The organism is Streptomyces sp. NPDC126510, assembly GCF_040302345.1.
Taxonomy (GTDB): Bacteria; Actinomycetota; Actinomycetes; order Streptomycetales; family Streptomycetaceae; genus Streptomyces.
In genome coordinates this window covers 1-57,671 of the sequence record NZ_JBEORR010000016.1, presented here as the reverse complement: position 1 = coordinate 57,671, position 57,671 = coordinate 1, and the positions used below count along the sequence as shown (strand labels likewise).

General features: G+C 71.4%; 49 protein-coding genes and 1 riboswitch (1 of these 50 running past the window's edge). Of the genes, 32 read left to right on the top strand and 17 right to left on the bottom strand.

The window, feature by feature from the left end; translation table 11 throughout:
- The 5 genes from ABTX60_RS23245 to ABTX60_RS23225 all read left to right on the top strand — a co-directional run.
- A protein-coding gene (locus ABTX60_RS23245; protein ID WP_502992373.1) for a BTAD domain-containing putative transcriptional regulator crosses the window boundary here: on the top strand, positions 1-801 show its 3' portion. It extends 2,088 nt beyond the left edge of the window; only the last 801 of its 2,889 coding nucleotides appear in the window; its start codon lies beyond the left edge, outside the window; its stop codon occupies positions 799-801.
- Positions 798-1,526 (top strand): prepilin peptidase, encoded by a 729-nt coding sequence (locus ABTX60_RS23240; protein ID WP_352098915.1) that lies wholly within the window; start codon positions 798-800, stop codon positions 1,524-1,526. Before ABTX60_RS23245 ends, ABTX60_RS23240 begins: the two co-directional genes overlap by 4 nt.
- Before the next feature lie 106 nt (positions 1,527-1,632).
- A complete protein-coding gene (locus tag ABTX60_RS23235; RefSeq protein WP_352098914.1) occupies positions 1,633-2,625 on the top strand; it encodes a CPBP family intramembrane glutamic endopeptidase in 993 nt (330 codons plus the stop codon).
- Between the two features lie 70 nt (positions 2,626-2,695).
- On the top strand, positions 2,696-3,895 hold the full coding sequence (gene mqnC, locus ABTX60_RS23230) for a cyclic dehypoxanthinyl futalosine synthase (protein WP_351625624.1): 1,200 nt from the start codon (positions 2,696-2,698) through the stop codon (positions 3,893-3,895).
- 7 nt (positions 3,896-3,902) lie between these two features.
- The gene (locus ABTX60_RS23225) at positions 3,903-4,595 is read left to right on the top strand and encodes an imidazolonepropionase-like domain-containing protein (RefSeq protein WP_352098913.1); all 693 of its coding nucleotides are present in this window, start codon (positions 3,903-3,905) and stop codon (positions 4,593-4,595) included.
- A 12-nt stretch (positions 4,596-4,607) separates the two neighbouring features.
- Here the strand turns inward: ABTX60_RS23225 and ABTX60_RS23220 are convergent, their stop codons facing one another.
- On the bottom strand, positions 4,608-5,639 hold the full coding sequence (locus ABTX60_RS23220) for a chitinase (protein ID WP_352098912.1): 1,032 nt from the start codon (positions 5,637-5,639) through the stop codon (positions 4,608-4,610).
- Between the two features lie 182 nt (positions 5,640-5,821).
- Here ABTX60_RS23220 and ABTX60_RS23215 point away from each other — a divergent pair, with 182 nt between their 5' ends.
- Positions 5,822-6,517 (top strand): demethylmenaquinone methyltransferase, encoded by a 696-nt coding sequence (locus ABTX60_RS23215; RefSeq protein WP_352098911.1) that lies wholly within the window; start codon positions 5,822-5,824, stop codon positions 6,515-6,517.
- Here ABTX60_RS23215 and ABTX60_RS23210 read toward each other — a convergent pair.
- Both ABTX60_RS23210 and ABTX60_RS23205 read right to left on the bottom strand, forming a co-directional pair.
- A complete protein-coding gene (locus ABTX60_RS23210) occupies positions 6,504-6,815 on the bottom strand; it encodes a PASTA domain-containing protein (RefSeq protein ID WP_352098910.1) in 312 nt (103 codons plus the stop codon). The genes ABTX60_RS23215 and ABTX60_RS23210 overlap by 14 nt on opposite strands.
- Before the next feature lie 110 nt (positions 6,816-6,925).
- Positions 6,926-7,450 (bottom strand): GNAT family N-acetyltransferase, encoded by a 525-nt coding sequence (locus ABTX60_RS23205; protein WP_352098909.1) that lies wholly within the window; start codon positions 7,448-7,450, stop codon positions 6,926-6,928.
- Positions 7,451-7,548: 98 nt separating this feature from the next.
- Between ABTX60_RS23205 and ABTX60_RS23200 the strand changes: the two genes are divergently transcribed.
- On the top strand, positions 7,549-8,841 hold the full coding sequence (locus ABTX60_RS23200) for a geranylgeranyl reductase family protein (protein ID WP_053669586.1): 1,293 nt from the start codon (positions 7,549-7,551) through the stop codon (positions 8,839-8,841).
- Positions 8,842-9,155: 314 nt separating this feature from the next.
- On the opposite strand, the gene def is transcribed toward ABTX60_RS23200, so the two are convergent.
- The gene (def, locus tag ABTX60_RS23195) at positions 9,156-9,905 is read right to left on the bottom strand and encodes a peptide deformylase (RefSeq protein ID WP_352098908.1); all 750 of its coding nucleotides are present in this window, start codon (positions 9,903-9,905) and stop codon (positions 9,156-9,158) included.
- A 328-nt stretch (positions 9,906-10,233) separates the two neighbouring features.
- Positions 10,234-11,067 (bottom strand): C40 family peptidase, encoded by an 834-nt coding sequence (locus ABTX60_RS23190; RefSeq protein WP_352099036.1) that lies wholly within the window; start codon positions 11,065-11,067, stop codon positions 10,234-10,236.
- Between the two features lie 724 nt (positions 11,068-11,791).
- On the opposite strand from ABTX60_RS23190, the gene ABTX60_RS23185 reads away from it, so the two are divergent.
- From ABTX60_RS23185 to recQ, 15 genes are all read left to right on the top strand, one after another.
- A complete protein-coding gene (locus ABTX60_RS23185; RefSeq protein WP_003992243.1) occupies positions 11,792-12,151 on the top strand; it encodes an NADH-quinone oxidoreductase subunit A in 360 nt (119 codons plus the stop codon).
- A gap of 13 nt (positions 12,152-12,164) precedes the next feature.
- Positions 12,165-12,719, top strand: coding sequence for a NuoB/complex I 20 kDa subunit family protein (locus tag ABTX60_RS23180; protein ID WP_007383964.1), 555 nt, complete (start codon positions 12,165-12,167; stop codon positions 12,717-12,719).
- Positions 12,716-13,468, top strand: coding sequence for an NADH-quinone oxidoreductase subunit C (locus ABTX60_RS23175; protein ID WP_352098907.1), 753 nt, complete (start codon positions 12,716-12,718; stop codon positions 13,466-13,468). Before ABTX60_RS23180 ends, ABTX60_RS23175 begins: the two co-directional genes overlap by 4 nt.
- The gene (locus tag ABTX60_RS23170) at positions 13,465-14,787 is read left to right on the top strand and encodes an NADH-quinone oxidoreductase subunit D (RefSeq protein ID WP_352098906.1); all 1,323 of its coding nucleotides are present in this window, start codon (positions 13,465-13,467) and stop codon (positions 14,785-14,787) included. Before ABTX60_RS23175 ends, ABTX60_RS23170 begins: the two co-directional genes overlap by 4 nt.
- Positions 14,784-15,644: an NADH-quinone oxidoreductase subunit NuoE gene (gene nuoE, locus ABTX60_RS23165; protein ID WP_352098905.1), complete on the top strand. Its 861-nt coding sequence runs from the start codon at positions 14,784-14,786 to the stop codon at positions 15,642-15,644. Before ABTX60_RS23170 ends, nuoE begins: the two co-directional genes overlap by 4 nt.
- The gene (gene nuoF / locus ABTX60_RS23160) at positions 15,644-16,990 is read left to right on the top strand and encodes an NADH-quinone oxidoreductase subunit NuoF (protein WP_390991821.1); all 1,347 of its coding nucleotides are present in this window, start codon (positions 15,644-15,646) and stop codon (positions 16,988-16,990) included. Before nuoE ends, nuoF begins: the two co-directional genes overlap by 1 nt.
- Complete coding sequence (locus ABTX60_RS23155) at positions 16,987-19,491, top strand: NADH-quinone oxidoreductase subunit G (protein ID WP_352098904.1); 2,505 nt, start codon at positions 16,987-16,989, stop codon at positions 19,489-19,491. The genes nuoF and ABTX60_RS23155 overlap by 4 nt, the downstream gene beginning before the upstream one ends.
- Complete coding sequence (gene nuoH / locus ABTX60_RS23150; RefSeq protein ID WP_352098903.1) at positions 19,488-20,861, top strand: NADH-quinone oxidoreductase subunit NuoH; 1,374 nt, start codon at positions 19,488-19,490, stop codon at positions 20,859-20,861. The genes ABTX60_RS23155 and nuoH overlap by 4 nt, the downstream gene beginning before the upstream one ends.
- On the top strand, positions 20,854-21,519 hold the full coding sequence (gene nuoI / locus ABTX60_RS23145) for an NADH-quinone oxidoreductase subunit NuoI (RefSeq protein WP_352098902.1): 666 nt from the start codon (positions 20,854-20,856) through the stop codon (positions 21,517-21,519). Before nuoH ends, nuoI begins: the two co-directional genes overlap by 8 nt.
- Positions 21,516-22,358, top strand: a complete 843-nt coding sequence (locus ABTX60_RS23140) for an NADH-quinone oxidoreductase subunit J (protein WP_352098901.1) — start codon at positions 21,516-21,518, stop codon at positions 22,356-22,358. The genes nuoI and ABTX60_RS23140 overlap by 4 nt, the downstream gene beginning before the upstream one ends.
- Positions 22,355-22,654 (top strand): NADH-quinone oxidoreductase subunit NuoK, encoded by a 300-nt coding sequence (gene nuoK / locus ABTX60_RS23135; RefSeq protein ID WP_003992252.1) that lies wholly within the window; start codon positions 22,355-22,357, stop codon positions 22,652-22,654. Before ABTX60_RS23140 ends, nuoK begins: the two co-directional genes overlap by 4 nt.
- Before the next feature lie 15 nt (positions 22,655-22,669).
- On the top strand, positions 22,670-24,634 hold the full coding sequence (gene nuoL, locus ABTX60_RS23130) for an NADH-quinone oxidoreductase subunit L (RefSeq protein WP_352098900.1): 1,965 nt from the start codon (positions 22,670-22,672) through the stop codon (positions 24,632-24,634).
- Between the two features lie 5 nt (positions 24,635-24,639).
- On the top strand, positions 24,640-26,211 hold the full coding sequence (locus ABTX60_RS23125; RefSeq protein ID WP_352098899.1) for an NADH-quinone oxidoreductase subunit M: 1,572 nt from the start codon (positions 24,640-24,642) through the stop codon (positions 26,209-26,211).
- On the top strand, positions 26,208-27,857 hold the full coding sequence (nuoN, locus tag ABTX60_RS23120) for an NADH-quinone oxidoreductase subunit NuoN (RefSeq protein WP_352098898.1): 1,650 nt from the start codon (positions 26,208-26,210) through the stop codon (positions 27,855-27,857). Before ABTX60_RS23125 ends, nuoN begins: the two co-directional genes overlap by 4 nt.
- Positions 27,858-28,089: 232 nt before the next feature.
- The gene (gene recQ / locus ABTX60_RS23115; RefSeq protein ID WP_502992372.1) at positions 28,090-30,240 is read left to right on the top strand and encodes a DNA helicase RecQ; all 2,151 of its coding nucleotides are present in this window, start codon (positions 28,090-28,092) and stop codon (positions 30,238-30,240) included.
- A 71-nt stretch (positions 30,241-30,311) separates the two neighbouring features.
- On the opposite strand, the gene ABTX60_RS23110 is transcribed toward recQ, so the two are convergent.
- The 8 genes from ABTX60_RS23110 to fahA all read right to left on the bottom strand — a co-directional run bounded on the left by ABTX60_RS23110 (position 30,312) and on the right by fahA (position 39,797).
- Positions 30,312-33,128 (bottom strand): fumarate reductase/succinate dehydrogenase flavoprotein subunit, encoded by a 2,817-nt coding sequence (locus ABTX60_RS23110; protein ID WP_502992371.1) that lies wholly within the window; start codon positions 33,126-33,128, stop codon positions 30,312-30,314.
- An 11-nt stretch (positions 33,129-33,139) separates the two neighbouring features.
- Positions 33,140-34,006: an ABC transporter ATP-binding protein gene (locus tag ABTX60_RS23105; RefSeq protein WP_352098896.1), complete on the bottom strand. Its 867-nt coding sequence runs from the start codon at positions 34,004-34,006 to the stop codon at positions 33,140-33,142.
- Positions 33,990-34,868: an ABC transporter permease gene (locus tag ABTX60_RS23100; RefSeq protein ID WP_352098895.1), complete on the bottom strand. Its 879-nt coding sequence runs from the start codon at positions 34,866-34,868 to the stop codon at positions 33,990-33,992. The genes ABTX60_RS23105 and ABTX60_RS23100 overlap by 17 nt, the downstream gene beginning before the upstream one ends.
- The gene (locus ABTX60_RS23095; protein WP_352098894.1) at positions 34,865-36,211 is read right to left on the bottom strand and encodes an ABC transporter substrate-binding protein; all 1,347 of its coding nucleotides are present in this window, start codon (positions 36,209-36,211) and stop codon (positions 34,865-34,867) included. The genes ABTX60_RS23100 and ABTX60_RS23095 overlap by 4 nt, the downstream gene beginning before the upstream one ends.
- A 15-nt stretch (positions 36,212-36,226) precedes the next feature.
- Positions 36,227-36,454, bottom strand: a complete 228-nt coding sequence (locus ABTX60_RS23090; protein ID WP_043497678.1) for a 4Fe-4S dicluster domain-containing protein — start codon at positions 36,452-36,454, stop codon at positions 36,227-36,229.
- 33 nt (positions 36,455-36,487) lie between these two features.
- On the bottom strand, positions 36,488-37,276 hold the full coding sequence (locus tag ABTX60_RS23085) for a GntR family transcriptional regulator (protein ID WP_352098893.1): 789 nt from the start codon (positions 37,274-37,276) through the stop codon (positions 36,488-36,490).
- Positions 37,277-37,416: 140 nt separating this feature from the next.
- A complete protein-coding gene (locus tag ABTX60_RS23080) occupies positions 37,417-38,355 on the bottom strand; it encodes a M56 family metallopeptidase (RefSeq protein WP_352099034.1) in 939 nt (312 codons plus the stop codon).
- A 230-nt stretch (positions 38,356-38,585) separates the two neighbouring features.
- Positions 38,586-39,797 (bottom strand): fumarylacetoacetase, encoded by a 1,212-nt coding sequence (fahA, locus tag ABTX60_RS23075; RefSeq protein WP_352098892.1) that lies wholly within the window; start codon positions 39,795-39,797, stop codon positions 38,586-38,588.
- Positions 39,798-40,107: 310 nt separating this feature from the next.
- Here fahA and ABTX60_RS23070 point away from each other — a divergent pair, with 310 nt between their 5' ends.
- The 5 genes from ABTX60_RS23070 to ABTX60_RS23050 all read left to right on the top strand — a co-directional run bounded on the left by ABTX60_RS23070 (position 40,108) and on the right by ABTX60_RS23050 (position 47,306).
- The gene (locus tag ABTX60_RS23070) at positions 40,108-41,367 is read left to right on the top strand and encodes a DegT/DnrJ/EryC1/StrS family aminotransferase (RefSeq protein ID WP_352098891.1); all 1,260 of its coding nucleotides are present in this window, start codon (positions 40,108-40,110) and stop codon (positions 41,365-41,367) included.
- Positions 41,360-43,627: a lipopolysaccharide biosynthesis protein gene (locus ABTX60_RS23065; RefSeq protein ID WP_352098890.1), complete on the top strand. Its 2,268-nt coding sequence runs from the start codon at positions 41,360-41,362 to the stop codon at positions 43,625-43,627. The genes ABTX60_RS23070 and ABTX60_RS23065 overlap by 8 nt, the downstream gene beginning before the upstream one ends.
- A 261-nt stretch (positions 43,628-43,888) precedes the next feature.
- Entirely contained in the window at positions 43,889-45,706 is a 1,818-nt protein-coding gene (locus tag ABTX60_RS23060; RefSeq protein WP_352098889.1) for a glycosyltransferase, read from the top strand.
- Entirely contained in the window at positions 45,703-46,143 is a 441-nt protein-coding gene (locus ABTX60_RS23055) for a hypothetical protein (RefSeq protein ID WP_352098888.1), read from the top strand. Before ABTX60_RS23060 ends, ABTX60_RS23055 begins: the two co-directional genes overlap by 4 nt.
- Positions 46,140-47,306, top strand: a complete 1,167-nt coding sequence (locus ABTX60_RS23050; protein ID WP_352098887.1) for a glycoside hydrolase family 26 protein — start codon at positions 46,140-46,142, stop codon at positions 47,304-47,306. Before ABTX60_RS23055 ends, ABTX60_RS23050 begins: the two co-directional genes overlap by 4 nt.
- A 12-nt stretch (positions 47,307-47,318) precedes the next feature.
- Here ABTX60_RS23050 and ABTX60_RS23045 read toward each other — a convergent pair whose 3' ends face one another.
- From ABTX60_RS23045 to ABTX60_RS23035, 3 genes are all read right to left on the bottom strand, one after another.
- On the bottom strand, positions 47,319-48,074 hold the full coding sequence (locus tag ABTX60_RS23045; protein ID WP_352098886.1) for a polysaccharide deacetylase family protein: 756 nt from the start codon (positions 48,072-48,074) through the stop codon (positions 47,319-47,321).
- A gap of 113 nt (positions 48,075-48,187) precedes the next feature.
- Positions 48,188-49,489, bottom strand: coding sequence for a glycosyltransferase family 2 protein (locus ABTX60_RS23040; protein ID WP_352098885.1), 1,302 nt, complete (start codon positions 49,487-49,489; stop codon positions 48,188-48,190).
- 20 nt (positions 49,490-49,509) lie between these two features.
- Positions 49,510-50,580, bottom strand: coding sequence for a GNAT family N-acetyltransferase (locus tag ABTX60_RS23035; protein WP_502992375.1), 1,071 nt, complete (start codon positions 50,578-50,580; stop codon positions 49,510-49,512).
- 186 nt (positions 50,581-50,766) lie between these two features.
- Here ABTX60_RS23035 and ABTX60_RS23030 point away from each other — a divergent pair, with 186 nt between their 5' ends.
- Complete coding sequence (locus ABTX60_RS23030; RefSeq protein ID WP_352098883.1) at positions 50,767-51,615, top strand: HAD family hydrolase; 849 nt, start codon at positions 50,767-50,769, stop codon at positions 51,613-51,615.
- Here ABTX60_RS23030 and ABTX60_RS23025 read toward each other — a convergent pair.
- On the bottom strand, positions 51,579-52,352 hold the full coding sequence (locus ABTX60_RS23025) for a transglycosylase SLT domain-containing protein (RefSeq protein ID WP_352098882.1): 774 nt from the start codon (positions 52,350-52,352) through the stop codon (positions 51,579-51,581). The two genes, ABTX60_RS23030 and ABTX60_RS23025, sit on opposite strands and share 37 nt — an antisense overlap.
- A 3-nt stretch (positions 52,353-52,355) precedes the next feature.
- Positions 52,356-52,525: riboswitch (cyclic di-AMP (ydaO/yuaA leader) on the bottom strand.
- A gap of 509 nt (positions 52,526-53,034) precedes the next feature.
- On the opposite strand from ABTX60_RS23025, the gene ABTX60_RS23020 reads away from it, so the two are divergent.
- The 4 genes from ABTX60_RS23020 to ABTX60_RS23005 all read left to right on the top strand — a co-directional run bounded on the left by ABTX60_RS23020 (position 53,035) and on the right by ABTX60_RS23005 (position 57,520).
- On the top strand, positions 53,035-54,045 hold the full coding sequence (locus tag ABTX60_RS23020; RefSeq protein WP_352098881.1) for a polyprenyl synthetase family protein: 1,011 nt from the start codon (positions 53,035-53,037) through the stop codon (positions 54,043-54,045).
- A 244-nt stretch (positions 54,046-54,289) separates the two neighbouring features.
- Positions 54,290-55,552, top strand: coding sequence for a LolA family protein (locus ABTX60_RS23015; RefSeq protein WP_352098880.1), 1,263 nt, complete (start codon positions 54,290-54,292; stop codon positions 55,550-55,552).
- A gap of 41 nt (positions 55,553-55,593) precedes the next feature.
- Entirely contained in the window at positions 55,594-56,616 is a 1,023-nt protein-coding gene (locus tag ABTX60_RS23010) for an ABC transporter ATP-binding protein (protein WP_352098879.1), read from the top strand.
- Complete coding sequence (locus tag ABTX60_RS23005) at positions 56,603-57,520, top strand: ABC transporter permease (protein ID WP_352098878.1); 918 nt, start codon at positions 56,603-56,605, stop codon at positions 57,518-57,520. Before ABTX60_RS23010 ends, ABTX60_RS23005 begins: the two co-directional genes overlap by 14 nt.
- Positions 57,521-57,671: the final 151 nt, after the last annotated feature.

Here is a 57,671-nt window from a genome sequence, read left to right as displayed (position 1 = left end):
CCGCCGTTCCTCGTCGACATCAGCGAGCAGGGGCGTCCGGCCGTGTACGCCCGGCTCGTCGGGCCGTACGAGATCATCGGACTGGACACCCCGGACGGGGAGCGCAGCGCGCTGCTGCACGAGGCGCTCGCCCTGCTGCTCCTGCACCGCGAGGGCGTGCACCCGCGTGTGCTGTCCTCGGCGCTGTGGCCGCGCGGTGTCACCGACGACGTGCGCAATGCACTGCTCGACCGGCTGCGCGACTGGCTCGGCGCCGACCCCGACGGCACGCCCCGCCTCGCCACCGACGGCTCCGGCCGGCTCACACTCGCCAAGACCGTCGTCTCCGACCTGGACGTGCTGCGCTCCCTCTATCACGAGGCCACGCAGGGCCGGGGCGTCGGCAGCCGGGCCGTACGCGGGCGGCTGCTCACCGACGCGCTGGTGCTGGTGCGCGGGCCGCTGCTCGCCGACCGGCCGGAGGGCCGTTACCAGTGGCTCTCCCACGAGATCGTCGACGCCCAGCTGCCGTTGCTCGTCGCGGACACCGGGCTCGCGCTGTGCGCGTTCCACATGGAGAAGGACCGCGCGGAGAAGGCCATCGAGGCGCTCGACGCGGCCCTGCGCACCGCTCCGGCCGACGAGCGCCTGTGGCACGAGCTGCTGCGCGCCACCCACGCCACCGGTGACACGGAACGGCTGACCGGACTCGCCACCGACCTCATCGGCCGCAGCGGGGCCCGTGGGCTGCCGCCGCGCACCGAGGCACTGCTCGACGAGCTGCTGCCGACGTGGCGTGACGCGATCGCCGCGGCGGGATGAGCACCGGGCTGTTGGTCCTCGTCGCCGCGCTGTGGGGCGCGGCGGCGGGGGCGTTGCTGCCGCGGGCGGCCTACCGGTTCTCGGCGCCGTCGGGGGAGGCGTGGCACGAGGAGTGCCCCGGCGGGCACCCCGTCAGGGGCTGGCTGGGGCGGGCGGCCTGCCCGGAGTGCGCGGAGTCCGGATACGGTCCGCGTACGACGCCGCTCGCGATCGCCACCGCCCTGGTCTGCGCGGTCCTCGCCGCCGCGACCGGCACCCGCCCCGAGCTCGGGGTCTGGCTGCTGCTCGCCCCGGTCGGCGTGCTGCTCACGGTCGTCGACTTCCGGGTACGGCGCCTGCCCGACCCGCTCACCCTCCCCTTCGCCGCGGCAGCCCTGGCCCTGCTCGGCCTCACCGCCCTCGTCCCCGAACACGCGGGCCACTGGACGACCGCCCTGCTGGGCTCCCTCGCCCTGGCCGGCGGCTACTTCGTCCTGTTCCTCATCAACCCCGCCGGCATGGGCTTCGGGGACGTCAAACTCGCCCTCGGCACCGGCGCGGCCCTCGGCTGGTACGGCTGGCCGACGGTCATGCTCGGCACGTTCGCCGGTTTCCTCCTGGGCGCGCTGTACGGCGCCGCCCTGGTGATCACCCGCCGAGCCACCCGCAAGACAGCCATCCCCTTCGGCCCGTTCCTGATCGCGGGCGCGTTCCTGGGCCTGCTGGTGGGCGCGTACACGGCCTGACAGCGGGGGCCGGCGCGTACCCGGTCATCCGGCACGCAGACACGCGTCCGAGAGAGCCCGCCGAACGCCTGTGATCCGCGCAACCGTCGCTGCCATGATGCTGATCATGACAAACGCATCGCCTTACCCCGCCTACCCGGCCGCGCACCCCGCCGGCCCGTTGCCGGACCCCACGCCCCACCCGTACCACCGCATGGACCGCACCACAGGACGTCACCGCTGGTGGCGGCCGTTGGTCGGCACGGTGCTGATGGCTTTCGCCTACTTCGTGATCCTGCTCGTGCTCGTGGTCCTCTCCTACGGGCTCGGCACGGCGCTCGGTGCCCCCGAACTGCCCGACGACGGCGGTCCCGACTTAGGGCCGCTCGGGAACACCGCGACGGATCTCGTGTCCATCGCGATAGCCCTGCCCCTGGTGCTGCTGGCCACGCTGTGGCCGGCGAGACGGGCCGCCGGGACCGTCACGTCGGTCACCGGGCGGCTGCGGACCGGCTGGCTCGGGTGGTGTCTGCTGGCGGGGCTCCCGGCCATCCTCCTGCTCACGGTGATCTCCTTCTTCCTGCCGGGCGGCTCGGACGAGTCCGACACCTGGGTGGGCTGGCGCACCTTCCTCACGGCCCTGGCCGTGCTGGCCGTCCTCGTCCCGCTGCAGGCCGCGGCCGAGGAGTACTTCTTCCGCGGCTGGCTGCTCCAGGCGGTCGGGGCGTTCGTGCGCTCCCCGTGGCTCGCCGTGATCCCGCAGGCCGTACTGTTCGCCGCGGCCCACGGCTGGGGCACCAGGTGGGGTTTCCTCGGGCTGCTGGTGAACGGTCTCGTGATGGGTCTGCTCACGATTCGCACCGGTGGACTCGAAGCGGCCATCGTCCTGCACGTCCTGAACAACCTGCTGGCCTTCGGTGTCTCCGCCGCGATCGTCGGCGGACTGTCGACGGACGAGACCGCGGCCGACGCGCCCTGGCCGCTGGCCCTCACCGCCATGGCCGTCGATCTGCTCTACGCCGCGCTCGTGCTGTGGCTGGCCCGGCGCCGCGCGCCGCAGCGCCTCTCGGTACCGCGCACCCCGCCCGCCCCGTATCCCCACGCCGCCCGCACGGCCTGACGTCCGGCCGGCCGAAGCCCTGGCGTACGCTGGGCTGGTCCGTCCACAACCCTTACGAAAGGGACGCCCGGTGACCGAGAAGGCCGACCTTCAGCCCATCCTCGACCGTGCAGCCGCCGGTGGGCGGATCACCCCGGACGAGGCACTCGTGCTGTACCGGGACGCCCCGCTGCACGCCCTGGGCGCCGCCGCCGACGCCGTACGCCGCCGCCGGTACGCCGGGACCGAGCACATCGCGACGTACATCATCGAGCGCAACATCAACTACACGAACGTCTGCGTCACGGCGTGCCGCTTCTGCGCCTTCTACGCCGCCCCCAAGGACACCGCCAAGGGCTGGACGCGCGACCTGGACGACATCCTGCGCAGGTGCGCGGAGACCGTCGAGCTGGGCGGCACGCAGATCATGTTCCAGGGCGGACACCACCCGGACTACGGCGTCGAGTACTACGAGAAGCACTTCAAGGCGATCAAGGACGCGTTCCCGCAGCTGGTCATCCACAGCCTGGGGGCGTCCGAGGTCGAGCACATGGCCCGGATCTCCAAGGTGAGCGTGGAGGAGGCCATCCAGCGCATCCACGCCGCCGGCCTCGACTCCTTCGCGGGCGCCGGCGCCGAGTTGCTGCCCGAGCGGCCCCGCAAGGCCATCGCCCCGCTGAAGGAGTCCGGCGAGCGCTGGCTGGAGATCATGGAGATCGCCCACAACCTGGGCGTGGAGTCCACCTCCACCATGCTCATGGGCACCGGCGAGACCAACGCCGAGCGCATCGAGCACCTGCGGATGATCCGGGACGTCCAGGACCGCACGGGTGGCTTCCGCGCCTTCATCCCGTACACCTACCAGCCGGAGAACAACCACCTGAAGGGCCGCACGCAGGCGACGCTCTTCGAGTACCTGCGCATGATCGCGATCGCGCGGCTGTTCATGGACAACATCGCCCACATCCAGGGCTCCTGGCTGACCACGGGCAAGGAGGTCGGCCAGCTCTCCCTGCACTACGGCGCCGACGACCTCGGCTCGATCATGCTGGAGGAGAACGTGGTGTCGTCGGCCGGTGCCAAGCACCGGTCCAACCGGATGGAGATCATCGATCTGATCCGGAAGGCGGGCCGGGTGCCCGCCCAGCGCGCCACCACCTACGAGCACCTCGTCGTCCACGACGACCCGGCGAACGACCCGGTCGACGACCGCGTGGTCTCGCACATCTCCTCCACGGCCATCGCGGGCGGCACGGCTCACCCCGAGCTGAAGCTGCTGGCCCCCAACTGACCCCACCGTGCTGACGATCCACGCCGCCCCGCTGGTCCTCCCGGCGGGCGCGGCCCCCGGCACGGACGCACCCGGCACGGACACAGCCGTCGCGGACGGAGCCGTCCTGGTCGACGGCGACCGGATCACGACGGTCGGGCCGTACGACGAGGTCGCCGAACAAGCACCGGGCGCGCGGGTACGGCGCTGGCCGGGCGTGCTCACTCCCGGTCTGCGCCAGTGGCACCCGCTGTGGCTGCTGCGCCACTGCTACCACCCCGACCCGCGCGAAGCCGACGAGCTGGGCGAAGAGCCCCTGTGGGGCGAGAAGTTGGCCGCCCTGGGCGACCTCCCCGAGACCCGCTGGTCGGGCAGCGTACGGCGCGGAGTGCAGCGGATGCTGCGCTACGGCACGACGGCCGTCGCCTCGCCCGGCGCCCGGTTTCGCGATCCGCTGGTCGCCACGGCCGTCGCCCGGTCCGGGCTGGCCGTCGTCGGGACCTCGGGGGCTCCCGGCACCCTCCTCGGTGAGCGGCCCGGCCTCGACCCGTTCGCGGAGGGGTACGACCTGCGCGGCACGGTCCACGCCCCGCTGTCCGTCGGCGGCCGTGCCGACCTGGCCGTGTTCGACGTACCCGACGAGACGGCCCTGCGCGAGCGCGGCGCGGTGACCTGCGTGGCGACCGTGCTGGCCGGCCGCCTGGTGTACCGGGCCCGCTGACCCGGGGCCGGGTCAGCCCGCGAACACCCTCGCGAACGCCCCCGGCTTCTGTGCCACTCCGCTGCAGTCCGTCGCCGCCTTCGCCGACTCGGTGCCGTCCGCGCAACTCCGGTCCCGGGCTGTCGACCACATCGAGACCCAGGCGATGCCCTTCTCCTCGGCGAACGCGCGGACCTCGGCGGCGTCCGCGAGTGTGAACGTCTCGCCCTTGACGTCGTTGACGCCGATCATCGAGGTGAGCGCCATGCCCCGCCAGGCGGTCGCGTCCGAGGTCCTGAAGGTCTTCCGCAGCTGGGCGTGCGCGGCCTCGGCGGCGGAGACTGCGTAGTCGCCCATGTCACCGTCGTACGACGAGCCGTAGTTCATCGTCATGAGGTTGACGGTGGAGACCCGCACGGCGTGGGCGTTGGCGGACGCGAGGAGCGCCAGGCTGTCCTTGCCGAGACCCTTGGGCATCACCGGCAGGGTGAACGAGACCTGCAGGCCGGGCCGTTCCTTCTGCAACTGCGCGATCGCCTGCGAACGCAGGTCGGTGGACGCGGAGTCGCCCAGCTCGTCGCCCTCGATGTCGAAGTCGGCCAGGGTCGTACCGGCCACGTCGAGCGCCTTGCCGTAGGCCGCGGCCAGTTCCGGCGCGCTGTCGCAGTTCACCGCGAGTTCCCTGCCGGTGGCGCCGCCGAAGGAGACCCGGACCCGGCCGCCGCCCTCCTTGAGTTTCGCGATACGGGACGCGACCCCCGCGTCGCCGATGGCGTGGGAGCCGTCCCACCGGGGGACGCAGTCGTCGCCGTCGGCTATGACGAACGCCAGGTTGTACGTCGTGGGAGAACCGGCCGAGTCGGTGGCGGCGGCTTTCCCGGCGCTGACGTACGGGGCGTACGAGGTGCCCTTGCCGACGGGGGGCGGCGTGCCGGGTCCGGCGGAGGACGTGCCGGGACCGGCCGTCACCGTGGGGGCCGCGTCGTCCTGCCCGGAACATGCGGCGGTGGCGAGGGCGAACAGGCAGCCCAGCCCGGCCGCCGCCGGTTTCCGCAGACTCCTCATGACGTGCGCTCCCGTTCTCGTGATCCGGGGGTAGAACAGAAAGTACGGTTCCCCGCGGCGAACGTCTCACGAAGGCGGCGGCGCGCGGCGAGACCTCCCGAAAACTCCCGGTGCTCACCGGAAGTTGCGGCACGGAAGCAGCCGCGGCCCCTGCCCTGAGGGCGTACTGCAAGAATGGGCCCGTGACCCGCGCATCCCTGGACAAGCAGCCGCACGAAGTCGCCTCGATGTTCGACGACGTGGCGGAACGGTACGACCTGACCAACGACGTGCTGTCCCTCGGCCAGGACCGGCGATGGCGCAAGGAGGTCGCCAAGGCGGTCGACGCGCGCCCCGCGCAGAAGATCCTCGACCTCGCGGCGGGCACCGGCACCTCCTCGCTGCCCTTCGCCCGCACCGGCGCCTACGTGGTCCCGTGCGACTTCTCCCAGGGCATGCTCCAGGTCGGCAAGCAGCGGCAGCCCTGGCTGCCGTACACCGCCGGCGACGCGACGAGGCTCCCCTTCAAGGACGACACCTTCGACGCCGTCACCATCTCCTTCGGCCTGCGCAACGTCCAGGACACGGACGCCGGCCTGCGCGAGATGCTCCGGGTGACCCGGCCCGGCGGGCGCGTCGTGATCTGCGAGTTCTCGCACCCGACCTGGGCACCTTTGCGCACTGTCTACACCGAGTACCTGATGCGCGCCCTGCCGCCGGTCGCCCGGGCCGTTTCCTCCAGCCCCGACGCCTACGTCTACCTCGCCGAGTCCATCCGCGCCTGGCCCGACCAGCCCGCGCTGGCCGAGCGGCTGGGCAAGGCCGGCTGGTCGCGGGTGGCCTGGCGCAACCTGAGCGGCGGGATCGTCGCCCTGCACCGGGGCTTCAAGGCGAGCTGAGGACCATGTAGGGGTCGCCCGGCTCGTCCAGCTCGCGCTGCAGACCGCCCCGGGGCGGACGCGGGATCCGCGGTTCGTGCACACCCCCACCGCCCTCACCGGGTCCGAAGTCGAACCACACGTAGACCATCGAGTCCCGCGGCACCTCGGCGCCGGGCTGCGGGTACTGGCGTACGACGTAGTCGACGACGGCGAGCGGGGGCGCGGGCCGGTCCGGCGTGGTGAGGAGGAGGCCCTGCGCCCGGGCCGTCTCCCGCGCGTCCACGGCCATCAGGCCGACCAGGCGCGGTACACGCACATCGGGTGTCTTGCGGGATATGTGCACAGATGTCACCCCCAGCGGTACAGGAAGGGTAACTCCCGCCCCGTACCGACCGGAAGCGACAGGTGTCGTGCTGTGACAGTCGACTACTCTCCGTCAGCGGCCGGGAGGTCGAGCCGGTAGCAGTGCCCCGTCCGCTGCGAGGCCGGAGTCGTGAAGGTCTCGGCGAGGCGCATCCCGAGCCGTCGCGTCACGGCGATGGACCGGCTGTTGCGGGCGTCGACCATCGCGACGACGCCCGGCACGCCGGCCGCCCGCATCCGGTCCAGGGTCTGCCGCGCGGCCGCGGTCACATAGCCCCTGCCCCAGTGCTCCCGGCCCAGCCGCCAGCCGATCTCGATCTCGCCGGCCGGGCCCCAGGCCCGCTCCCACGGCTGGGCGCCGGTGAAGCCGATGACCTGCCCCGACTCGTCGAGCACGGTCCACAGGCAGAAACCGAGCTCGGCGTCGTGCCGGCGCTGGCGGGCGGTGAGCTCCTCGTAGACCGACAGTTCCGCGGCCCTGCCGCCCTGGAACTCCATGACGTCCGGGTCGTCGAAGATCCGGTGCCAGACGAACGCGTCCTCGTGGGTGGGGACTCGCAGCCGCACGGCGGGGAGAACTCGGTTCACGTGGCAGCCCTTCAGCCGGGTGATGAATGCCGCTGCATAGACTGCCCATGTCCCGTGCCGGCCGGCACAGCATTTCCGAACCTTGGGGAGATCCCGCCGTGAGTGTCGTGACCGAGCCCCTCTCGGAGAACACCGCCGATGTGATCGTCGTGGGCGCGGGGCCGGCGGGCTCCACCACCGCCTACCACCTCGCCAAGGCGGGGCTCGACGTTCTCCTGCTGGAGAAGACCGCCTTCCCGCGCGAGAAGGTCTGCGGTGACGGCCTCACCCCGCGTGCCGTCAAGCAGCTGGTGGCCATGGGTATCGACATCTCGGAGGAAGCCGGCTGGCTGCGCAACAAGGGCCTGCGCATCATCGGCGGCGGGGTGCGGCTCCAGCTCGACTGGCCGGATCTCGCCTCCTTCCCCGACTACGGACTCGTCCGCAAGCGCGACGATTTCGACGAGCAGCTCGCCCGGCAGGCCCAGAAGGCCGGAGCGCGGCTCTTCGAGCGGTGCAACGTGGGGGCGCCGATCGTCGACGACCGCACGGGCCGCATCACGGGGGTGCACGCCAAGCTCGGTGAGGAGAAGCGCGAGGTCACCTTCCACGCGCCGCTCGTGGTCGCCGCCGACGGCAACTCCACCCGGCTGTCCCTCGCGATGGGGCTGCACCGCCGCGAGGACCGGCCGATGGGCGTGGCGGTGCGCACGTACTTCACCAGCCCGCGCCACGAGGACGACTACCTGGAGTCCTGGCTGGAGCTGTGGGACCGCCGCGGCGCCGAGGACCGCCTCCTGCCCGGCTACGGCTGGATCTTCGGCATGGGCGACGGCACCTCGAACGTCGGCCTGGGCGTGCTCAACACCTCCGACTCCTTCAAGGAGCTGGACTGGCGCGAGGTCCTGAAGGCCTGGTGCGCGTCGATGCCGGAGGACTGGGGTTACACGCCGGACAACATGACCGGCCCGATCCGGGGCGCCGCCCTGCCGATGGCCTTCAACCGCCAACCGCACTACACCAAGGGCCTGCTGCTCGTCGGCGACGCCGGCGGCCTGGTCAACCCCTTCAACGGCGAGGGCATCGCCTACGCCATGGAGTCCGGCCAGATCGCAGCCGACGTCATCGTCCAGGCGCACGCCCGGCCGACGCCCGCGAGCCGCGAACTGGCCCTGCAGCGCTACCCGCGCGTCCTGAAGGACACCTACGGCGGCTACTACACGCTCGGCCGCGCCTTCGTGAAGCTCATCGGCAACCCGAAGGTCATGCAGATCGCGGCCCAGCGCGGTCTCACGCACCCGATGCTGATGAAGTTCACGCTGAAGCTCCTGGCGAACCTCACCGACCCCACGGGCGGCGACGCGATGGACCGCATCATCAACGGACTGAGCCGAGTGGCCCCGAAGGCCTGAACGGCCCGCCGGGCGGTGACGGCGGCGGCGTGAGTGGCCCGCCGGGCCGTGATGCCGGTGGCGTGAGCGGGTCGGGGGTCTGCGGTACCGGTGGCCTGAGAGGGCGCCGGTCCGGGGTGCCGGTGGCCGAGCCGGAGCCGGCGAGCCACTCGCCGCCGCGGCGTACATGCTGCCGGCTCGAGCGGGTCGCCGGTCCGCGATACCGACCGCCTGGGCGGGTGGCCGGCAGATCGCGCCGGACGGCCTCAGCGCGTGGCCGGCCTACGGCGCCACGTGCCGCAGCGGGCGCCCGGCCCGTCGTGCCGGTGGCGTGGTCAGGTGTTCAGTGCCTCGATGTTGGCGGCCCGGCGCGCGTACACCGCCTCCCGCCGGTCCGTCATCTGCCGCAGTGCGTCCTTGCGCTCCCGCGCGGAGAGCCGGTCCAGGTAGAGCCGCCCGTCGCAGTGGTCGGCCTCGTGCGCGAGGCACCGGGCGAAGTAGCCGGTGCCCTCGATCACGAGTGGCTCGCCGTCCCGGTCGAACCCGCGCACCACGGCCCGGTCCGGACGCGGCACCTCCTTGGTGGCGCCCGGCACCGAGAGACAGCCCTCCGGTTCGTCGAGGAGCCTCCTGCGCGAGGTACCGAGCGGTTCCAGGACCGGGTTGACGAGGTGCCCGACGTGCCGCACCCCGTCGTCGTCCGGGCAGTCGTACACGAACACCCGCAGATCGACCCCGACCTGGTTCGCCGCGAGCCCGGCCCCGTCCGCGACGTACATGGTCAGGAACATGTCGTCGATGAGCGCGGCGAGGTCCGGACCGAACTCGGTCACGTCCCGGCACGGCTTGTGCAGTACCTCCTCGCCGGCCTCGGTGATGCGCCGGACCTTGCCCTGCCGGGCCCCGGGCGCGAGCCGCGGGTAGGAGTCGACGGGCCGTCCCTGTACGAAGACGCTCGGTCTGCTGTCTCCCTCTGGCGAGTGCCGTGGTGGCGGGAGAACGGGCTCCGGCGACGGGAGCCTCCCCGCCCTGCGGGACTCATGACAGCGGAACACCCGGGCCGGGTCCAGGAGCAGTCCGGCCACACACGACCATCGGGCCGGTTCATTCCGGGGCGTACGGGACTTTCGGCCCGTCAGGGGAGCGAGGGACCGGTGTAGCCGTGCGGCTCGGCGCCAACACCCTGCCAGGGTGGGGCAATTCGGACGCACGGTGCGGGAGTGACGGAAGCGCGGGGGCGGACCGTGGTGCCGAGTGGCCCTCAGGACGGCCCTGAGGGCCCCTGGAGCGCTTCGGGGGGCGGAGTGAGGGTGCCGGAGCCAGATGCCCCCGGACAGGCCGGGAGGGCCGTCACCTTGGAGTGGCGACGGCCCTCGAGCCCGTATGCACGGAGGTTCCGGACGGCGTGCGACGTCAGAGGACGCGCACCGCGCCCGACGCCGGGTAGCCCGACAGGTCCTGGATGACGACGCCCTTGGACGGGTTGGCCGCGTCCAGGTACTGGCCGTTCCCGATGTAGACACCCACGTGGTACGCGGAGCCCTTGCCGCCCCAGTACAGGATGTCGCCGACCTGGACGCTGGACAGCGGGACGTCCGTGCCGGCCATCGACTGGTCCTGCGAGACGCGCGGCAGGTCCACACCAACCTGCTTGTACGCGGCCTGCACGAGGGAGGAGCAGTCCCAGGCGTTGGGACCGGTGGCGCCCATGACGTAGGCGTCGCCCACCTGGGCCTTGAGGAACGCGATGACCGTCGCGACGCTGCCGCTGGCGGGCGCCGACACGGACGTGGAGGCGGACGCGGACGCGGAGAGGGTGGCGCGCTCGGTGCTGCGGTTGGCGCGCTCGGCGGCGGCCTTGCGGGCGGCCTCGGCGGCCTTCTTCTTGGCCTCCGCCTTCTTCTTCGCCTCGGCGAGGTCCTTCTTGGCCTCCGTGGCGGCCTTGGCGGCGGCGGCGTCACGCTCGGCGCGCAGCTCGTAGTTCGCCGCGGCCTGCTGGGTGGCGGCGGCGGACTGGGCGACCTGAGCGGACATATCGGCCGTCAGGGTGGGCAGTTCGATGGTCTGCGTCACCGGCTCGGCGGCGCTCGCCGAGGCCGACGCACCCGCCGCCGCCATGCTGAGGACGCCACCGGCAACGCCGGCGCGCAGGGCGATCGAAGAGGTCGCGCTGCGGCGGGGTTTCCGGTGGCTGCGTATGTGAGCGGTGTGGGACATGGGAATAACCGGTACCAGGGGCTCCTTCATATCTTCAAGAAACGTGTGCTGCGCCACAGTTACTCAATCGGGCCCCCAAAAACCCCGAACGAGACCCTTTATTGACGCCGTAACGGACATTGCGGGCGCCCCGTGACCAGCCTGTGATCACGGTGTTTGATCAATACGCCCGAATTGCCCCGCGCCTACCATCGGTTGCATTGATTGGCCAAGCCCCGTTCTCACGGACCTCTCATCAATGTGACGGAGGTCACGGAACGGCCGTCCTGTCGACCGCGTCCCGGTGCGTAGATCACGGCCGTGTCACGACCTCGCGAAGATCGTGAACGCGTGCACGCGTCCACACCTCGCCCCCTGCGCCCCCTGACGTGTGAACGTGCCTCTATCAAGAGATCAAGTCCATCGCGAATTTGCATGCGTGAGAACCCTCTTGATATTGAGACGCCCCCTCCGGCCTGCGCTGACGAGCCAAAATGTCACCTCTCGTGATCACTCGGACGCTTCGCGTGTGAAGATCACCGCTCATCCGACTTCATGATCGATCGTCAGGTGGTGGAGATCACAAAGCTTGTGCAATACCCCGTGTCGCAGATCACAGAGCGTCGGGCATAAGATGCACGCGGTTGGGCTTGTGACCTGCTTCACATGTTCCCGATCTTCGCCGGGGCGGGCGGGGTTCGAGGGACGGGTGGGCCGGAAGTGAGCCCGATGCAAACCGCCAGCAGTCAGTGCCGACTGAGAGGAGCGAGGAGCGGTGAACGCGTATGCGCCCATCCTCGTACTGGGAGCCCTCGGGGCAGGCTTTGCGATCTTCTCCGTGGTCATGGCCACGTTGATCGGGCCCAAGCGGTACAACCGCGCCAAGCTCGAGGCCTACGAGTGCGGTATCGAGCCGACCCCCACGCCGGCCGGTGGCGGGCGCTTCCCCATCAAGTACTACCTGACGGCGATGCTCTTCATCGTCTTCGACATCGAGATCGTCTTCCTCTACCCCTGGGCCGTCACCTTCGACGCCCTGGGGATCTTCGGGCTCGTGGAGATGCTGCTCTTCGTGCTCACCGTCTTCGTCGCGTACGCGTACGTATGGCGGCGCGGCGGCCTGGAATGGGACTGAGGGGCCACACGTCATGGGACTCGAAGAAAAGCTGCCGAGCGGCTTCCTGCTGACCACCGTCGAGCAGGCCGCGGGCTGGGTACGCAAGGCCTCGGTCTTCCCCGCCACCTTCGGCCTCGCCTGCTGCGCCATCGAGATGATGACCACCGGCGCCGGCCGTTACGACCTGGCGCGGTTCGGCATGGAGGTCTTCCGCGGTTCGCCCCGCCAGGCGGACCTGATGATCGTCGCCGGCCGGGTCAGCCAGAAGATGGCGCCGGTGCTCCGGCAGGTCTACGACCAGATGCCGAACCCCAAGTGGGTGATCTCCATGGGGGTCTGCGCCTCCTCCGGCGGCATGTTCAACAACTACGCCATCGTCCAGGGCGTCGACCACATCGTGCCGGTCGACATCTACCTCCCCGGCTGCCCGCCCCGGCCGGAGATGCTGATGGACGCGATCCTCAAGCTCCACCAGAAGATCCAGAGCTCCAAGCTCGGCGTGAACGCCGAGGAGGCGGCCCGCGAGGCGGAGGAAGCGGCGCTCAAGGCCCTGCCCACCATCGAGATGAAGGGGCTGCTGCGATGAGCGACGCGAACGGCGCGAACGGCGCGGGTGGCGCCAACCCCGAGAAGGACCTCAGCGCGTCCAACCTCCCCGGTCAGCGCGGCCAGGGTGGCGAGGAGATCCGCGTCCAGCGCGGCATGTTCGGCGCCGACAAGGGCGGCGACACCACCGGCTACGGCGGCCTGGTCCGCTCGGTCCGGCTCCCGGGGCCGGCGACCCGGCCCTACGGCGGCTGGTTCGACGAGGTCGCCGACGAGCTGGAGGGCGCCCTGGAGGAACAGGGCCTGCTCCCGGACAACGCCATCGAGAAGACGGTCGTCGACCGGGACGAGCTGACCTTCCACATCGAGCGCGAGCACCTCGTCCTCGTCGCCCGCACCCTGCGCGACGACCCGGCCCTGCGCTTCGAGCTGTGCACGGGCGTCAGCGGCGTGCACTACCCGAACGACAAGGGCCGCGAGCTGCACGCCGTCTACCACCTGCGCTCGATCACCCACAACCGGGTGATCCGCCTGGAGGTCAGCGCCCCCGACAGCGACCCGCACATCCCGTCGCTGTTCGAGGTCTATCCGACGAACGACTGGCACGAGCGCGAGACGTACGACTTCTTCGGAATCGTCTTCGACGGCCACCCCGCCCTGACGCGGATCATGATGCCGGACGACTGGCAGGGCTTTCCGCAGCGCAAGGACTACCCCCTCGGCGGCATCCCCGTCGAGTACAAGGGCGCCCAGATCCCGGCTCCGGACCAGCGGAGGTCGTACTCATGAGCACTTCGCACGCCTCCCCTCGCGAGACCACCGAGGGCACCGTCTACACGGTCACCGGCGGCGACTGGGACGAGGTCGTCCAGACCGCCGCCCGCGCCGACGACGAGCGCATCGTCGTCAACATGGGCCCGCAGCACCCCTCCACCCACGGCGTGCTCCGGCTGATCCTGGAGATCGACGGCGAGACCGTCACCGAGGCCCGCTGCGGAATCGGTTACCTGCACACCGGCATCGAGAAGAACCTCGAGTACCGGACATGGACGCAGGGCACCACGTTCGTGACGCGCATGGACTACCTGACGCCGTTCTTCAACGAGACGGCGTACTGCCTCGGCGTCGAGAAGCTCCTCGGCATCGAGGACCAGATCCCGGACCGGGCCTCGATCATCCGCGTGCTCCTGATGGAGCTGAACCGGCTCTCCTCGCACCTGGTGTGCATCGCCACCGGCGGCATGGAGCTCGGCGCGACCACGATCATGATCTACGGCTTTCGTGATCGTGAACTCATTCTCGATATCTACGAGCTGATCACCGGCCTGCGGATGAACCACGCGTACATCCGCCCCGGCGGACTCGCCCAGGACCTGCCGCCCGGCGCGGTGGACCAGATCCGCGAGTTCGTGAAGAAGATGAAGAAGAACCTCCCGGAGTACGACAAGCTCGCCACCGGGAACCCCATCTTCAAGGCCCGCATGCAGGACGTCGGCTACCTGGACCTGGCCGGCTGCATGGCCCTCGGCGCGACGGGCCCGATCCTGCGCTCCACCGGCCTGCCGCACGACCTGCGCAAGGCGCAGCCGTACTGCGGCTACGAGACGTACGACTTCGAGATCCCGACCGCCGACACCTGCGACTCCTACGGCCGCTTCCTCATCCGGCTGGAGGAGATGCGCCAGTCCCTCAGGATCGTCGAGCAGTGCCTCGACCGGCTCCAGCCCGGCCCGGTCATGGTCGCCGACAAGAAGATCGCCTGGCCGGCCCAGCTCGCCCTCGGCCCCGACGGCCTCGGCAACTCCCTCGACCACATCAAGAAGATCATGGGCACCTCCATGGAGGCCCTGATCCACCACTTCAAGCTGGTCACCGAGGGCTTTCGCGTCCCGCCGGGACAGGCGTACACGGCGGTCGAGTCGCCCAAGGGCGAACTCGGGGTGCACGTCGTGTCCGACGGCGGCACCCGCCCCTACCGGGTCCACTTCCGCGACCCGTCCTTCACCAACCTGCAGGCCATGGCGGCGATGTGCGAGGGCGGCCAGGTCGCCGACGTCATCGTCGCGGTGGCGTCCATCGACCCCGTGATGGGAGGCGTCGACCGGTGACCACATCGTCTTCCGAGCGGGGCGTCAGCCTGGGCATGCCCGAACTGCCCGCACCCGCCTACCCGGACGACGTCCGGGCCCGTCTGGAGACGGACGCGCGCGAGGTCATCGCCCGCTACCCGGACTCCCGGTCCGCCCTGCTGCCGCTGCTGCACCTCGTGCAGGCCGAGGAAGGCCATGTCACGCGCACCGGCATGCGGTTCTGCGCGGACGTGCTCGGCCTGACCACGGCCGAGGTCACCGCGGTCGCCACCTTCTACACCATGTACCGCCGCCGCCCGAGCGGTGACTACCAGGTGGGGGTGTGCACCAACACCCTGTGCGCCGTGATGGGCGGGGACGCGATCTTCGACGAGCTCCAGGAGCACCTCGGCGTCGGCAACGGCGAGACCACCGGCGACGGCAAGGTCACCCTGGAGCACATCGAGTGCAACGCGGCCTGCGACTTCGCGCCGGTCGTGATGGTCAACTGGGAGTTCTTCGACAACCAGACCCCGGCCAGCGCCAAGAGCCTCGTCGACGACCTGCGCGCCGGGCGGCCGGTCACGCCCACCCGCGGGGCCCGCATGTGCACCTTCAAGGAGACCGCCCGGGTCCTGGCCGGCTTCCCCGACGAGCGGGAGGGGGCCGTGGAGTCCGGGGGGAGCGCGGGACCCGCCTCCCTGGTCGGCCTGAAGCTCGCCAAGGGCGAGACGTCCGCCGCCCGCGTGGTGCACCCGCGCGGCGAGGCGGCCCGCACCGGGGCACCGCACGAGCCGTCACCGACGGAGCACTTGAGCTCGCACGACGCGCCGCAGGACACGTCGGCCTCCGACCCGGCCCACCCGGCCGGGCCCACCGCCGAGGAGGGGGAGTGATGACCTTGGCACCCGAGCTGAAAGACACGAGCCCCGAGAAGCTGCTCGCACCGGTGCTGTCGGCCTTCTGGGACGAGGACAGGTCCTGGACGCTGGACGTGTACCGGAGGCACGACGGCTACGAAGGGCTGCGCAAGGCGCTCGCCATGTCCCCGGACGACCTGATCGCGTACGTCAAGGACTCCGGTCTGCGCGGGCGCGGCGGCGCGGGATTCCCCACCGGGATGAAGTGGCAGTTCATTCCCCAGGGGGACGGAAAGCCGCACTATCTTGTTGTCAACGCCGACGAGTCGGAGCCCGGGACGTGCAAGGACATCCCGCTCCTCTTCGCGAACCCGCACAGCCTCATCGAGGGCATGATCATCGCGTGTTACGCCATCAGGTCGTCGCACGCCTTCATCTATCTGCGTGGTGAAGTCGTCCCCGTGCTGCGGCGGTTGCACTCCGCAGTGCGCGAGGCCTACGAGGCCGGCTTCCTCGGCGAGAACATCCTGGACAGCGGACTCGACCTCGACATCACCGTGCACGCGGGCGCGGGCGCGTACATCTGCGGTGAGGAGACCGCACTGCTCGACTCGCTCGAAGGTCGCCGGGGCCAGCCGCGGCTTCGTCCCCCCTTCCCTGCCGTCGCGGGCCTCTATGCGTGCCCGACTGTGGTGAACAACGTCGAATCGATCGCGTCGGTTCCCGCGATCCTGCAGCGGGGCAAGGAATGGTTCCGGTCGATGGGGAGTGAGAAGTCGCCCGGCTTCACGCTCTACTCCCTGTCCGGCCATGTCGCCAGCCCCGGCCAGTACGAGGCGCCGCTCGGGATCACGCTCCGCCAGCTGCTCGACATGAGCGGCGGGATGCGCCCCGGGCACCGCCTCAAGTTCTGGACGCCGGGCGGCTCCTCGACCCCGATGTTCACCGACGAGCATCTCGACGTCCCCCTTGATTACGAAGGAGTGGGCGCCGCGGGTTCCATGCTCGGCACCAAAGCCCTCCAGTGCTTCGACGAGACCACCTGCGTGGTCCGTGCCGTCACCCGCTGGACGGAGTTCTACGCCCACGAGTCCTGCGGCAAGTGCACGCCCTGCCGCGAAGGCACCTACTGGCTCGTGCAGTTGCTGCGCGACATCGAGGCCGGCAAGGGACAGATGTCCGACCTCGACAAGCTGAACGACATCGCCGACAACATCAACGGCAAGTCCTTCTGCGCCCTCGGCGACGGCGCCGCCTCGCCGATCTTCTCCTCGCTGAAGTACTTCCGCGAGGAGTACGAGCAGCACATCACGGGCCGGGGCTGCCCCTTCGACCCGGCCAAGTCGACGGCCTGGGCCGACCGCACGGAGGTGAACGCATGACCGTGACCACCAGCTCTCCCTCCGGCGGGGGAGAAGCGGCGGTCCCGCCGGAGGACCTCGTGTCGCTGACGATCGACGGCGCCGAGATCAGCGTGCCCAAGGGCACCCTGGTCATCCGGGCCGCCGAGCAGCTCGGCATCGAGATCCCCCGGTTCTGCGACCACCCCCTGCTCGACCCGGCCGGCGCCTGCCGCCAGTGCATCGTCGAGGTCGAGGGCCAGCGCAAGCCCATGGCGTCCTGCACCATCACCTGCACCGACGGGATGGTGGTGAAGACCCACCTCACCTCGCCGGTCGCGGAGAAGGCCCAGAAGGGTGTGATGGAGCTCCTGCTCATCAACCACCCGCTGGACTGCCCGGTCTGCGACAAGGGCGGCGAGTGCCCGCTGCAGAACCAGGCCATGTCGCACGGCGACGCCGACTCCCGCTTCGAGGGCCGCAAGCGGACCTACGAGAAGCCCGTCCCGATCTCCACGCAGGTGCTGCTCGACCGCGAGCGGTGCGTGCTGTGCGCCCGCTGCACCCGGTTCTCCAACCAGGTCGCGGGCGACCCGATGATCGAGCTGGTCGAGCGGGGCGCGCTCCAGCAGGTGGGCACCGGCGAGGGCGACCCGTTCGAGTCGTACTTCTCCGGCAACACCATCCAGATCTGCCCGGTGGGCGCGCTGACCTCGGCGGCGTACCGATTCCGCTCCCGCCCGTTCGACCTGGTGTCCTCCCCGTCGGTGTGCGAGCACTGCTCCGGCGGCTGCGCCACGCGCACCGACCACCGCCGCGGAAAGGTCATGCGGCGCCTGGCGGCCGACGACCCCGAGGTCAACGAGGAGTGGATCTGCGACAAGGGCCGGTTCGGGTTCCGGTACGCGCAGCAGCGCGACCGGCTCGAGACGCCGCTCGTGCGCAACGCCGAGGGTGAGCTGGAACCGGCCTCCTGGCCGGAGGCGCTGCAGATCGCGGCCCAGGGGCTGCTGGCCTCCCGGGGCCGCACGGGTGTCCTGACCGGTGGCCGCCTCACCGTCGAGGACGCCTACGCGTACAGCAAGTTCACGCGCGTGGCGCTCGACACCAACGACATTGACTTCCGCGCGCGCGTGCACAGCGGGGAGGAGGCCGACTTCCTCGCCGCGCAGATCGCCGGGCGGGGCCGGGACCTCGACGGCACGGGCGTCACGTACACCGCGCTGGAGAAGGCCCCGGCCGTCCTGCTCGTCGGGTTCGAGGCGGAGGAGGAGGCGCCCGGCGTCTTCCTGCGGCTGCGCAAGGCCTGGCGTAAGCACGGGCAGAAGGTCTACTCCCTGGCCACGCACGCCACGCGCGGTCTGGAGAAGGCCGGCGGCACGCTGCTGCCGGCGGCTCCCGGCACCGAGACCGAGTGGCTGGACGCGCTCGCGAGCGGCGCCGGCCTGGAGGACGACGGCGCGCTCGCCGCCGAGGCGCTGCGCGCCGAGGGCGCGGTGATCGTCGTCGGCGAGCGGCTGGCCGCCGTGGCCGGCGGGCTCACCGCCGCCGTCCGCACCGCCGCCGCGACCGGTGCCGGGCTGGTGTGGATCCCGCGCCGGGCCGGGGAACGCGGCGCGATCGAGGCGGGCGCGCTGCCGTCGCTGCTGCCGGGCGGGCGCCCGGCCACCGACCCGCGCGCGCGGGACGAGGTCGCCGCCGTCTGGGGCGTCGCGGGGCTTCCGCACCGCTACGGCCGTGACACCGGCCAGATCGTGGAGGCCGCCGCGACCGGTGAGCTCCAGGCCCTGCTGGTGGCGGGTGTGGAGATCGCCGACCTGCCCGACCCGGCACGCGCGCGTGCGGCGCTCGACGAAGTGGGCTTCCTGGTCTCGCTGGAGCTGCGGCCGAGCGAGATCAGCCGCAAGGCCGATGTCGTTCTGCCCGTCGCGGCGGTCGCCGAGAAGGCCGGCACCTTCCTCAACTGGGAAGGCCGGATCCGCTTCTTCGAGGCGGCGCTCAAGCCCGACCAGATGACCCGCCGCTCCGCGCCCACCGACGCGCGCGTGCTGCAGATGCTGGCCGACGCCATGGACGTCCACCTCGGACTGCCGGACCTGCGCACCGTGCGCGGCGAGATCGACCGGCTCGGCGCCTGGGACGGACCGCGGGCGGGTGAACCCCTGGAGACCGCGGCCGCGCTGCCGCGGCCGGCCGTAGGGGAAGCCGTTCTCGCGGGGCACCGGCTGCTCCTCGACCAAGGCCTCCTCCAGCAGGGCGACGAGGCACTCGCCGGAACCCGGCACGCGGCACGCGCGCGTGTGTCGGCCCCGACGGCCGCCGAGGCGGGCGTCAAGGACGGCGACCTGCTCGCGGTGACCGGTCCCCAGGGGGTCGTGGAACTCCCGCTCCAGATCAGCGACATGCCCGACCGGGTCGTGTGGCTGCCGCTGAACTCCACCGGCGGCGGCGTCGCCTCCGACACCGGGGCGCGGCCCGGCTCCCTCGTCCGCATCGGCCCGGCGACGCTCGCCGGCGAGGCCCCCAAGGAGGTGGAGGCATGAGCCCGTACCTCGCCGCAGAAGACCTCTCGATGTTCGGCACCGACCCCTGGTGGCTGGTCGTCATCAAGGCGGTGTTCTGCTTCGCGTTCCTGATGGTGACCGTGCTGGTCTCCATCGTCATGGAGCGCAAGGTCGTCGCCTGGATGCAGCTGCGCATCGGCCCCAACCGGCACGGCCCCTGGGGCATGCTCCAGTCGCTCGCCGACGGCATCAAGCTGATGCTCAAGGAAGACGTGATCGTCAAGCGTGCGGACAAGGTGGTGTACGTCCTCGCGCCGGTCATCGCGGCGATCCCGGCCTTCATGGCGATCGCGGTGATCCCCTTCGGCCCCGCCGGCAACGAGATCTCGATCTTCGGCCAGCGCACCACGATGCAGCTCACCGACCTGCCGATCGCGATGCTCTACATCCTCGCGGTCGCCTCGGTCGGCATCTACGGCATCGTGCTGGCGGGCTGGAGCTCCGGCTCGACCTACCCGCTGCTGGGCGGCTTGCGCTCCTGCGCGCAGATGATCTCCTACGAGATCGCGATGGGCGCCGCCTTCGCCTCCGTCTTCCTGTACTCGGGGTCGATGTCGACGTCGACGATCGTCGAGCAGCAGGCCGACCGCTGGTACATCGTGCTGCTGCCGGTCTCCTTCATCATCTACATCGTCACGATGGTCGGCGAGACCAACCGCGCCCCCTTCGACATGCCGGAGTCCGAGGGCGACCTCGTCGGCGGCTTCAACACCGAGTACTCGTCGATCAAGTTCGCGATGTTCATGCTCGCCGAGTACGTCAACATGGTGACCGTCTCGGCCGTCGCCACCACGCTGTTCCTCGGCGGCTGGCGGGCCCCCTGGCCGATCAGCACCTTCTGGGAAGGCGCCAACCACGGCTGGTGGCCGCTGCTCTGGTTCACGGTGAAGGTCCAGCTGCTGCTGTTCATGTTCATCTGGATCCGCGGCACCCTCCCGCGCGTCCGCTACGACCAGCTGATGAAGCTCGGCTGGAAGGTCCTCATCCCGGTCTCCCTGGTGTGGCTGATGCTCGTCGCGAGCGTGCGGGCCTTCCGCAACGAGGGCTACGACTTCGCCGACATCGCCCTGTACGTCGGCGGCGGCGTCCTCGCCCTGCTGCTGCTCTCCTTCGTCGCCGACATGTTCCGCGAGAAGGCCAAGAAGGCCGAACAGCCGGCCGGGACCCCGGCCGCCTTCGACCCGATGGCGGGCGGATTCCCCGTACCGCCCCTGCCCGGACAGGAACTTCCACCGGTCCCGCGCCGCTCGCGCCGTGAGCGGGAGCTGATTGTCAGTGGTGGGACCGATACTCAGAGTGACGGATCTCTGGGCGGAACTACGGATGGAAAGGAGGCGTCCGATGGCTGAGGAACTCGAGCGTTCGAAGGCTGAGGAAAGCAAGGACACCAAGCCCGGTTTCCAGAACCCCGTGGCCGGCTTCGGCGTGACCTTCAAGGCCATGTTCAAGAAGCGGCTGACCGAGCAGTACCCGGAGCAGCAGAAGACCACGGCTCCGCGCTTCCACGGACGGCACCAGCTCAACCGCCATCCGGACGGCCTGGAGAAGTGCGTCGGCTGTGAACTGTGCGCCTGGGCCTGCCCCGCCGACGCGATCTACGTGGAGGGCGCGGACAACACCGACGAGGAGCGCTACTCGCCGGGCGAGCGGTACGGCCGCGTCTACCAGATCAACTACGCCCGCTGCATCCTGTGCGGCCTGTGCATCGAGGCCTGCCCCACCCGGGCGCTGACGATGACCAACGAGTTCGAGCTGGCCGACTCCAGCCGGGCCAACCTCATCTACACCAAGGAGCAGCTGCTCGCCGGTCTCGAGGAGGGCATGGTCGACTCGCCCCACGCCATCTACCCCGGCACGGACGAACAGGACTACTACCGGGGCCTGGTGACGGAGGCCGCGCCCGGCACCGAGCGGCAGGTCGCCCACTCCAAGGGCGAGGTCGTGCAGGAGGCCGACTCGACCTTCGGCGGGACGGAACCGGCCTCGGAGAGGGTGATCGGGCGATGACCACCCAGCTCGCCGCCTACTCCACCTCCACCGGAGAGGCCGTCCAGTTCTGGATCCTGGGCACCGTCGCGGTGATCGGCGCACTGTGCACCATCCTCATGAAGAGGGCCGTGCACAGTGCTCTCTGCCTCGCCGGGACCATGATCATCCTGGCGGTGTTCTACCTCGCCAACGGCGCCTACTTCCTGGGCGTCGTACAGATCGTCGTCTACACCGGCGCGATCATGATGCTGTTCCTGTTCGTGGTGATGCTCGTCGGCGTCACCGCGGCGGACTCCCTGAAGGAGACCATCAAGGGCCAGCGGTGGCTGGCCCTGCTGTGCGGGCTCGGCTTCGGCGTCCTGCTGATCGGCGGGATCGGCAACGCGTCCCTGACGGAGTTCAACGGCATCGGCCAGGCCAACGCCGGGGGCAACGTGGAGGGCCTCGCCGCCCTCATCTTCACCAAGTACGTCTTCGCGTTCGAGATCACCGGCGCCCTGCTCATCACGGCCGCCGTCGGGGCCATGGTGCTCACCCACCGCGAGCGCACCGAGCGGGCCAAGACGCAGCGGGAGCTCGCAGAGGAGCGCGTGCGCGAGGGCAAGTACCTGCCGCCGCTGCCGGCGCCCGGTGTGTACGCCCGGCACAACGCGGTCGACATCGCGGGCCTGCTGCCCGACGGCACCCCGTCCGACCTCACCGTCAGCAAGACCCTGCGCGAGCGCGGCCAGATCCGCGACGTGTCGCGGGAGGCGCTCAACGACCTCAAGGCCCTGGAGCAGCGGTCCGAGGAGCGTCTGGAGCGCAGGGCGGTCGGGCCGGCGAAGTTCCAGCGGTCCGAGGAGGCGTCCAAGTGAACCCCGTCAACTACCTCTATCTCGCGGCCCTGTTGTTCACGATCGGCGCCACCGGCGTGCTGATCAGGCGCAACGCGATCGTCGTGTTCATGTGCATCGAGCTCATGCTCAACGCCTGCAACCTCGCGTTCGTCGCCTTCTCCCGGATGCACGGCAACCTCGACGGCCAGATCATCGCCTTCTTCACGATGGTCGTCGCCGCCGCCGAGGTCGTGGTCGGGCTCGCGATCATCGTGTCCCTGTTCCGTGCCCGCCACTCGGCCTCGGTCGACGACGCCAGCCTGATGAAGCTGTAAGGGGTCGGAAGAATCGTGGAGAACCTCATTGCGCTGCTGGTGGCGGCGCCCCTGCTCGGAGCGGCGGTCCTGCTGTGCGGCGGCCGGCGGCTGGACGCCGTCGGCCACTGGCTCGGCACCGCGCTCGCGGCCGTCTCCTTCGTGCTCGGCCTGGTGCTGTTCACCGACATGCTGGGCCGGGGCGCCGAGAACCGCGTCCTGAGCCAGCACCTGTTCAGCTGGGTCCCGGTCGAAGGCTTCCAGGCGGACGTCGCCTTCCAGCTCGACCAGCTGTCCATGACCTTCGTGCTGCTGATCACCGGCGTCGGATCGCTGATCCACCTGTACTCCGTCGGGTACATGGAGCACGACGAGCGGCGCCGCCGCTTCTTCGGCTATCTGAACCTGTTCCTCGCGGCGATGCTGATCCTCGTCCTCGCCGACAACTACCTGCTGCTGTACGTCGGCTGGGAGGGCGTCGGTCTCGCCTCCTACCTGCTGATCGGCTTCTGGCAGCACAAGCCCAGCGCCGCCACGGCCGCGAAGAAGGCCTTCCTGGTCAACCGCGTCGGCGACATGGGCCTGTCCATCGCGATCATGCTGATGTTCCTGTGGTTCGGCACCTTCGCCTTCGGGCCGGTGCTCGGCGGCCACGGGGAGGCCGGGCTCGCCGGTGCCGCCGGTGAGGACAAGCTGACCGCGATCGCGCTGATGCTGCTCCTCGCCGCCTGCGGCAAGTCCGCCCAGGTACCGCTGCAGTCCTGGCTCGGGGACGCGATGGAGGGCCCGACCCCCGTCTCGGCCCTCATCCACGCCGCGACCATGGTGACGGCGGGCGTCTACCTGATCGTCCGCTCCGCGGCCGTCTTCAACGGCGCCCCGGACGCGCAGCTGGTCGTCACCATCGTCGGCGCGGTCACGCTGCTGTTCGGTGCGATCGTCGGTTGCGCGAAAGACGACATCAAGAAGGCCCTGGCCGGCTCGACCATGTCGCAGATCGGCTACATGATCCTGGCCGCCGGCCTCGGCCCCATCGGCTACGTCTTCGCGATCATGCACCTGGTGACGCACGGCTTCTTCAAGGCCGGCCTGTTCCTCGGCGCCGGTTCGGTCATGCACGGCATGAACGACGAGGTCGACATGCGCCGCTACGGCGGACTGCGGAAGTACATGCCGGTCACGTTCATCACCTTCGGCCTCGGCTACCTGGCGATCATCGGTTTCCCGGGTCTGTCCGGCTTCTTCTCCAAGGACAAGATCATCGAGGCGGCGTTCGCGAAGGGCGGCACCGAGGGCTGGATCCTCGGCGGCTGCGCCCTGCTCGGCGCGGCCATCACCGCGTTCTACATGACGCGCGTGATGCTGATGACGTTCTTCGGCGAGGAGCGCTGGCGCAACGCCCCGACGCCGTCCCCGGCCCAGCCCGATGTGGAGCCCGCCGCCGAGACGCGCGGCGAGTACACCCCGCCGCACCCGCACGAGTCGCCCAGGATCATGACGGTCCCGATGATCGTGCTGGCCGTCGGATCGGTCGCCGGAGGTGCGTTCTTCAGCATCGGCGACCGGTTCATGCACTGGCTGGAGCCCGTCACGGGACACAGCCACGGCAACCCGCCGATCAGCGCGGGTGTGGTCACCGGCGCGACCGTCGCCTGCATGATCATCGGCGTCGCCATCGCCTGGGCCCAGTACGGCCGCCGCCCGGTCCCCGCCGTCGCCCCGCGCGGCTCGCTGCTCACCCGGGCCGCCCGGCGCGACCTGCTCCAGGACGACTTCAACCACGTCGTCCTGGTCCGCGGCGGCCAGCACCTCACGCGGTCCCTGGTCTACGTCGACCACACCCTGGTCGACGGTGTCGTCAACGGCACGGCGGCCTCGGTCGGCGGCCTCTCCGGGCGGATGCGCAGGCTGCAGAACGGCTTCGCCCGCTCCTACGCGGTCTCGATGTTCGGGGGTGCGGCGCTCATCGTCGCCGCGACCCTGCTGATGAGGGCGGTCTGATACCGATGTCCTTTCCTCTGCTGACAGCGACAGCGGCGCTCCCGGCCGTCGGGGCGATCGCCACGGCCGCCGTACCGGCCGCGAAGCGCACCGCCGCCAAGTGGCTGGCGCTGCTCTTCTCGCTCGCCACGCTCGTCCTGGCGATCACCGTCCTGGTCCGCTTCGACCCCGCCGGCGACCGCTACCAGCTCACCGAGTCCCACGCCTGGATCGCGGACTTCGGCGTCCGTTACGAACTGGGTGTGGACGGCATCGGGGTGGCGCTGGTCGCGCTCACGGCGCTGCTCATCCCCTTCATCATCCTGGCGGGCTGGCACGACGCCGACCCCCTGGAGACCGGCAGCAGCCGGTGGCGGCCGACGCAGGGCTTCTTCGCCCTGATCCTCGCCGTCGAGGCGATGGTGATCCTCTCCTTCGAGGCCACCGACGTCTTCCTCTTCTACATCTTCTTCGAAGCCATGCTGATCCCGATGTACTTCCTCATCGGCGGCTTCGGGGACCGTGCCCACGAGCACGGTGAGAAGGCGGCGGCGACCCAACGGTCTTACGCGGCCGTCAAGTTCCTCCTCTACAACCTGGTCGGCGGTCTGATCATGCTGGCCGCGGTGATCGGCCTGTACGTGGTCGCCGGGAACTTCTCGCTCCAGGAGATCGCCGAGGCCCGCGCCAACGGCACGCTCGACATGGCGACCAACACCGAACGCTGGCTGTTCCTCGGCTTCTTCTTCGCGTTCGCGGTGAAGGCGCCCCTGTGGCCGCTGCACACCTGGCTGCCCAACGCCATGCAGGAGTCCACCGCCCCGGTCGCCGTGCTCATCACGGCGGTCGTCGACAAGGTCGGCACCTTCGCGATGCTCCGCTTCTGCCTCCAGCTGTTCCCGGAGGCCAGCAAGTGGGCCACGCCCGCCATCCTCGTCCTCGCCCTGATCAGCATCATCTACGGGGCGCTGCTCGCGGTCGGCCAGCGGGACATCAAGCGGCTGGTGGCGTACGCGTCGATCTCCCACTTCGGCTTCATCATCATGGGCATCTTCGCGATGACCAGCCAGGGGCAGTCCGGCGCGACGCTCTACATGATCAACCACGGCATCTCGACGGCCGCGCTGATGCTGGTGGCGGGCTTCCTGATCTCCCGGCGCGGCTCGCGGCTCATCGCCGACTACGGCGGAGTGCAGAAGGTCGCCCCGGTGCTCGCCGGCACGTTCCTGATCGGCAGCCTCGCGACCCTGTCGCTGCCGGGACTGGCGCCGTTCGTCAGTGAGTTCCTGGTCCTGGTCGGCACGTTCACGCGCTACCCGGTGATCGGGATCATCGCCACCTTCGGCATCGTCCTCGCCGCGCTCTACACCCTCGTCCTCTACCAGCGGACGATGACGGGCCCGGTGAAACCGGAGGTCTCCGCGATGCCGGACCTCAGGATCCGCGAGCTCGTGGTCGTCGCCCCGCTCGTCGTCCTGCTGATCTTCCTGGGCGTCTACCCGAAGCCCGTCACGCAGATCATCGACCCGGCGGTCAAGCAGACCATGTCCGACGTACACAAGAAGGACCCCCAGCCTGAGGTGGAGGCGGCCAAGTGAGCACAACAGCCGTCCACAGCCTGTGGACAACGGCGGCCGACCCGATCACCAAGATCGACGCGCCGAAGATCGAATACGGGCAGCTCGCCCCCACGCTGATCATCGTCGGTGCGGCGATCGTCGGAATCCTGATCGAGGCGTTCGTCCCGCGGAAGTCTCGCTACTACGCCCAGATGTTCGTGTCCGTCGTCGCCCTCGCCGCCGCCTTCGCCGCGGTCGTGGCCCTCGCGGCCGACGGGTACGGCACGACCAAGGCACGCATCGCCGCGATGGGCGCGATCGCCGTCGACGGGCCGGCCCTCTTCCTGCAGGGCACGATCCTGCTGGCGGCGCTGGTGGGCCTGTTCACCTTCGCCGAGCGGCGCCTGGACCCGGAGGCGCACGGCAACCGCGTCGACTCCTTCGCCGCGCAGGCGGCCTCCGTGCCGGGCAGCGAGAGCGAGAAGGCCGCGGTCAAGGCCGGGTTCACCACCACCGAGGTCTTCCCGCTGCTGATGTTCGCGGTCGCAGGCATGCTGGTCTTCCCGGCGGCCAACGACCTGCTGACGCTGTTCGTCGCGCTGGAGGTCCTCTCCCTGCCGCTGTACCTGCTGTGCGCCCTGGCCCGCCGCAAGCGGCTCATGTCGCAGGAGGCCGCGGTCAAGTACTTCCTGCTGGGCGCCTTCGCCTCCGCGTTCACCCTGTTCGGCATCGCGCTGCTCTACGGCTACGCGGGTTCGATGTCGTACGCCACGATCGCGCAGGTCGTCGACGGCACCGTGCAGGACGTCAACCCGGCGCTCGCCGACACCATGGGCAACGACGCGCTGCTGCTGATCGGGGCCGCACTGCTGGTGATGGGCCTGCTGTTCAAGGTCGGCGCGGTGCCGTTCCACATGTGGACGCCGGACGTCTACCAGGGCGCTCCGACGCCGGTGACCGGCTTCATGGCGGCGGCGACGAAGGTGGCGGCGTTCGGCGCGCTGCTGCGGCTGCTGTACGTGGTCCTGCCGGGCCTGCGCTGGGACTGGCGGCCGGTCATGTGGGCCGTGGCCATCGTCACCATGCTGGGCGGTGCGATCGTCGCCATCACGCAGACCGACATCAAGCGGCTGCTGGCGTACTCGTCGATCGCGCACGCCGGGTTCATCCTCGCCGGTGTCATCGCGACCACGCCCGACGGTGTCTCGTCGGTGCTGTTCTACCTGGCCGCGTACTCGTTCGTGACGATCGGCGCCTTCGCGGTGGTCACGCTCGTCCGCGACGCCGGGGGCGAGGCGACGCACCTGTCCAAGTGGGCGGGGCTCGGACGCAGGTCCCCGCTGGTGGCGGCGGTGTTCGCGGTGTTCCTGCTGGCCTTCGCCGGCATTCCGCTGACATCCGGCTTCGCCGGGAAGTTCGCCGTGTTCAAGGCGGCGGCGGAGGGCGGGGCAGCCCCACTCGTCGTGATCGGTGTGATCTCGTCCGCGATCGCGGCGTTCTTCTACATCCGTGTCATCGTGCTGATGTTCTTCAGCGAGCCGCGGCCGGAGGGCCCGACGGTGGCGGTGCCGTCGCCGCTGACGATGACGGCGATCGGCGTGGGCGTGGCGGTCACGGTGGTGCTCGGTGTGGCGCCGCAGTACTTCCTGGATCTGGCGGGGCAGGCGGGGGTGTTCGTGCGCTGACGGCCCCGTAACGCCTGGGTGGGACCCGGTCTCCTTCGGGAGCCGGGTCCCACGGCGTTTCCGGGCGGGCGGCCACCGGGCGCAGTCGAACGAATGTCTGGGTATCGTCTCCGTCTGGCGGGACCTGTGGATAACTCCGGGGCTGTCGGTGCGGGCGCCTATGGTGGACGCAGTGGTCGAGGCGCGACGCACGGGGGACGCAACGATGGGCGCTACGGGCGGGACGGGTGTGATGACGGAACTGGACGCGGTGACCGGAGCCGGGGTGACCGGGGCCGGGATCGGCGCGGGCGGCGGCCCCGCCGGGCCCCTCGGTGCCGACGCGAGCGAGGCGCTGGCCGCGCTGCACCGGGTCTTCGGCTACGACGCCTTCCGCGGTGAGCAGGAAGCGGTCATCGAGCACGTCGTGGCGGGCGGCGATGCCGTCGTGCTCATGCCGACCGGTGGCGGCAAGTCGCTGTGCTACCAGATCCCGTCCCTGGTCAGGCCCGGTACTGGTGTGGTGGTCTCCCCGCTCATCGCCCTGATGCAGGACCAGGTGGACGCGCTGCGGGCGCTGGGCGTGCGGGCCGGGTTCATGAACTCCACGCAGGACTTCGACGAGCGGCGGATGGTCGAGGCCGAGTTCCTCGCCGGCGAGCTGGACCTGCTGTACCTGGCGCCGGAGCGGCTGCGGCTGGAGAGCACGCTCGATCTGCTCTCGCGCGGCAAGATCTCCCTCTTCGCGATCGACGAGGCGCACTGCGTCTCCCAGTGGGGCCACGACTTCCGGCCCGACTACCTGGCGCTGTCCCTGCTCGGCGAGCGCTGGCCGGACGTGCCGCGGATCGCGCTGACGGCGACGGCCACGCACGCGACGCACCAGGAGATCACCCAGCGGCTGAACATGCCGACGGCCCGCCACTTCGTGGCGAGCTTCGACCGGCCCAACATCCAGTACCGGATCGTGCCCAAGGCCGACCCGAAGAAGCAGCTGCTGAGCTTCCTGCGCGAGGAGCACGCGGGCGACGCGGGCATCGTCTACTGCCTGTCGCGCAACTCGGTGGAGAAGACCGCCGAGTTCCTCAGCCGCAACGGCGTCGAGGCGGTGCCGTACCACGCGGGTCTGGACGCGGGCACGCGCGCGGCCCATCAGTCCCGCTTCCTGCGCGAGGACGGCCTGGTCGTGGTGGCGACCATCGCCTTCGGCATGGGCATCGACAAGCCGGACGTCCGCTTCGTCGCCCACCTCGACCTGCCCAAGTCGGTCGAGGGCTACTACCAGGAGACGGGCCGGGCCGGCCGCGACGGGCTGCCCTCGACGGCCTGGATGGCCTACGGACTGAACGACGTCATCCAGCAGCGCAAGCTGATCCAGTCCGGTGAGGGCGACGAGGCCTTCCGGCGCCGGGCGCAAGCCCATCTGGACTCGATGCTGGCGCTGTGCGAGACGGCCCAGTGCCGCCGGGGCCAGCTCCTCGCCTACTTCGGCCAGGACCCCGACCCGTCCGGCTGCGGCAACTGCGACACCTGCCTGACCCCGCCGGAGACCTGGGACGGAACCATCGCGGCGCAGAAGGCGCTGTCGACGGTCGTCCGGCTGCAGCGGGAGCGCGGACAGAAGTTCGGCGCGGTGCAGATCGTCGACATCCTGCTGGGGAAGCGGACCGCCAAGGTCATCCAGTTCGACCACGACCAGCTGTCCGTCTTCGGTATCGGCGAGGAGCTGGCCGAGGCCGAATGGCGGGGCGTCATAAGGCAGTTGCTCGCCCAGGGGCTGCTCGCGGTGGAGGGCGAGTACGGCACGCTGGTGCTGACCGAGGCCAGCGGGGCGGTGCTGCGGCGGGAGCGGGACGTGCCGCTGCGCAAGGAGCCGAAGAAGCCGGCGACCTCCCGGTCGGGGTCCTCGTCCTCCGGCTCCGGGCGGGGCGAGCGCAAGGGCAAGGCGGTCGCCGCCGAGCTGCCCGAGGAGCTGCTTCCGGCCTTCGAGGCGCTGCGCGCCTGGCGTGCCGAGCAGGCCCGTGAGCAGGGCGTCCCGGCCTACGTGATCTTCCACGACGCCACCCTGCGGGAGATCGCCACAGTGTGGCCGACGTCGGTGGGGGAGCTCGGCGGGATCGGCGGGGTCGGCGAGAAGAAGCTCACCACGTACGGGGAGGGGGTGCTGGAGGTGCTCGCCTCGCTGGGCGGGCCGTCCGCTCCGGGCCCAGCGGGCGCCTCCGCCTCCGCACCCGCCGCCGACTCACCCCCGGTCCCGGCGTCTGCCGACTCGCCCCCCGCCCAGGCGTCCCGCCGGGCTCCGGCATCCGGCCAGGCTCCGGCTCGTGCAGCGGGTCAGGACGCCGGTGAGCCGTACCACTGGCCTGAGATGGACGCGGAGCCGGAGCCCGACGACTGGATATAAGGCCGGGCTCCGGCCAGGTCAGACGGTCGCCGCGCGCCACCGGCGAGGGCGCATCCCGGCAGCCGGTCCGGTCACAACGCCCGTCCCGCGTACGCCCTGACATCCGCGTCGGAGTCCGTCGTCGCCGTGGCGAGGGCCGCCCGGGCCTCCTCGATGGGGCGGTGCCGGGTCAGCGCCAGGACGGCTGCCTTGCGGACATCGGCGTTGGTGTCGGCCAGAGCCTTGGCGAGGGCCGGGACCGCCACGTCGGGGTCGGCTACGGACAAGGCCGTCGCGGCTCCGGCCCGCACCTGCCAGGCCGGCTCGGACAGGGCGGCCACGGCGCGTGCGGCCAGGGGTGCCGGGCAGCCGGTGGCGCCCAGTGCTCCGTAGGCCGCTGCCCGTACCAGGGCATCGGGGTCGTCGAGGAGGCCGGTGAGGGCCGCTTCGATCGCGCCCGCGGTGGGATCGGTGCCCTCCGGGACGTCACCCGCCGGCCGCTCGGCGCTCACCGTGGCCATGCCCTTGGCGATCGCGACCCGTACCTCGCGGGAGGGGTCGGTGCCCGCCGCGCCGGCCAGTTCGCCGGCGGCGTCGACCGACACCAGGGCCCGTACGGCCTCGATGCGCACGGCGATGTCGGAGTCGGCGAGGGAGTCCGCGAACAGGGCGGCGTCTCCGAGGCGCAGGGCGCGCAGGACGTCCAGGGCCGCCGCGCGGACCACCGGGTCCGGCTCGGCCAGGGCGGCCGCGAGGCCGTCCCGCAGATCGGGCTCGGCGGGGAGCGTCTCGACGAGCTCACGCAGGGACGCGGCCGCGGCGGCACGGACCTCGGTGGCGGAGTCGCGCAGGGCGGCGGCGAGCGCGGTGCCCGTCCCGGCCGGCAGTGTCTCGGTGAGCACGGCGACGGCCTCGCGGCGTACGGCGGGCACAGGGTCCGTCAAGTACGGCTGTAGGGCGCCGAGTTCGGGCTCCTCCTCGGCGAGGGCGACGAGTTCGAGCAGGCGGGCGGAGGACTCCTCCCCGGAAGGGGCGGTGACCGAGGTCTGCTGCACGGGAGTCGGCTCCGGGTCCGCCGCACCCACCGGGGACGCGACGGGCGCCACATCCCGTGAGCCCGCCATGGCCACATCCTCGGCGTGCACCTCGCCGAGGACACGAGAGGGACCGCCGACGGGGTCGAAACCGTCGACGGGAACGAGATAGGGAGCCACGGGGCGGGCCGTGAACTCCATCGCACCGGAGGGGGACTTGTGCAGATCGAGGTGGTGGAACCAGGACGCGTCGTCCCGCCGGGGGTGGTCGAGGCGCTCGTGGTAGAGGCCCCAGCGGGACTCCGTGCGGGCCAGGGAGGAGCGCGCGGCCATCTCCGCGCAGTCGCGGATGAAGGTGACCTCGGCGCAGCGCATCAGCTCGTGCGCGGTGCGGGCGCCCATCTCGGCGATGTCGGTGTGCATCCGCTGGAACGCCTCCAGGGCCAGCGACAGCCGGGCACCGGACTTGGGCGGGGCCACGTAGTCGTTCACGAAGCGGCGCAGCTTGTACTCGACCTGGGGCTGCGGCGGGCCGTCGGGGTTGCGCAGCGGGCGGTAGATCAGCTCGTGCGCCTCCCGGAGCTGCTCCGCGGGCAACTCGCCCGCGTAGGCCTGGTACTGGGAGGCGTCCGCGCCCGCCAGGTCGCCGAAGACGAACGCGCCGATCATGTAGTTGTGCGGGACGCAGGCCAGGTCGCCGGCCGCGTACAGCCGTGGGACGGTCGTGCGGGCGTGGTCGTCCACGCGGACGCCGGAGGCGGAGTGACCGCCGCACAAACCGATCTCGGAGATGTGCATCTCGATGTCGTGGGTGCGGTAGTCGTGGCCGCGGCCGGAGTGGAAGGTGCCGCGGGTGGGGCGCTCGGTGGAGTGCAGGATCGTCTCAAGGGCCGAGACCGACTCCTCGGGGAGGTGGCTCAGCTTCAGGTAGACGGGCCCCCGGTCGGACGCCACCTCGGCGGCGAACTCGGACATCATCTGGCCCGACCAGTAGTCGGAGTCGACGAAGCGTTCGCCGTGCCGGTTGACCTGGTAACCGCCGAAGGGGTTGGCGACGTAGGCGCAGGCCGGGCCGTTGTAGTCCTTGATCAGCGGGTTGATCTGGAAGCACTCGATGCCGGTGAGCTCGGCGCCGGCGTGGTAGGCCATGGCGTAGCCGTCGCCCGCGTTGGTGGGGTTCTCGTAGGTGCCGTAGAGGTAGCCGGAGGCCGGCAGGCCGAGGCGGCCGCAGGCGCCGGTCGCGAGGATGACCGCGCCCGCGCGGACCTGGACGAACTGCCCGGTGCGGGTGTTGAAGCCGGCCGCGCCCACGGCCTGCCCCCCGGCGGTGAGGACACGCACCGGCATGACCCGGTTCTCGATGCGGATCCTCTCCCGCATCTCGCGCCGCCGCAGCTGCCGGTACAGGACCTTCTTGACGTCCTTGCCCTCCGGCATCGGCAGTACGTAGGAGCCGGAGCGGTGCACCTGGCGCACGGAGTAGTCGCCGTGTTCGTCCTTCTCGAACTTCACGCCGTAGGACTCCAGCCGCTGCACCATGTCGAAACCGCGGGTGGCGGTCTGGCGGACGGTGGACTGGTCGACGATGCCGTCGTTGGCGCGGGTGATCTCGGCGACGTAGTCGTCGGGTTCGGCCCGGCCCGGGATGACCGCGTTGTTCACGCCGTCCATGCCCATGGCGAGCGCGCCGGAGTGGCGGACGTGCGCCTTCTCCAGCAGCAGCACGTCCGCGCCGTGCTCTGCGGCGGTCAGGGCGGCCATGGTGCCCGCGGTGCCGCCGCCGATGACGAGGACGTCGCAGGTCAGTTCCTCGGCGTCGGCGAGGGACGGGACGGCCAGGGGGGTGTCCGCAGGGGGGTTCACGGAGGTGGTCACCGGGGTGCCTTTCACGTACCGAGCGAGGTGAGGACGTCGCGCCGCAGGGCCACGCGCGCCGGGTCGTCGTGTGCGCCGCGTTCGCGCGGGCGGGGGATGTCCCGGACGGCGACGAGGCCGCCCGCGCCGAGCAGGGCCACGCGGTCGCCGAGGAACAGGGCCTCGTCCACGTCGTGGGTGACGAAGACGACGGTGGCGCCCGTGCCCTGGAGCACCTCCACCAGCAGGTCCTGCATCCCCGCGCGGGTCTGCGCGTCGAGCGCGCCGAACGGCTCGTCCATCAGGACGGCGCGCGGGCGCCCGGCCAGGGCACGGGCCAGCTGGACGCGCTGGCGCTGCCCGCCGGAGACCCGGTGCGGCAACTGCCGGGCCTGCGAGCCGAGCCCGACCCGCTCCAGCCAGGCCTGGGCCTGCTCCCGGCGCTCGGCGCGTGGCACGCCGCGGATGGCGAGGGGGAGTTCGACGTTGGCGCGCAGGGTGCGCCAGGGGAGGAGGGCGTCCTCCTGGAAGACCAGGGCCCGGTCGGCCGACGGACCGGTCAGCGGGTGCCCGTCCTGGGTGATCTCGCCGGCGAGCGGCGACAGCAGGCCGGCCAGGGTGCGCAGCAGGGTCGACTTGCCGCAGCCCGAGGGGCCGACGACGGTCAGGATCTCGCCGGGGGCGATGTCCAGATCGACCTTGTCCAGGGCGGTCGCGCCGGGGCGGCCGAGGGAGGCGCCGGTGAGGCTGAGGCGGGTGCCGCGCACCGGGGCGGCACCGGCGGCCGTGTCGGACGAGGCGTTCCGGACGGTCTCGGACGAGGTGTCCGGGGCGGCCCCGGGCGGGGTGTCCGCGGCCCCGGGCGGGGTGTCCGGGACGGTCTCAGACGAGGTGCTCATCGCGTGCCTCCTCGGATCGGGCCCCGCCGGGGGCGGCGGCGGGGGCGGCCGGTGCCGGCTTCACGGACCGGTTGGGCCGGGGCGCCCGGGTACCGGGCACGTACGCGGTGCGGGGCAGCCAGCGGGTGAGGCGGCGGCCCAGGAGTTCCACGGCGGTGGAGGTGAGCCAGCCGAGCACGCCGATGGTGACCATGCCGACGAACACCCCGGGGTAGTCGACGACGGTGTAGTCCTGCCAGGTGCGGTAACCGACGCCGTACTGGCCGGAGATCATCTCGGCGGAGATCACACAGATCCACGAGACGCCGATGCCGACGGACAGACCGCCGAACACGCCGGGCAGGGCGCCCGGCAGGACGACCGAGCCGAGGATCCGCCACCGGCCGCCGCCCATGGTGCGCACGGCCTCCTCCCACACGGGCGTCAGGGCGCGCACCGCGTGCCGGGTGGAGACCAGGACGGGGAAGAAGGCGGCGGTGCACGTGATGAAGACGATGCCCTGCTCGTTGGAGGGGAACAGCAGGATCGCCACGGGCACCAGGGCGATGGCCGGGATCGGGCGGATCACCTCCAGCACCGGGCCGAGCAGGTCCTCGGCGAGACGCGAGCGTGCCACGAGCACGCCCGTGGCCACACCGAGGACGGCGGCCAGCAGGAAGCCGGTGAGGATCCGGGTGAGGCTGTCGGTGAGGTCCGTCCAGTAGTCCGGCCCGGACACCCGGGCCGCGAAGGCCCGGGCCACGTCGGTGACCGTCGGGAACTGCGAGAAGCGCAGCCACAGGTCGACGTTCAGGCTGGTCAGCGCCTGCCACAGGCCGAGGGCGGCGACCAGCGACAGGACGCGGAGCGCATAACGCCTCACGAGGCCCGCTCCAGAGCGTCGGCGTAGGAGACGACCCGCGCTCCGCCGTGCCCGGCGATGTACGCCTGCGCGGTGTCGGGTGCGACGAAGGGCAGAAGCTTGCCGCCGTCGGCCACCCACACGGCCTTGTCGGCGAACCAGAGGGTGCCGGTGGTGGTGTCGGGGACGTAGGCGGCACGTAGGTCGTCACGGTGCCCGGCGACGTAACGCAGCAGCTTGGAGGGGGAGTCGAACGTGACGGTCTTGGAAGCGCCCTTGGGCCAGGCCTCGCTCGCGGCCGGTGCGGGCTTCGTGGCGAGATGCTTGGTGTACGCCGTCGCTCCGAGGGCCTTTTTCACGTACTGGTCGTCGACGAAGGCGTCGACGTCCACGTCGCCGGTGAGCTTCGCCGACTTGAGGATCGAGACGTCCTGCTTCAGGGCGGAGACGAGCTGGGGCTTGATGGCCGGGTCGAAGGTGGCGATGCCGTGATCGCCGTTGTAGAGGTAGACGACCTCGGCGGGCAGACCCGTCGCCTTGGCGACCTTCTCGGCGGCGTCCACCGGGTGCTCGTTCAGGTAGTCGGTCGCCTCCGCCTGAGCCTTCAGGAACGCCTCCAGCACGGCCGGGCGCTTCTTCGCGAAGTCCTCACGGGCGGTGACGCCGTGGAAGGTGGGCAGGTTGAGCCGGGCGCCGTCGTAGATCGCCTTCGCCTTGCCCTGGAAGGCGAGCAGGCCCGGCCAGGCGACGAACTGGGACAGGGCGTCCGTGCTGCCCGCCGCGAGGGCGGAAGCGCCGACGGAGGGCTGCTGGTTCAGCTTCTCGATGCCGCTGTTCGGATCGATGCCGGCGCGCTGCAGGGCCCGGACGAGGGTGCCGTCGGCGGCCGAGCCGACGCTTGTCGAGACCTTTTTGCCTTTCAGATCCTTCAGGGAGGTCAGCTTGGAGTCCGGTGCGGTGACGATGGTGTTGAGGCCGCCGCGGAGGTTGTAGCCGGTGACCGAGACCAGGCGGGTGGGGCTGTTCAGCTGCTTGCCGCGGGCCGCGTTGATGAGGAGCGGGAAGTCTCCCATCGAGCCGATGTCGATCTTCCCGGCGGTCATCTGGGCGGTGATGGGGGCGCCGGTGGCGTAGTCCTGCCAGTCGACCTTGTAGTGGACGCCGTCGTGCAGGGCGTTGAGCTGCTTCTCGAAGGAGCCCAGGGAGCGGAGCAGGGTGCCCGCGGTGACGGTGTTGATGGTTCGGGACTGGTAGCCGACGGTGACGGTGACCGTGGAGCCGCTGCCTGCCTCCGCGTCACCGCCGCAGGCGCTGAGCGGGAGCAGGAGGACGACGGCGGATATCGCGACGACGGTGCGTTTCATGATGGTTCGGGCCTCTCACCGGAGCAGATAGGGCATGTTGACCGTGACGGCTCCGGTGGGGCAGCGGGCCGCGCACGGGCCGCAGTACCAGCACTCGTCGACATGCATGTAGGCCTTGCCGTTGCGCTCGTCGATGGCGAGGGAGTCCAGCGGGCACATGTCCACGCAGAGCGTGCAGCCGTCGATGCACTTCGACTCGTCGATGGTCACGGGCACGTCGGCCCGCTGGGGCACCAAGGGCATGGCTGTCTCCAGGGATGTGCGCGAGCGGGTTGGCTACCGGTTCCGGTGCAGCAGGCCGCTCATGGTGATGCGGTCGCCGCGGAAACGGATGAACTCCAGGTCGACCGGGCGGCCGTCCGCGAGGTGGGTGAGGCGTTCCAGCATGAGGACGGCGGCGCCGCGCGGGGCCTCGAGCACGGCGGCCGAGTGGGTGTCCGCGCTGACCGCTTCCAGAGTGATCTCGGCGTGGCCGAGGCGCTGTCCGGTGACGGCTTCCAGGAGGCGGAAGACGTCGGTGTTCTCCAGATCGGCGCCGAGCAGCTCGGTGCCGATGTCGAGGGGGATGTAGGTGAGGTCGAGGGACAGGGGCAGTCCGCCGAGCCTGCGCAGGCGTTCGATGTAGAGGACGTCGGTGCCGGGCGGGAGCCCGAGACGGTCGGCGACCGGGGCGGATGCCGGGGCGGGGCCCATGGTGCGGACCTCGTTGGTGACCCGGCCGTGCTCGCGGAGGGTTTCCGCCAGGCCCATCAGCCGGTCGAGGCCGTGAGGGTACTTGTGGGCCACGACCACGGTGCCGACACCGGGCTGACGCTCCACGAGGCCCTCGGCCCGCAGCAGGTCGAGTGCCTCGCGGACCGTGTTGCGGCTCGCGCCGTACTCGGTGGCGAGGGTCGACTCGTGGGGGAGGACCCCGTCGGGGAAGGCGCCGGTGAGCAGCAGTCGCCGGAGCAGGTCCGCCAGCTGCCGTGCCCGGTCGGCCCGCAGCCGTCGCCGCGCGCGGTGGGCGGCGACGGTGGTCGCGGCTCCCTGTCCGGCGTGGTCTCGGATGCGGTCACTGGGCATGGTTCGGACCATACCTATCCGATAGGAAAAGTGGTGTTGCAGGAATGTTGCGCCACCTGGAATGTGACGCGTCCGACGAGTGAGCTGGCCGTTTGGCCGGCCCCTGACCGGATCCGCCACCGACCGCCCGGCCGGTGCGGCTACGACAGCGCCGTCAGGCCCGGCGCGAACGCGATCAGCAGGGGCACCAGCGGCACGAGCGCGGCCGTCGTGGTGGTCAGGGCCCGGTGCCGGCGGCCCAGCCGCGGCGGCGGTTCCAGGAGCCGGTCGACCCGCTCGCCCAGCAGGCGGTGGCTGGAGGCGCAGGACAGCACGCCACGATGCTGGTTGAGCTCGATCAGGGCCAGGGCCGTCGTCAGGTGGCCGCAGCGGCGGGAGGCCGTGTCGTCGGCGGCCAGTTCGACCAGGCGGTGGGTCTGGTCGCAGAAGTGGGCGAACAGCGGGATGCGGGGGAAGCCGGTGGCCAGGGCCGTGGACAGGTGCAGCAGCCAGTCGTGGCGGGCGCGGGCGTGGCCCCGCTCGTGGGTGAGGACCGCGTCGAGCTGGTGGCCGGTCAGTCGGTGCAGGGCGCCCGTGGTGACGATCAACTGCGGCGGGTGGCCGGGCATCCACCAGGCATCCGGGTACTCGTCCTCCAGGACCAGCAGCGGGCCCCGGGCCGCGGGCAGGCCGGCCGGCAGGTCGGGGGCGCGCTCCCGCAGATGGGCCCGCGCCTGGGCCCGTCGCCGGCGCGCCTCGACCAGCTCGCGCGCGAGCATCGCGGTCGTCCAGGCGGCGCCGCAGGCCAGCAGCAGGGTGAGCGCGGCGGCCCCCGGCGGGGCGGCGGACAGGTCGTACGCCGCGGTCACCGCGGCCGGTGCCGGGGCGAAGAGCTGGGCGCGGACCGTCCCGAAGACGGCGGCGGCGCCCAGGGATAGCGCCGTCACGCACGCCAGCAGGACGGTGGCGACCAGGCACTGCCAGACCCACAGCGCCACCACCGGTTCCCGCTCGGGCCAGGACGCCCGGGTCAGCGCACGGGGAACGGGGACGGCGGCCGTCACGGCGACGACACTCAGCAGGAGCAGGCAGACGGTCATGGCCACGGGCTCCGGTTCCTCGTCACAAGAGGGGCGGCTACGGGTCGTGCGGGGGAGGGCGGCCGCCGAGCGCACCGGTGACCACGACGAGCGTGGCGGCCGTGCGGGCACACCGCCCCGCGCCCAGTATGACGGGCCGGGCGGTGTGCGTCAGGGGGTGAACGACAACGGAGGAGACGGGAGGGGCGACCGTCGGGCACCCCGGAGAGTCGGCTCCCTGCCGGTCCGCGTCAGCCTTGGACCACCCGCCCCGTCACCTCGCCGAGCCCCACCCGCACGCCGTCGGGCCCCGGGGCCCAGGCCGTGAGGGTCACCTCGTCGCCGTCCTCCAGGAACGTGCGCTTGCCGCCCGGGAGTTCGAGCTGATCGCGGCCGTTCCAGGTCAGCTCCAGCAGGGAGCCACGTTCCCGCTCCGCAGGGCCGCTGACCGTGCCGGAGCCGTAGAGGTCGCCGGTGCGCAGGGAGGCACCGTTGACCGTCATGTGGGCCAGCTGCTGGGCGGCCGTCCAGTACATGGTGGAGAAGGGCGGCTCGGAGACGACGTGACCGTTGACGGCGACGCTGATCCGCAGGTCGTAGCCGCCGGGCTCCTCGCTGCTGTCGTCCAGATAGGGAAGCAGCTCGTGCGTCCGGGCCGGAGGCGCCACGAGGGCCTCCTCCAGGGCGTCCAGCGGGGTGATCCACGCCGACACCGACGTGGCGAAGGACTTGCCGAGGAACGGCCCGAGGGGCACGTACTCCCAGGCCTGGATGTCGCGCGCGGACCAGTCGTTGAGGAGGCACAGCCCGAACACGTGCTCGCGGAAATCACCGAGGGCCACCGGCGCGCCCATCCGGGAGGGCACGCCGACGACGAAGCCGACCTCGGCCTCGATGTCCAGGCGGACGGACGGCCCGAAGACGGGAGCGGCGTCGGCGGGCGCCTTGCGCTGCCCGGACGGCCGCTGGACCTCGGTGCCGGAGACGACGACCGTGCCGGAGCGGCCGTGGTAGCCGATGGGCAGGTGTTTCCAGTTGGGGGTGAGGGAGTCCTCGGCGTCGGGCCGGAACATCTGCCCGACGTTCCGGGCGTGGTTCTCGGAGGCGTAGAAGTCGACGTAGTCCGCGACCTCGAACGGCAGGTGCAGGGTCACCGACGACAGGGGGTGGAACAGCGGTGCGACGGTCTCGCGGTGGGAGGGCACGGTCACCCAGGCGGTCAGGGCCCGGCGGACGTCCGACCAGGCCGTGCGGCCGGCGGCCAGCAGCGGATTGAGGGTCGGCCGCGCGAGCAGGGAGGCGTAGGGCGAACCGAGCGCGTGGGCCGCCGCGCCCGCGTCCAGTACATGGTCGCCGAGCCGGACACCCACGGCCCGGTGGGACGAGCCGGGCAGGGAGAACACGCCGTACGGCAGGTTGTGCGGGCCGAAGGGGTCGCCCTCGGGGACATCGAAGGGGGGCATCGGGTGCTGCCTCGCTTTCGGGTGTGCCATGTCGTCGCCACGTGTTCGTGGTCATGCCACACGTTACGGGTGACGCGCCGGTCCTGGGCAGAGTCCGAGGAGGCGGAGAGGGGCGAACGGGGCAGGTGGGCGCGGGTGGGACCGGACGGGGCGACTCCGGCGCGCCGGAGGAGACGCCGCATTCGTACGTGCCGGAAGTTATCCACAGGACGCGACGCAATCTTGACGGAGCGGTGCGAACAGGGCGACTCTGGGCGGGTGCCGGAAGGCCTCGGGGAGGGGGCTTTCCCACGGCACATCTGGGGGGCGGATGGCCATAGGGGAGGCCGGTCCGGGTTCGGTACGGCGTGGTGCACAGCCCAAGCGGCTGGAAGAGACCATGCGCGTCCGGCTCGGCCGGGAATGTGTGTACGTACCGTCGTGCCGTTTCGGGCTGTACGTGGCGCTGCGCCACTGGTGCCCGCCCGGCGGACGGGTGCTGATGTCGCCGGTGAACGACGACGTGATCTTCTTCGTCGTGCTCGCGGCCGGACTGCGCCCGGTGCAGGCGCCGTTGAACCCGCTCGACGCGTCCATCGACATCGATGCCGTGCCGGACGGGGTGTGGGGCTCGGTGTCGGCCGTGCTCACGACGAACCTGTACGGGAACCCGGATCCGGCACCGCGCCTCAGGCAGAAGTGCGACGCGCTGGGGATCCCGCTGTTCGAGGACGGGGCGCACGCGATCGGCAGCCGGGTGGGCGACCGGCCGGTCGGGGCGTGGGGCGAGGCCTCCGTGTTCAGCCTGTCCAAGCACGTCGGCGCCAAGGCCGGGGGCATGCTCTCGCTCGCCGATCCGGGGTTACGGGAGGCGGTGGAGAAGACCTGCGAGGGACTACTCGCGCCACGCCGGGCGAGCGCCGAACTCGCCTACCTGGTCCGGCCGTACGCGGAGGCCGCGGTGCGGGGGCTGCGGCTGCGACGCGCCGCCTGGGCCGCGATCCGGCTGCTGGGACTGGCGGACCGCGAGGAGATCCGGATGCCGCTGCGCCCGGACGAACTCGCCCTCGCCGCCCGCCACACGCCCGGGCTCGACGCCCACCACCCGTGGGTGCGCGTCGACATGCACGACTACCGCCTTCGGTCCGGCCGGCTGCGGCTGCGCCGCATCGGCCACCAGCTCGACCGGCTGGACGACGTGCTGGACGCCTGCCGGGCGGGCACCGAACTGCTGCTGTCCACGCCCTGGGCCAAGCCGCGCGACGGCCAGGCGGCGCAGCCGCTGTTCCGGGTCCCGCTGTTCGTGGCCGACCGGGACGCGGCGATCGCGGCACTGGCGCGGCAGGGCATCGTCGTCGGCTACCTCTACGACCCGCCTCTGGACGACTACGCCGGTGCGGAGTTCACCGACCCCTCACCGGCCCCCGAGGCGGCCCGCTGGTTCGCGCGGCACGCACTGCCCGTGGACCCGCTGCGGGCGCGGACGGTCATCGAGGTGCTGGAGCGGTCCGGGGCGCGACCGGTCCCGGCGCCGGGAGAGCTGCCCGGGGACGGGCCGGCACCGGGAGGGCTGGGACGGTCCGGTGGCTGAGATCCAGGTGCACGAGCCCGCCGCCGCGCGCACCGACGGCGGCGGGCCGAAGCCTGCCGAAAGCGACCACACCCACGACTCGCTGTTCAAGAACGCCTACTTCCTCATGCTCAGCACCGGCGTCTCCGCCGTACTGGGCCTGGGATTCTGGCTGGTGGCCGCCCGCTACTACACGGAGGAGGCCGTCGGCCAGGGCTCGGCCGCGATCGCCGCGATGCGGCTCCTCGCCAGCATCACGGCGACGACGATGATCGGCGCCGTCGTCCGCTTCGTCCCGCGCGCGGGACGGGAGACCGGACGGCTGGTGTGGGGCACGTACGTGGCCAGTTCGCTGGTCGTGGCACTCGCCGCCGCCGTTTTCCTGCTCACGCTCGACGCGTGGGGAGCGTCCTACGCGCCCCTGGGCACGCCCATGGCCGGTGCGGTGTTCGTCGCGGCCTGTGTGGCCTGGGCGTTGCTCACCCTCCAGGACGGGGTGCTCACCGGGCTGCGCAAGGCGGAGTGGGTGCCCGCCGGGAACGCGGTCTTCTCGGTCGGGAAGCTGGCCCTCCTGGTCGTCTTCGCCGGCACGCTGCCGGTCCTCGGCATCTTCGTCTCCTGGGCGGTGGCGATCGCCTTCTCCACCCTGCCGCTGGGCTGGCTGATCTTCCGCCGGCTCATTCCGCGTCAGGCTGCCGCCGACCGCGACAAAGAACCCCCGAAGATCCGGGACATGGGCCGCTTCCTGGCCGGGGACTCGCTGGGCGCCCTGTTCAGCCTGGCGATGATCAACCTGCTGCCGGTGATGGTCGCGGTCCGCTTCAGCGCCGCCGAGAACGGCTACTTCTACGTGGCCTACACCGTCGGCGGCACGATGGAGTTCATGGCCATCAACATGGCCTCGTCGCTCACCGCGCACGCCTCGCACGACCCGCGTCAGCTCGCCGACGGCGTGCGGGGCGCCCTGCGGCGCATGACGCTGCTGCTGGTCCCGGTCGTAGCGGTGCTCGTCGTCTTCGCCCCGCAGATCCTCACGCCCTTCAGCCCGGACTACGCCGAGCACGGCTCGACCGTGCTGCGGCTGCTCGCCCTCGGCGCCCTGCCCCGGGTCGTGGTGGAGCTGTACATCGGCGTACTGCGTGTGCAGGGGCGCACGGGTGTGCTGGCCGCGCTCCAAGGCACCATGTGCGCTCTGGTGCTGGGCAGTGCGGCCGTGCTGTTCTCCTCGTCCGGGATCGCGGGCGCCGGCTGGGCGGTGCTGCTGAGCATGACGCTGATCGCCGTCGTCTCCATGGCCGGACTGCGCGCGGCCCTGCGTTACGACGACGGCACCCCCGCCGCCCGTCCACCGGCCGACCCCGCCTACGGCACCCGCTGGGCGAAACTCAACGCCACCGCCGGGTACGGCACGACCTGGGCCCGCCGAGCCGCCTACCAGCCCAAGGACGGCGACCAGGACACCGTCACGCTGTTCATCGGGCGGCCCGGCTACGAGCGCGAGGCGCTGCAGGCGGACACGCTGGCGCTGATCGTGCGGCCGGACGGGCCGACCAGGGAACCACCGCCCCACGAGGCCGGGGAACCGGACCAGGAGCCGCAGGACCGGCGGCTGCGAGGCGCCCTGTGGAGCCTGCTCGGGGTCGCCGTCGTGTTCTTCTGTGCTCCGCTGCGGGACCTGCCCTGGACCGACCGGGCCTCCGAAGCCGCTCTGTCCGGACGCCAGTTGCTGGAGGGCCTGCCCCTGCCGTCCCTCACCGCGGGCGGCCTGCTGCTCGTGGTGTTCGTCGCCGCCGTCACGCTGAGCACCCGGCGCGACCCGTGGTTGCCCGGCACGTCACTGTGCGCCGTCCTGTGCGCCCTGTACGCCGCACCGGTCGCCCTCGGACGGGAACCGCGGCCGGTGGACGGGGCGTTGTACGAGAAGACGGCCGGCTTCCTGGCGGACGCGGTGGGCCTCGACGGGCCCGAGCCGCTGCTGCGCTGGGCGCCGCCGGTCTGCCAGCTGCTGTGTCTCGTACCGCTGGGGCTGCTGCTCGCGAGCGCGGGCGGCCGGCTGACGTGGCAGGGGCGCTGGGGGGTTCTGTATCTCGTCGCGGTCGGCGGCTGGGTGTGGCGCGACGCGCTCGCACCCCTCGCGCCGCCCCTGCTCGTCGCCCTCTCGCTGCTCCTGCTGCTCCACCGCGCCGCGTCGGCGTGGGCACGCTCCCGCACCACGGCCTCGACCGGCCCCATAACCAACCGCACGGCCGACGGACCACCGCCCGTCCGGCCCCGCGACTGATCACACCCGAAGCCGAGACCGAAGCCGAGACTCAAGCCGAGACCGATCCGAGCTCAGGCCCCACCGGAGCCGCACAGAGCCGAAGAGAGCAACAGCCAGGGGGGAACCACCGTGCGTCCGCCAGTCACACCGAGGGAGAGATCCGCGCCGGAACCCACACCCGCACGGGACGGCGCGAACACCCCCGCCAGCGGCCCCGAGACGGCCAGCCAGTCCTCCAGCCCCTCCTCCTCGGAGTCGTCGAGCCCCGCCCATGAGCCCGTGACGGACCTGTCCGACCTGCCCCCGGCCTGGTCCGGACGCAGCGCACTGGCCCGGCCCGCCGTTCCGCTGCTCGTCGCGCTCGCGCTCTGGGCTTACGCCGTGCGGCACACCGACGTCTCGCGGCTCGACGACTACGGGCTGGTCAGCGCGCTGCACCCGACGTTCTGGGCGGGGCTCGCGGTGCTCACCACCGGCTTCTGGTTCACGGTCCGCGACGCGCGCCGCCCGGCAGCCTGGTCGGCGGCGTACGTGCTGGGCCTGCTGGTGATGGAGCGGGCGACCCAGGCCGTGCTCTACCCGACCCCGCTGTACGCCTGGGCGTGGAAGCACGAGGCGGTCATCGACCATCTGCTGACGGCCGGCGGACTGCAGACGGCCGATCAGGTCGGCGACATGGCGGTGTACGACCAGTGGCCGGGCTTCTTCGCCGCCCAGGCCGCCCTGCAACGGCTGCTGGGCGTGGACTCGGCGGCGATGTTCATGGCCTGGTGGCCCCTGGTCTCCAGCCTGATGCTGCTGCTCCCGCTGCTGCTGATCTACCGCACCTTCACCGAGGACCGGCGCCTGATCTGGACCGCGGTCTGGCTCTTCTACGTCGCCAACTGGGTCGGGCAGGACTACTTCTCCCCCCAGTCCGTGGCGTACGCGCTGCACGTGGGCGTGCTCGCGGTCGTCCTGCGGCGCTTCGGCCGGTCCGCCGTGCGGCGCGGTCAGCCGCGGCAGGCGGTCTGGACGGTGGTGATCACCGTCATGATCGTGGCGATCGTCATCTCCCACCAGCTCACCCCGGGCATGCTGGTCGTCTGCCTGCTCGCCCTGTGCCTGAGCCGTCGCTACCGCGACTGGGTCCCGGTCGTCACGACCGTCGTCATCTTCCTGGCCTGGTGCCTCACGGCCGCGCTGCCCTTCCTGTCCGCGGCGATGCCGGACATGATCCGCTCCATCGGCGACGTCGGCGCCAACGTCGAGACGGGCTACGGCGCCACCCCGACCGGCACCGGAGCGATCGCGACGTCCTGGGCGGCCCGACTGCTGTCCGGTTCGGTCCTGCTGCTCGCCGGCGTCGGAGTGCTGCGCCAGCGGGTGCTGCGCCACCGCGCCTTCCCCCTGCTGCTGGTCGCGGCGGCCCCGGTGCCGATGTTCGCGGCGAGCAGCTACGGCAGCGAGATGATCTTCCGGGTGCTGCTCTTCATGCTGCCCGGAGCCGCCTTCTTCGCCGCCGCCGCACTGCTGCCCAAAGTCCGCACCCTGGCCGCCGACGCCGCCGCGCGGGAGGCCGGCAACCGGCAGGCCACCGGCCCGGCCAGGACCCGCCGGTGGGGGACCGGCACCTGGGTGCCGCTGGCCGCACTGCTCGGCACCACCCTGGCGTTCGTGCCCGCCTACTCCGGCAAGGACCGGATCAACTACTTCCCGCCCCAGGAAGTGTCCCTCGTACGGCAGCTCTTCGACCAGGCGCCCGAGGGCTCGCTGGTCGTGGCGGCCAACCGCAACTACCCGGAGGCCTACGCCGATTACTGGAGCGTCGACCACTACTGGTTCCTCGACGACGGCCGCAGCCACGTCGACCGGATCGTCAGGAGACCCGCCGCCACCCTCGCGCGCGACATGGCCGGGGTGGAGCGTCCGGGCCGGGCCTACTTCCTGCTCACCCAGGGGCAGCTGGCCAACTCCGAGATGAACGGGCAGCTCGACCGGGCGCAGCTGGAGCGCATCCAGAAGTCCGTCGCCGCATCGACGAGGTTCCGGCTCGTGGCGGAGAACAGCGCCGGATGGCTCTACGTACTCAAGCAGGCAGGGGGAGCGGAGCGATGACACCGCAGGAACTCGTGGTCCGGATGCTGCCCCCGTTCGGCGGCTGGCTGGCGCTGGCCGCGCTCGCCCTGCCCGGCGGATCGCCGCTGCGGGGCGCCGCGGTCGTGGCCTTCCTGGCGGCGGGGCCGGGCGCGGCCGTGGTCAGAGTCTGCGCCCCCGCCCTGGGGACGCGGCCCGCCGAAGGCCCCGTGGAGCGCAGGGACCCGGACTTCGCCCGCCACTCCGACCTGCTGGAGCGGCTGATGCTGACGCTGTTCCTGAGCGTCGGCGCCGTGATGCTCGTCGCGACCGTGCTGATCGCCACGCACACCTTCAGCGCGCAGCGGGTGCTGCTGACGCTGACGCTGCTGACCACACTCACCGCGTTCTGTCCGCCGCTGCGCGCCTCCCCGCGGCCGGGGACGACACCGAGGACACCGAAGGGTTCCGCTCAGTGAGGTTCAACCGCCCCCACCGTCCCTTTCGCCGCACGCCGCACGCCACCGGAGGCCGGCACCGCGGGAAGCCGCACGAGGACGATCCGCGCCCGGGCGACCCGGTCGCCGGCCCGTTGACATCGAGCCGGCGCCGACTGCTGATCACGTCCGCCACGGTCGTCAGCGCGGTGCTGGTCGCCGTACTCGCCCTGCGGAACGCCTCCGGACCGCAGGAGCAGGGAGCGGCCGGGGCGCCGGCGGACTGCCGCCCGACAGCCCTTCTGGTGCCGCCCTGCGGCGCCTGGTTCGGGGCGTTCGTACCGCACGAGCGGAACGACCTGCCGGAGAAGGTGCGCGCCTACGAGAAGCGCGTGGGCCGGAAGCTGGACATCGTGTACACGTACCACGACATGTCCCTGCCCTCGGGCACTCGGCGGGAGGGCCGGCTGCTCACCCCGGAGGAACAACGCGTCGGCGAGGACCACCTGCTGCTGCTCTCCTGGGAGAGCAAGTGGTGGGGCGGCACGAAGCGGCAGCAGCCGACCTGGAAGCAGATCGCGTCCGGCGAGCTGGACGACAAGGTCATCGACGTCCAGGCCCGGCGCATCAAGGACTACGGCGAGAAGGTGTTCCTCTCCTTCGACCTGGAGATGGACACCCGCACCCCCGCCAGTGGCACACCCGCCGACTACGTGAAGGCCTACCGGCACATCCACGACCGGTTCCGCGCCCTGGGCGTGGACAACGTGGTGTGGACGTGGATCACCACCGGATACCTCGACCACGCCGACGACATCGAGAAGATGTACCCGGGCGACGACTACGTCGACTGGATCGGCTACAACCAGTACAACTACTACCGCTGCCACGACGCGGACTGGCTGACCTTCGCGCAGACCCAGAAGGCCACGCACGACTGGATCCGGGCGAACATCTCCGACGACAAGCCGCTGATGCTCTCCGAGTTCGGCACCGCTGCGGACGCCAACCGCCCGCAGCGGCAGGCCGAGTGGTACGCGCAGGTGCCCGGGGTGCTGAAGGACCTGGACGGCGTCAAGGCCGCCCTCCAGTGGAACTACCGCGACCCCGGACCGCACTGCGACCTGGCGGTGGCGAACGACCCCGCCTGGAACAGCCTGCGCAAGGCCGTCTCCGACCCCTACCTCAACCAGCCGCTGCGGTAGCCCCCGCCGAGGTCAGCCCGCGAACTCGGGCCCGTGCAGCACCGCACGGGCCCGCCGGTACCAGCGCCACGCGATCGTCTTCGGCCCGTCCCGGTACGGCGCGACCCGCGCGCCGGCCCCGGCGAGCCAGCTCTCGACATCGGCGACGGTATGGGTGCGCCGGACGATGAGCCGGGCGATGCGGTACCGCTCGTCACGGTCGGAGCTGAGCGCGTGCCGCACGGCCGTCGCCGTCTCGTAGCCGGCCCGGGCCGACATGGCCCGTACCCGGGGGCTGTTGTAGCCGTGCGGGTAGGCGAGGTGCCGGATCTCGTGCCCGAGGGCGTCCTCCAGCACGGCCTTGGAGGTGCGCAGTTCGTAGGCCAGACCCTTGGCCGACAGGGTGTCGAGCTGCGCGTGCGTCACGGTGTGGCTGCCGATCTCCATGCCGGAACGTTCCAGCTCCGCCACGCCGGCCAGGCTCATCATCGGCGCGGGCGGCAGCAGACTGCGACCGCCCGGGGCGATGGCGCCGGTGGTCAGGTAGGCGGTGGCGGGCAGCGTCCGTGCGGCCAGGGCCTCGGCGGTGGGTCCCGGCAGGTCGGCGAAGCCGTCGTCGAAGGTGAGCAGCACCGGCCGGGGCGGCAGCGGCGCCCGACCGGCCAGGTGATCGGCGACCGCGCTGATCGTGACGGGCGTACGACCGCTGCGGACGACGGCGTCGAGATGCGCGGCGAACTGCTTCGGCGTGACGGTGAACTCGGCGATCCAGTCCGGCGGATCGTCCATCACGGAGTGGTACAGGAAGACGGGAATGGCGGGAGTTCCTTCGGCATGCGGCGGGCCGATCGGCCCCTCACCCTCCCGCGCACCCCGCTCGGCCCTGCCTCTGCCGTCCGTCCTCATCTCGCCCCCCGAACCGTCTTCTCCCGAGCAGCCGCGCGCAGCGCACGCCGTGCCTTCAGATAGCCGGCCGGCCCGTACAGCATCCCCCTGCGCTGCAGCCGCGACAGCCGCCGCGGCCAGGGGTGCGTGCGGGCGTCGTGGTCGCCCGGCGTGCCGGCGCCGTCCGCCCCGTCCGTCGCGCGTACCGCCGTCAGCGTGCGGGCGTGGGCGAGGCCGCGGGGCAGCCGCGCGAGAAACGCCGGCAGCAGCGCCGGCCGGTTCACGAGCACCGCGGTGAGGTACGCGGTGAGCCCGGCGCCGTAGCCGTACGCCTGGGTCTCCAGGTCCCGCCAGGTCTCCCGGTGGTGGTGCCACACCAGGGCGTACGGCGTGTAGCGCAGCCGGTGTCCCTGGGCCAGGACGCGCACGAAGCCGTAGAGGTCGTCGCCGCCCCGGGCCGCCGTCCCGGCCCCGGTGGCGGGGTCGAAACCGCCGACGGAACGCAGCACCGCCGTGCGGAACGCCATGTTCGCGCCCGAGCCGAACCGCCCGGCCGTGAACGGGAACAGCGGCTCGTCGCCCGGCGGGTGCGCCGGGTCGTACGTCCTTGGAGTGAAGCCTTTCGCGAAGCCGCCGTGGCTCTCCAGCAGCACCTGGGCCGGGGTGGTCAGCCGCGCCGGCAGGATCAGCCCGGTGCTGCACCCGAGCCCCGGGTCGGCGGCGAAGGGCGCGGTCAGCTCGGTCAGCCAGCGCGGGTCGGCGACCACGTCGTCGTCGGTGAAGGCGACCACCTCGCCGCGCACGCGGTCCAGCCCGGCGTTGTGGGCGGCTGCGAGCCCCGGGACGGGCTCACAGACGTACCGCACCCGCTCGGCGTACTTCCGCTCGACCAGCTCCCGCGTCTCGCTCGTGACGGGCGCGTTGTCCACGACGACGATCTCGAACCGCGGATGCTCCTGCGCCAGCAGCGAGTCCAGCGCCCGGGCCAGTTGCCCGGCCCGCTCCCGGGTCGCGACGACGACGCTCGTGAAGGGCGGCTCCCCGGGTTCGCCGAGGCCGGCGGGCCCGCATTCCATCCGGGCCCGTTCCGCCAGCACGGTCTTCGGATCCACCCCCTCCGGCACCTGCCCGAGCAGCGTCCCCACGGGCCGTCCGCCTCTCCTGACCAGCACGAACACCTCTCCGTGCGTCACGGGCGGACTCCCCGGGCCGGGTCTGAGCACCGCCTCGTCACCGTCGAGGTCCAGCTCGGCGACCTGCACCGCCCCGATGTCCAGGAACCGCCGTATCTCCTCCTGCGCACGCACCGAACGGGCCATGCGCCCACCCCCCTCGTGTGTCAGGTACGGCGCAGCCGAGCCGCGCCCTTGAGCGTCCGCGTGGCCAGCGACGCGAGCTGCGGCCTGCCGCGGACGAAGCTGTGCGCGCGGCGTGCCGGTTCGCGGCTCAGCCAGTGCAGCGCCGCGCCCACCCCCGGACGGGTCACCGCGCCCTCGTACACGGGCAGTTCGCCCGTCTTCAGCGCGTCCTTGTACTCGGCCGCGCCCCGCCCCAGGTCGAGCATGGCGACACCGGCGGCGGCCGCCGCCTCGGCCATGCGCAGGTGCAGCACCAGACCCGGCGAGAACTTCGCGAACTCCGGGTCGTAGGCCGGGAACCAGCAGGCCAGCACGGAGGCCGAACGCAGTCCGAAGTGTGCGGCGACGGGCCGCTCACCGGCGTACAGCACGGACAGCGTGCCGCTGCACTCCGGCGCCCGGGTCCGGGCCAGCTGCCCGACGAGCCGCGTGATCCACTCCTGGGCGAACCGGTCCCGGCGGCCGGTCCTGCGGTACTGCGCGGACTTCCACTCCATGAGCGTGCGCAGCGCGGCCGGGTCGCGTTCGTCGAACACGAACCGCAGCTCACCGGCCTGCCGGCCGAGCCTGCGCTCCTTGGCCAGGGTCGTCTTCAGGAACTTCGGCGACTGCGCGCGCAGCACCGACTCGTACGTCTCGTAGCCCTTCTCCACGTCGACGACGTAGGTGGCGTGCTCCTCGGCCGCGTACCGGACGAACAGCCGCTGCTCGGCCTCCAGATTGTCGAAGGCGAAGCTCGACACCGAGCAGGCCTTCAGGAGTTCGCCCGTCTCCACGTCCAGGCCGGGCCGCAGGATCGCGCCCTGCGCGTCCGAGACACCGAGCCCGATCGCCCGGCCCTGTCCCAACGGGCCCCGCTCATAGGGCAGGAAGCCGGACGGCTCCGGACCTTCGTACACCACCGCGATCCGGGCCCCCGGCCTGAACAGGCCGACGGCTTCGGTGAACTCCGGCTCCATGAAAGGGTTGCGCGGTGCGTCCGAGGCGGCGCGCAGCGCACGCCAGCGCTCCCTCTCCCCTTCACCGAGCTCCCCGGGCCCAGCCACACGAATGCGCCCACTGCTCAACCCGACCCCCCGATCAAGTCCCCCCTGGACACTTGGAAGGTACCGCTCTATGCGGCCCCACGGGTAGGTAGCGGAGCATGTTGTTGCCAACTGGTGCAGAGGCCTTCAACCGGGCAATCGGCGTGCGCCGTCCGATGAAACGAAGGGGCGCGCTGTCCGTATTCTCTGATCATGGCCGCACCCATCGCATATTCACTCATCGCCACCGATCTGGACGGGACGCTGCTGCGCGGCGACGACACCCTGTCCGACCGGTCCCTCGCCGCGCTCGCGCGGGTGGCGGACGCCGGTGCCCAGCACCTCGTGGTGACGGGGCGGCCGGCGCCGAGAGTGCGGCCGCTCCTGGACGACCTCGGCTGCACGGGGCTCGCGGTGTGCGGGCAGGGCGCGCAGGTGTACGACGCCGGTGCGGAGCGGCTGCTGTGGTCCATCACCCTGGACCGGGAGCTGGCGGAGACCGCCCTCGGCAAGATCGAGGCCGAGGTGGGGCAGGTCTACGCGGCCGTGGACCAGGACGGGGTGGACGGGCTCACCCTGATCGAGCCGGGCTATCTGATGCCGCATCCGACCCTGCCCGCGGTCCGGGTCGAGCGGCGCGAGCAGCTGTGGGGCGAGCCCATCAGCAAGGTGCTGCTGCGGCACCCCTTCCTGACGGACGACGAGTTGGCGGCGACGGCCCGCTCGGTGGTCGGCTCGCTGGCGACGGTGACGATGTCGGGGCCCGGCACGGTGGAGCTCCAGCCGTGCGGGGTCACCAAGGCGACGGGCCTGGCGCTGGCCGCCGAGCACCTGGGGCTGCGGCCGGCGGACACCATCGCCTTCGGCGACATGCCCAACGACATCCCGATGTTCGACTGGGCCGGTCACGGCGTCGCGATGGCCAACGCCCACCCCGAACTGAAGGCCGTGGCCGACGAGGTCACCCTGTCGAACGAGGACGACGGCATCGCCGTCGTCCTCGAGCGACTGCTGGGCGGGTCGGCTCAGTACGGGCCGTTGACGTTGTCGATCGAGCCGTAGCGGTCGGCCGCGTAGTTGCAGGCCGCCGTGATGTTGGCGACCGGGTCGTACGGGTCGAAGGAGGTGCCGGGCACGTGGTAGGCGGCGAACGTCGGGTCGATCACCTGGAGCAGGCCCTTGGACGGGGTGCCCGCGGCGGCGTTCGAGTCCCAGTTGTTGATCGCCTGGGGGTTGCCGGACGACTCGCGCATGATGTTGCGGTAGATGCCGTCGTAGGAGCCCGGGATGCCCTGCTGCGCCATGATGTCCAGCGACTCGCGGATCCACCCGTCGAGGTTGTCCGCGTAGGTCTTCGCGGACGCCTGGGTGGCCTGGGCGACACCGCCGGCGGGCTTCGCGGCCGGCTTGGCGGGGGCGGACGACTGGGTCGCCGTCTTCTTCGGCGCGACCGACTTGGTGGTCTTCACCTTGAGCTTCAGACCCGGGTGGATCAGCTTCGGGTTGTCGCCGACGGCGGCGCGGTTGTCCTTGTAGAGCTGCTTCCAGCCGCCCCGGACGTCGTACTTGTCCGCGATGCGGGCGAGCGAGTCGCCCTTGGTCACGGTGTACGTGAGGGACTTGGAGGGCTTGGCCGCCTGCGGCACGGACTGTGCGGCGGGGGCGCTCTGGGGTTCGGCGCTCGCGTGCGTGGCTCCGAGGAGCGGAAGGGTGAGTGCGGCTCCACCGGTGCCGACGGCGACGATGCCTCGGGTCAGCGGGTTGGTTCTGGGGCGACGGTGCTTGCCTCGTCCGGCCATGGTGATGTTCCTCTCCGGCGCCTGCGAGGTGAGCTGTCGGGTTCGGGCCGGGAGGTGCCCGGCCGCGTACGGCACCGTGTGCCGTACGCGGCTTCACCCCGAGCCGTGCCGCTGTGCGGACCGGCGACTTACCTGGGTCCCCCGCTCCTGCCACGCGTGAGTGAGTCGGTTATGTGGGGAGTCCGGGCGGCGGCAGGATTAGGCGTCCGCCGGACAGGGCCGGAACGTATGCGAGAGCACATGTCGGGAACAAGCACCTCAGTCACACATTGCGCGGTTGACCTTGGTCGGGGGCGTTTGGGCGGCTTGATCCTTTGCTTGAGCCAAGGCTCAACTGGCTTTCGGGGGAAGGCGGTAGGGGCCGGTGTGGAGTCGGGGCGGAAATGGGGAAGAAGTGATTCAACTCACTGATCACGAGCCTGTGGGGCAATTTCCGCCAAGGGGAATTCATCGACTCATCGCGGCAAATCGTGCATATCTCGCTACCCCTGGGTAAGTCGATAAATATCTGTTCTTATAGGTTGATCGAAAACATAGCGGTCGTGATCGGATACCACCCGGCCTGTAACCACGGGCGCTGGCGGTGATCGAAACGTGACCGGATACGCTGACTCGAGTGAGGGCAGCGACCTATCGACAATCCGCGTAATCACCGGCAGACACAGCAGACAGGAGACCCCTCGTGACCGACGTCGGGCCGTTCGGGCTGAGCGTGCGGGACCAGGCTCTGGAAGCCGACGTCCAGGCCGGATTGACGGCTGTCGAGGAAGGCTTGCTCGAGGCCACCAAGAGTGACGTGCCCTTCATCACGGAGGCCGCCCAGCATCTTGTGCGGGCCGGCGGCAAGCGGTTCCGCCCGCTGCTCGTGATGCTCTCCGCCCGGTTCGGTGACCACCACGCGCCCGGGATCGTGCCGTCGGCCGTCGTCGTGGAGCTGACCCACCTCGCCACGCTCTACCACGACGACGTCATGGACGAGGCCGCCGTGCGCCGCGGTGTCGCGAGTGCGAACACCCGCTGGGGCAACTCCGTCGCGGTCCTCACCGGCGACTTCCTCTTCGCCCGGGCCTCGCACATCCTGGCCGACCTCGGCCCGGAGGCCGTCCGGGTGCAGGCCGAGGCGTTCGAGCGTCTGGTGACCGGCCAGATCCTGGAGACGGCCGGACCGCAGGACGGCCGCGACCCCATCGAGCACTACCTGGACGTGCTGGGCGGCAAGACCGGTTCGCTCATCGCGGTGTCGTGCCGGTTCGGCGCGATGATGTCCGGCGCCGACGAGACCGTCGTGGACGTGCTGACCCAGTACGGCGAGCGGCTCGGCGTCGCCTTCCAGCTCGCGGACGACGTCCTCGACATCGCCTCCGACTCCCACGAGTCCGGCAAGACCCCCGGCACCGACCTGCGCGAGGGCATCCCCACCCTGCCGGTGCTCCGGCTGCGTGAGCGCGCGGCCCGGCTCGGGCTCGCCGAGGACATCGCCCTGTGCGAGCTGCTCGACTCCGACCTCACCGACGACGACCGGCACACCGAGGCCCTTCGCCTGCTGCGCGCCCACCCGGCGCTGGAGCAGGCCCGGCGGGACACCGTCCGCTACGCCCAGGACGCCCGTTCGGCGCTGGCGCCGCTGCCCGAGTGCACCGCGAAGACGGCGCTCCAGGAGCTGTGCGACGCGGTGGTGCACCGGGCCGGCTAGCCCGTCCCTCCCGGCGACCCGGGCCCTACGACCCCTACGGGTCGGGGGAGAAGCCGCCCTCCCGTGTCATACCCCAGCAGTACGCGGAGTTGAGCCCGGGGTCTGACGTATCTCCCTGGCCGATTTGGTCAGATGGTGACCACGGAAAACACCACTCCTCACCTGTTCGGGTGAGAATGGCGGCTCAGGGACGAGTGCGTGGACGACACGGACAGCCGCCGCCGACCATGGAGGTAGGGCACACATGGCACCGTACGCATCCGACGACAGCACGACCGCCGGAGAGGTCGACGAGCAGCGCTCCGGGCGGCGCAAAGCCGCGCGGTACATCGTCCCGGTCACGGTGGTGGGGGTGGCCGCCGCGACGATCGGGCTGGTCCCCGCACTCGCCGACTCCGGTGACCCCGACCTCCCGAAGATCACCGCACAGCAGCTCATCGAGAAGATCGCGAAGTCGGACGTCCAGCAGCTGTCCGGCACGGTGAAGATCAGCACGGACCTCGGCCTGCCGGACCTCGGCGGCCTGGAGTCGGGCCTGATGTCCGGCGCGGCGGGCAACGGCGAGGGCGGCTCCTCCGCCGACCCGTCGGCCAAGCTCACCGAACTGGCCTCCGGCACGCACACCCTGCGCGTCGCCGCCGACGGCCCGGACAAGCAGAAGCTGTCGCTGCTGGAGAACGCCGCCGAGTACAGCGTCATCCACAACGGCAAGGACGTCTGGGGCTACGACAGCAAGTCCAACGAGGTCTACCACGGCACCGCCTCCGAGAGCCCGGAGCGCGGCAAGGACCAGCAGCCGCCGGCCACGCCGAAGGACTTCGCCGAGGAGGCGCTGAAGGCGGTCGACGGCACGACGTCCGTGACCGTGGACGGCACCGCCCAGGTCGCCGGCCGGGATGCCTACAAGCTGGTCGTGAAGCCGAAGCAGTCCGGCTCGACGGTCGGCGCGATCACCGTCGCCGTGGACGCGAAGACCGGCATGCCGCTGAAGTTCACGCTCACCCCGGCGAGCGGCGGCGCGGCCGTCGTCGACGCCGGCTTCACGAAGGTCGGTTTCGCCGCGCCGGCCGCCTCGACGTTCGACTTCACGCCGCCCAAGGGGGCGAAGGTCACCGAGGAGAAGGACGCTGGCAAGGCCGCGGGCGAGGCTCCGCGCAAGGCCCCGGGCAAGCCCTTCGACCTGGGTGAGGCGCCGGGCCACGCCCCGAAGGCCGGGAAGGACTTCGGCCAGGGCCTCGGCGGTCATGACGGCATGAAGACCATCGGCGAGGGCTGGACCGCCATAGCCACCTTCGACACCGGCGGCGAGGGCGTGCCCTCCGGCAAGGCCGGCGGCCAGCTCGGCGGCTTCATCGACTCGCTCGGCGACAAGGTCCACGGCAAGTTCGGCTCGGGCACGGTCTTCTCGACCCGTCTGGTCAACGCCCTCGTCACCGACGACGGCAAGGTCTACGCGGGCCTGGTCACCAAGGACGCGCTCGTGAAGGCGGCCGACGCCGCCAAGTAGGTCCCGTGGGCGTGCGGGACGTCGAGAGAACGAGGAAGCCGATGGGCGAGGTGTCCGCCGGGGAACCGGAGCAGCGGGAGGCGCGGGACGGGGCCGGGGAACCGGAGCACGGGGAAGCGCGGGACGAGCGCGCGGAACCCGCCATCGCCACCCGCGCGCTCACCAAGCGCTACCGCGGCGGACAGCTCGCCGTCGACGGTCTCGACCTGACCGTCCCGGCGGGCAGCGTCTTCGGCTTCCTCGGTCCCAACGGCTCCGGCAAGACCACCACCATCCGCATGCTGATGGGCCTCATCGAGCCCACCTCCGGCACGGCCCGGGTGCTCGGGCAGCCCATGCCCCGGGCCACCCGCGCCGTGCTGCCGCACGTCGGCGCCCTCATCGAGGGCCCGGCCCTCTACGGCTTCCTCTCCGGCCGCGACAACCTCCTCCGCTACGACAGCGCCGACCCGGTCGCCGATCCCCGCACCCGGCGGGCCCGGGTCGCCGCCGCACTGGACCGGGTGGGCCTGGCGGCCGCCGCGGGCAAGAAGGCCAAGGCGTACTCCCTGGGCATGAAACAGCGTCTGGGCCTCGCGGCCGCACTGCTCCAGCCACGCCGGCTGCTCGTCCTCGACGAGCCCACCAACGGCCTCGACCCGCAGGGCATGCGCGAGATCCGCACCCTCGTCCGGGAACTGGCCTCGGACGGCACGACCGTCTTCCTCTCCTCCCACCTCCTCGACGAGATCGAGCAGGTCTGCACGCACGCGGCGGTGATGGCGCAGGGCCGCCTGATCACGCAGGGCCCGGTCGCCCAGCTGTCCGCCGGCGCACGCGGCCGGCTGGTGGTGACCACTCCGGATCCGGTGGAGGCGGCCCGGGTGCTGAAGGAGCAGGGCGTCGGCGATGTCGTCGTCGCCGACGACCGGGTCACCGGCGAACCACCGGACCGCGACCTCGCCGAGGTCAACGCCGCGCTGGTGACGGCCGGGATCCGGGTACGCGGCTTCACGGTCGAACGGGCCTCGCTGGAGGACGCGTTCGTGGCGCTGACCGGGGAGGGATTCGATGTCGCGGGCTGAGCCGAGCGCCCCTCAGGGGCGCGGGGAACCGCGCGACCGCCCAGAGACGGTCCGCACTCGCCGTACGGCCTTCCGTGCCACCCTCCTTCGCAACGAACTGCTCACCACGTTCCGCCGCTGGCGCACGTTGGCCCTCCTCGCGGTGTTGGCGGCCGTCCCCGTCCTCGTGGGCATCGCGGTGAAGATCGAGACCGGCGACGGTTCCTCGGCCGGCCCCGGAGGCGGGGGCGGCGGACCCGCCTTCATCGCGCAGATCACCAACAACGGCCTGTTCCTCGTCTTCACCGCCCTGGCCGCCACGCTCCCGTTCTTCCTGCCCATGGCGGTCGGGGTCGTCGCGGGCGACGCGATCGCCGGTGAGGCCAACTCCGGCACGTTGCGGTATCTCCTGGTCGCCCCGGCCGGGCGCACCCGCCTGCTGCTCACCAAGTACGCGACGGTCGTCCTCTTCTGCCTGGCCGCCACGCTCGTGGTCGCCGTCTCGGCGCTGACGGTCGGTGCGCTGCTCTTCCCGCTCGGGGACCTGACGACCATCTCCGGTACGCAGCTCAGCCTCGCCGAGGGCCTGGGCAGAGCCCTGTTGATCGCCCTGGCCGTCGCCGCGTCACTGATCGGGGTCGCCGCGCTCGGTCTGTTCGTCTCGACGCTGACGGGCAGCGGCATCGCGGCGATGGCGACCACGGTCGGCCTGCTGATCACGGTCCAGATCCTGGACCAGATCCCGCAACTGCACGCCCTCCAGCCGTACTTCTTCTCCCACTACTGGCTGTCCTTCGCCGACCTCATGCGCGAGCCGGTCTACTGGGACGACCTGGCGAAGAACCTCGGCCTGCAGGCCCTGTACGCGGCGGTGTTCGGGTCGGCGGCGTGGGCGCGCTTCACGGCGAAGGACATCACCGCCTAGGTGTATTGATCACGAGCGTTGTTGACACTGGCCGGGCTTGATCATGGCGAAGGCCTCCGTGTGTGGTGGAGGTGTCGAATCTTCACCGCACGGAGGCCTTCGTGTTCCACCGTAATGCCCGGCTGACCGTTCACGGCAGGCGGTTGCTGGT

What these genes read in the sequence shown, in the direction of transcription:
- ABTX60_RS23045 (WP_352098886.1), bottom strand. Translation starts at nt 48,074, where the DNA reads ATGGACGATCCGCCGGACTGGATCGCCGAGTTCACCGTCACGCCGAAG.
- ABTX60_RS23080 (WP_352099034.1), bottom strand. Translation starts at nt 38,355, where the DNA reads ATGACCGTCTGCCTGCTCCTGCTGAGTGTCGTCGCCGTGACGGCCGCC.
- ABTX60_RS23030 (WP_352098883.1), top strand. Translation starts at nt 50,767, where the DNA reads ATGGCCGCACCCATCGCATATTCACTCATCGCCACCGATCTGGACGGG.
- ABTX60_RS23220 (WP_352098912.1), bottom strand. Translation starts at nt 5,639, where the DNA reads ATGAGGAGTCTGCGGAAACCGGCGGCGGCCGGGCTGGGCTGCCTGTTC.
- ABTX60_RS23170 (WP_352098906.1), top strand. Translation starts at nt 13,465, where the DNA reads ATGAGCACTTCGCACGCCTCCCCTCGCGAGACCACCGAGGGCACCGTC.
- ABTX60_RS23125 (WP_352098899.1), top strand. Translation starts at nt 24,640, where the DNA reads ATGTCCTTTCCTCTGCTGACAGCGACAGCGGCGCTCCCGGCCGTCGGG.
- ABTX60_RS23140 (WP_352098901.1), top strand. Translation starts at nt 21,516, where the DNA reads ATGACCACCCAGCTCGCCGCCTACTCCACCTCCACCGGAGAGGCCGTC.
- ABTX60_RS23090 (WP_043497678.1), bottom strand. Translation starts at nt 36,454, where the DNA reads ATGCCCTTGGTGCCCCAGCGGGCCGACGTGCCCGTGACCATCGACGAG.
- ABTX60_RS23055 (WP_352098888.1), top strand. Translation starts at nt 45,703, where the DNA reads ATGACACCGCAGGAACTCGTGGTCCGGATGCTGCCCCCGTTCGGCGGC.
- ABTX60_RS23005 (WP_352098878.1), top strand. Translation starts at nt 56,603, where the DNA reads ATGTCGCGGGCTGAGCCGAGCGCCCCTCAGGGGCGCGGGGAACCGCGC.
- ABTX60_RS23105 (WP_352098896.1), bottom strand. Translation starts at nt 34,006, where the DNA reads ATGAGCACCTCGTCTGAGACCGTCCCGGACACCCCGCCCGGGGCCGCG.
- fahA (WP_352098892.1), bottom strand. Translation starts at nt 39,797, where the DNA reads ATGCCCCCCTTCGATGTCCCCGAGGGCGACCCCTTCGGCCCGCACAAC.
- ABTX60_RS23155 (WP_352098904.1), top strand. Translation starts at nt 16,987, where the DNA reads ATGACCGTGACCACCAGCTCTCCCTCCGGCGGGGGAGAAGCGGCGGTC.
- recQ (WP_502992372.1), top strand. Translation starts at nt 28,090, where the DNA reads ATGACGGAACTGGACGCGGTGACCGGAGCCGGGGTGACCGGGGCCGGG.
- ABTX60_RS23040 (WP_352098885.1), bottom strand. Translation starts at nt 49,489, where the DNA reads ATGGCCCGTTCGGTGCGTGCGCAGGAGGAGATACGGCGGTTCCTGGAC.
- nuoH (WP_352098903.1), top strand. Translation starts at nt 19,488, where the DNA reads ATGAGCCCGTACCTCGCCGCAGAAGACCTCTCGATGTTCGGCACCGAC.
- nuoF (WP_390991821.1), top strand. Translation starts at nt 15,644, where the DNA reads ATGACCTTGGCACCCGAGCTGAAAGACACGAGCCCCGAGAAGCTGCTC.
- ABTX60_RS23175 (WP_352098907.1), top strand. Translation starts at nt 12,716, where the DNA reads ATGAGCGACGCGAACGGCGCGAACGGCGCGGGTGGCGCCAACCCCGAG.
- ABTX60_RS23085 (WP_352098893.1), bottom strand. Translation starts at nt 37,276, where the DNA reads ATGCCCAGTGACCGCATCCGAGACCACGCCGGACAGGGAGCCGCGACC.
- ABTX60_RS23070 (WP_352098891.1), top strand. Translation starts at nt 40,108, where the DNA reads ATGGCCATAGGGGAGGCCGGTCCGGGTTCGGTACGGCGTGGTGCACAG.
- nuoI (WP_352098902.1), top strand. Translation starts at nt 20,854, where the DNA reads ATGGCTGAGGAACTCGAGCGTTCGAAGGCTGAGGAAAGCAAGGACACC.
- ABTX60_RS23025 (WP_352098882.1), bottom strand. Translation starts at nt 52,352, where the DNA reads ATGGCCGGACGAGGCAAGCACCGTCGCCCCAGAACCAACCCGCTGACC.
- ABTX60_RS23015 (WP_352098880.1), top strand. Translation starts at nt 54,290, where the DNA reads ATGGCACCGTACGCATCCGACGACAGCACGACCGCCGGAGAGGTCGAC.
- ABTX60_RS23190 (WP_352099036.1), bottom strand. Translation starts at nt 11,067, where the DNA reads ATGAAGGAGCCCCTGGTACCGGTTATTCCCATGTCCCACACCGCTCAC.
- ABTX60_RS23240 (WP_352098915.1), top strand. Translation starts at nt 798, where the DNA reads ATGAGCACCGGGCTGTTGGTCCTCGTCGCCGCGCTGTGGGGCGCGGCG.
- ABTX60_RS23180 (WP_007383964.1), top strand. Translation starts at nt 12,165, where the DNA reads ATGGGACTCGAAGAAAAGCTGCCGAGCGGCTTCCTGCTGACCACCGTC.
- ABTX60_RS23010 (WP_352098879.1), top strand. Translation starts at nt 55,594, where the DNA reads ATGGGCGAGGTGTCCGCCGGGGAACCGGAGCAGCGGGAGGCGCGGGAC.
- ABTX60_RS23095 (WP_352098894.1), bottom strand. Translation starts at nt 36,211, where the DNA reads ATGAAACGCACCGTCGTCGCGATATCCGCCGTCGTCCTCCTGCTCCCG.
- ABTX60_RS23235 (WP_352098914.1), top strand. Translation starts at nt 1,633, where the DNA reads ATGACAAACGCATCGCCTTACCCCGCCTACCCGGCCGCGCACCCCGCC.